The organism is Clostridioides sp. ES-S-0108-01 (genome assembly GCF_020662285.1).
Taxonomy (GTDB): Bacteria; Bacillota; Clostridia; order Peptostreptococcales; family Peptostreptococcaceae; genus Clostridioides.
This window is the reverse complement of sequence record NZ_JADGMN010000029.1, coordinates 1-44,967: the sequence shown is the minus strand read 5'-3', so window position 1 is coordinate 44,967 and position 44,967 is coordinate 1. Positions and strand designations below refer to the sequence as shown.

At 26.7% G+C, this 44,967-nt stretch carries 46 protein-coding genes, 2 riboswitches and 1 other annotated feature; of the genes, 37 read left to right on the top strand and 9 right to left on the bottom strand.

The annotated features are described in order from the left end of the window. Positions 1–934: 934 nt before the first annotated feature. From IR152_RS18105 to IR152_RS18085, 6 genes are all read left to right on the top strand, one after another. The gene (locus IR152_RS18105; RefSeq protein WP_227453248.1) at positions 935–2,590 is read left to right on the top strand and encodes a PocR ligand-binding domain-containing protein; all 1,656 of its coding nucleotides are present in this window, start codon (positions 935–937) and stop codon (positions 2,588–2,590) included. A gap of 60 nt (positions 2,591–2,650) precedes the next feature. Further along, positions 2,651–3,403, top strand: a complete 753-nt coding sequence (locus IR152_RS18100) for a TSUP family transporter (RefSeq protein WP_227453247.1) — start codon at positions 2,651–2,653, stop codon at positions 3,401–3,403. 204 nt (positions 3,404–3,607) lie between these two features. Then, positions 3,608–3,742: a hypothetical protein gene (locus IR152_RS20140; protein ID WP_255612186.1), complete on the top strand. Its 135-nt coding sequence runs from the start codon at positions 3,608–3,610 to the stop codon at positions 3,740–3,742. A 338-nt stretch (positions 3,743–4,080) separates the two neighbouring features. Then, positions 4,081–4,374 (top strand): autorepressor SdpR family transcription factor, encoded by a 294-nt coding sequence (locus IR152_RS18095; RefSeq protein WP_227453246.1) that lies wholly within the window; start codon positions 4,081–4,083, stop codon positions 4,372–4,374. Further along, the gene (locus IR152_RS18090) at positions 4,355–4,996 is read left to right on the top strand and encodes an SdpI family protein (RefSeq protein WP_227453245.1); all 642 of its coding nucleotides are present in this window, start codon (positions 4,355–4,357) and stop codon (positions 4,994–4,996) included. Before IR152_RS18095 ends, IR152_RS18090 begins: the two co-directional genes overlap by 20 nt. 252 nt (positions 4,997–5,248) lie before the next feature. Then, a complete protein-coding gene (locus tag IR152_RS18085; RefSeq protein WP_227453244.1) occupies positions 5,249–5,413 on the top strand; it encodes a hypothetical protein in 165 nt (54 codons plus the stop codon). Positions 5,414–5,822: 409 nt separating this feature from the next. Here IR152_RS18085 and IR152_RS18080 read toward each other — a convergent pair whose 3' ends face one another. After that, positions 5,823–6,668: an NTF2-like N-terminal transpeptidase domain-containing protein gene (locus IR152_RS18080; protein ID WP_227453243.1), complete on the bottom strand. Its 846-nt coding sequence runs from the start codon at positions 6,666–6,668 to the stop codon at positions 5,823–5,825. A gap of 31 nt (positions 6,669–6,699) precedes the next feature. Beyond that, complete coding sequence (locus tag IR152_RS18075) at positions 6,700–6,888, bottom strand: hypothetical protein (protein WP_227453242.1); 189 nt, start codon at positions 6,886–6,888, stop codon at positions 6,700–6,702. A 333-nt stretch (positions 6,889–7,221) separates the two neighbouring features. Between IR152_RS18075 and IR152_RS18070 the strand changes: the two genes are divergently transcribed. The 3 genes from IR152_RS18070 to miaB all read left to right on the top strand — a co-directional run bounded on the left by IR152_RS18070 (position 7,222) and on the right by miaB (position 10,946). Next, positions 7,222–7,620: a hypothetical protein gene (locus tag IR152_RS18070; protein WP_227453241.1), complete on the top strand. Its 399-nt coding sequence runs from the start codon at positions 7,222–7,224 to the stop codon at positions 7,618–7,620. Positions 7,621–7,914: 294 nt separating this feature from the next. Beyond that, positions 7,915–8,178, top strand: a binding site (T-box leader). A 149-nt stretch (positions 8,179–8,327) separates the two neighbouring features. After that, positions 8,328–8,879, top strand: a complete 552-nt coding sequence (locus IR152_RS18065) for a tryptophan transporter (RefSeq protein ID WP_227453240.1) — start codon at positions 8,328–8,330, stop codon at positions 8,877–8,879. A 630-nt stretch (positions 8,880–9,509) separates the two neighbouring features. Further along, positions 9,510–10,946, top strand: coding sequence for a tRNA (N6-isopentenyl adenosine(37)-C2)-methylthiotransferase MiaB (miaB, locus tag IR152_RS18055; RefSeq protein ID WP_227453239.1), 1,437 nt, complete (start codon positions 9,510–9,512; stop codon positions 10,944–10,946). Between the two features lie 282 nt (positions 10,947–11,228). Here miaB and IR152_RS18050 read toward each other — a convergent pair whose 3' ends face one another. From IR152_RS18050 to IR152_RS18040, 3 genes are all read right to left on the bottom strand, one after another. Continuing rightward, positions 11,229–11,567, bottom strand: a complete 339-nt coding sequence (locus tag IR152_RS18050) for a DUF3784 domain-containing protein (RefSeq protein ID WP_227453238.1) — start codon at positions 11,565–11,567, stop codon at positions 11,229–11,231. A gap of 314 nt (positions 11,568–11,881) precedes the next feature. Beyond that, a complete protein-coding gene (locus IR152_RS18045; RefSeq protein ID WP_227453237.1) occupies positions 11,882–12,493 on the bottom strand; it encodes an NUDIX hydrolase in 612 nt (203 codons plus the stop codon). A 476-nt stretch (positions 12,494–12,969) separates the two neighbouring features. After that, positions 12,970–13,146 carry a hypothetical protein gene (locus tag IR152_RS18040; RefSeq protein WP_227453236.1) on the bottom strand — a complete coding sequence of 59 codons (177 nt, stop codon included), beginning with the start codon at positions 13,144–13,146 and terminating at the stop codon, positions 12,970–12,972. A 52-nt stretch (positions 13,147–13,198) separates the two neighbouring features. Further along, positions 13,199–13,288: riboswitch (cyclic di-GMP riboswitch) on the bottom strand. 459 nt (positions 13,289–13,747) lie between these two features. Then, positions 13,748–13,848: riboswitch (TPP riboswitch) on the top strand. Positions 13,849–13,977: 129 nt separating this feature from the next. Between IR152_RS18040 and IR152_RS18035 the strand changes: the two genes are divergently transcribed. From IR152_RS18035 to IR152_RS17965, 15 genes are all read left to right on the top strand, one after another. Continuing rightward, on the top strand, positions 13,978–14,268 hold the full coding sequence (locus IR152_RS18035) for an MTH1187 family thiamine-binding protein (RefSeq protein ID WP_227453235.1): 291 nt from the start codon (positions 13,978–13,980) through the stop codon (positions 14,266–14,268). Further along, entirely contained in the window at positions 14,243–15,013 is a 771-nt protein-coding gene (locus IR152_RS18030; RefSeq protein WP_227453234.1) for an ABC transporter permease, read from the top strand. Before IR152_RS18035 ends, IR152_RS18030 begins: the two co-directional genes overlap by 26 nt. Before the next feature lie 21 nt (positions 15,014–15,034). Next, entirely contained in the window at positions 15,035–16,048 is a 1,014-nt protein-coding gene (locus IR152_RS18025; RefSeq protein WP_227453233.1) for an ABC transporter substrate-binding protein, read from the top strand. Further along, on the top strand, positions 16,017–16,751 hold the full coding sequence (locus tag IR152_RS18020) for an ABC transporter ATP-binding protein (protein WP_227453232.1): 735 nt from the start codon (positions 16,017–16,019) through the stop codon (positions 16,749–16,751). The genes IR152_RS18025 and IR152_RS18020 overlap by 32 nt, the downstream gene beginning before the upstream one ends. A 163-nt stretch (positions 16,752–16,914) precedes the next feature. Continuing rightward, positions 16,915–19,758: a DNA mismatch repair protein MutS gene (gene mutS, locus IR152_RS18015; protein WP_227453231.1), complete on the top strand. Its 2,844-nt coding sequence runs from the start codon at positions 16,915–16,917 to the stop codon at positions 19,756–19,758. 10 nt (positions 19,759–19,768) lie between these two features. Further along, entirely contained in the window at positions 19,769–21,736 is a 1,968-nt protein-coding gene (gene mutL, locus IR152_RS18010) for a DNA mismatch repair endonuclease MutL (RefSeq protein ID WP_227453230.1), read from the top strand. A 37-nt stretch (positions 21,737–21,773) separates the two neighbouring features. After that, positions 21,774–22,709, top strand: coding sequence for a tRNA (adenosine(37)-N6)-dimethylallyltransferase MiaA (miaA, locus tag IR152_RS18005; protein WP_227453229.1), 936 nt, complete (start codon positions 21,774–21,776; stop codon positions 22,707–22,709). Between the two features lie 113 nt (positions 22,710–22,822). Further along, positions 22,823–23,080 (top strand): RNA chaperone Hfq, encoded by a 258-nt coding sequence (hfq, locus tag IR152_RS18000; RefSeq protein WP_003424138.1) that lies wholly within the window; start codon positions 22,823–22,825, stop codon positions 23,078–23,080. Between the two features lie 126 nt (positions 23,081–23,206). Continuing rightward, positions 23,207–24,487: an aminotransferase class I/II-fold pyridoxal phosphate-dependent enzyme gene (locus tag IR152_RS17995; protein WP_227453228.1), complete on the top strand. Its 1,281-nt coding sequence runs from the start codon at positions 23,207–23,209 to the stop codon at positions 24,485–24,487. Between the two features lie 68 nt (positions 24,488–24,555). Continuing rightward, positions 24,556–25,902 (top strand): M20 family metallopeptidase, encoded by a 1,347-nt coding sequence (locus IR152_RS17990; protein ID WP_227453227.1) that lies wholly within the window; start codon positions 24,556–24,558, stop codon positions 25,900–25,902. 132 nt (positions 25,903–26,034) lie between these two features. After that, complete coding sequence (locus IR152_RS17985; RefSeq protein ID WP_227453226.1) at positions 26,035–27,117, top strand: SIR2 family protein; 1,083 nt, start codon at positions 26,035–26,037, stop codon at positions 27,115–27,117. A gap of 86 nt (positions 27,118–27,203) precedes the next feature. Beyond that, positions 27,204–27,836: a cyclase family protein gene (locus IR152_RS17980; RefSeq protein WP_227453225.1), complete on the top strand. Its 633-nt coding sequence runs from the start codon at positions 27,204–27,206 to the stop codon at positions 27,834–27,836. Between the two features lie 51 nt (positions 27,837–27,887). Beyond that, a complete protein-coding gene (locus IR152_RS17975) occupies positions 27,888–28,427 on the top strand; it encodes a prolyl-tRNA synthetase associated domain-containing protein (RefSeq protein WP_227453224.1) in 540 nt (179 codons plus the stop codon). 49 nt (positions 28,428–28,476) lie between these two features. Next, positions 28,477–29,163: a DUF554 domain-containing protein gene (locus IR152_RS17970; RefSeq protein WP_227453223.1), complete on the top strand. Its 687-nt coding sequence runs from the start codon at positions 28,477–28,479 to the stop codon at positions 29,161–29,163. Positions 29,164–29,344: 181 nt separating this feature from the next. Beyond that, positions 29,345–30,220: a kinase gene (locus IR152_RS17965; protein ID WP_227453222.1), complete on the top strand. Its 876-nt coding sequence runs from the start codon at positions 29,345–29,347 to the stop codon at positions 30,218–30,220. Positions 30,221–30,349: 129 nt separating this feature from the next. On the opposite strand, the gene IR152_RS17960 is transcribed toward IR152_RS17965, so the two are convergent. Continuing rightward, positions 30,350–31,414 (bottom strand): 4Fe-4S dicluster domain-containing protein, encoded by a 1,065-nt coding sequence (locus tag IR152_RS17960; protein ID WP_227453221.1) that lies wholly within the window; start codon positions 31,412–31,414, stop codon positions 30,350–30,352. Between the two features lie 413 nt (positions 31,415–31,827). Further along, positions 31,828–33,027 carry a coenzyme F420-0:L-glutamate ligase gene (locus tag IR152_RS17955; protein WP_227453220.1) on the bottom strand — a complete coding sequence of 400 codons (1,200 nt, stop codon included), beginning with the start codon at positions 33,025–33,027 and terminating at the stop codon, positions 31,828–31,830. 118 nt (positions 33,028–33,145) lie between these two features. Between IR152_RS17955 and IR152_RS17950 the strand changes: the two genes are divergently transcribed. Further along, positions 33,146–34,033 carry a LysR family transcriptional regulator gene (locus tag IR152_RS17950; protein ID WP_227453219.1) on the top strand — a complete coding sequence of 296 codons (888 nt, stop codon included), beginning with the start codon at positions 33,146–33,148 and terminating at the stop codon, positions 34,031–34,033. A 189-nt stretch (positions 34,034–34,222) separates the two neighbouring features. After that, the gene (locus IR152_RS17945; RefSeq protein WP_227453218.1) at positions 34,223–34,780 is read left to right on the top strand and encodes a GNAT family N-acetyltransferase; all 558 of its coding nucleotides are present in this window, start codon (positions 34,223–34,225) and stop codon (positions 34,778–34,780) included. 260 nt (positions 34,781–35,040) lie between these two features. Here IR152_RS17945 and IR152_RS17940 read toward each other — a convergent pair whose 3' ends face one another. Further along, entirely contained in the window at positions 35,041–35,901 is an 861-nt protein-coding gene (locus tag IR152_RS17940; protein ID WP_227453217.1) for a YitT family protein, read from the bottom strand. 648 nt (positions 35,902–36,549) lie between these two features. On the opposite strand from IR152_RS17940, the gene IR152_RS17935 reads away from it, so the two are divergent. From IR152_RS17935 to IR152_RS17925, 3 genes are all read left to right on the top strand, one after another. Beyond that, positions 36,550–36,870 carry a hypothetical protein gene (locus IR152_RS17935; RefSeq protein ID WP_003424083.1) on the top strand — a complete coding sequence of 107 codons (321 nt, stop codon included), beginning with the start codon at positions 36,550–36,552 and terminating at the stop codon, positions 36,868–36,870. A gap of 138 nt (positions 36,871–37,008) precedes the next feature. Next, positions 37,009–37,653, top strand: a complete 645-nt coding sequence (gene trmB / locus IR152_RS17930; RefSeq protein ID WP_227453216.1) for a tRNA (guanosine(46)-N7)-methyltransferase TrmB — start codon at positions 37,009–37,011, stop codon at positions 37,651–37,653. 143 nt (positions 37,654–37,796) lie between these two features. Beyond that, positions 37,797–38,528: a hypothetical protein gene (locus tag IR152_RS17925; RefSeq protein WP_227453215.1), complete on the top strand. Its 732-nt coding sequence runs from the start codon at positions 37,797–37,799 to the stop codon at positions 38,526–38,528. A gap of 132 nt (positions 38,529–38,660) precedes the next feature. Here the strand turns inward: IR152_RS17925 and IR152_RS17920 are convergent, their stop codons facing one another. Next, on the bottom strand, positions 38,661–38,939 hold the full coding sequence (locus IR152_RS17920) for a hypothetical protein (protein WP_227453214.1): 279 nt from the start codon (positions 38,937–38,939) through the stop codon (positions 38,661–38,663). A gap of 271 nt (positions 38,940–39,210) precedes the next feature. On the opposite strand from IR152_RS17920, the gene IR152_RS17915 reads away from it, so the two are divergent. The 8 genes from IR152_RS17915 (at position 39,211) to IR152_RS17880 (ending at position 44,800) form a co-directional block, all read left to right on the top strand. After that, positions 39,211–39,657: a hypothetical protein gene (locus IR152_RS17915; RefSeq protein WP_227453213.1), complete on the top strand. Its 447-nt coding sequence runs from the start codon at positions 39,211–39,213 to the stop codon at positions 39,655–39,657. A 270-nt stretch (positions 39,658–39,927) separates the two neighbouring features. Further along, positions 39,928–40,380 (top strand): acetyl-CoA carboxylase biotin carboxyl carrier protein, encoded by a 453-nt coding sequence (gene accB, locus IR152_RS17910; RefSeq protein ID WP_227453212.1) that lies wholly within the window; start codon positions 39,928–39,930, stop codon positions 40,378–40,380. A 15-nt stretch (positions 40,381–40,395) separates the two neighbouring features. Beyond that, the gene (gene accC / locus IR152_RS17905) at positions 40,396–41,757 is read left to right on the top strand and encodes an acetyl-CoA carboxylase biotin carboxylase subunit (protein WP_227453211.1); all 1,362 of its coding nucleotides are present in this window, start codon (positions 40,396–40,398) and stop codon (positions 41,755–41,757) included. A 14-nt stretch (positions 41,758–41,771) separates the two neighbouring features. Further along, on the top strand, positions 41,772–42,626 hold the full coding sequence (accD, locus tag IR152_RS17900; protein WP_003424064.1) for an acetyl-CoA carboxylase, carboxyltransferase subunit beta: 855 nt from the start codon (positions 41,772–41,774) through the stop codon (positions 42,624–42,626). A gap of 20 nt (positions 42,627–42,646) precedes the next feature. Beyond that, positions 42,647–43,591 (top strand): acetyl-CoA carboxylase carboxyltransferase subunit alpha, encoded by a 945-nt coding sequence (locus tag IR152_RS17895; protein WP_227453210.1) that lies wholly within the window; start codon positions 42,647–42,649, stop codon positions 43,589–43,591. Between the two features lie 188 nt (positions 43,592–43,779). Beyond that, entirely contained in the window at positions 43,780–44,040 is a 261-nt protein-coding gene (locus IR152_RS17890) for a stage V sporulation protein S (protein WP_003428736.1), read from the top strand. Positions 44,041–44,192: 152 nt separating this feature from the next. Then, positions 44,193–44,564, top strand: coding sequence for an ACT domain-containing protein (locus tag IR152_RS17885; RefSeq protein ID WP_227453209.1), 372 nt, complete (start codon positions 44,193–44,195; stop codon positions 44,562–44,564). A gap of 29 nt (positions 44,565–44,593) precedes the next feature. Continuing rightward, on the top strand, positions 44,594–44,800 hold the full coding sequence (locus IR152_RS17880) for a hypothetical protein (protein WP_227453208.1): 207 nt from the start codon (positions 44,594–44,596) through the stop codon (positions 44,798–44,800). Positions 44,801–44,967: the final 167 nt, after the last annotated feature.

Below are 44,967 nucleotides of genomic sequence, written 5' to 3'. Positions count from 1 at the left end.
TAGCTTATTTTTTCTTTATTTGAATAATATGGGATAGATTTACTTTTTTTGAAAAAATATTTTAATATATTAGGCCCTACTATACTTTAATATAAATATTTTTGGCTTATAAAAGTAAGTAAATCTAAAGAAAAATTGGATGAAAAGGTGAGTAATTGGGAATATATTTATGAATATATTGGAGTTTATAAAGCTAAGTAACGAAAAAGATGGAATAAAAGTAAAAAAGCTGAATAAAGAAATGAATTCTTAAAACAGGACTAATTTCATTATATTGGTAAACTACCATTTGTTTTAAGTATATTATTTTGTAGACTCAAGTTTCTTAATCCATCTATTTGATATAGAATCTATATTCTTAGATAATAGAATATAATTTTTAAAAATCATATCCCAAAAACTTACTATAATATATATGGTTTCCAAAAATAATTAGAAATATCCCAGTATCTATTTTTTTACTTATATCATTCTTTCCTTTTTCCACTTCAAATAATACAACTTCAACCTAACTTGAAGTCAATACTTTTTATTGACTATTATATAAAGTATTTTTATAATGTTCTTATTCATATAAAATTTTAGGGAGGTAAAAATATGAAATATTCCATAACTGATGCATCAAAAATAACAAATATTTCTCCATATGTTATTTGATTTAATGAAAATTATTATAAGATATATTAATGTAAGTAGTAAAAATGTTTTCTTTTATAAATATAATTATTTGGAGAAAGTACTGATTTTACAGAATAAAAAAGGAATTGTAAAGTCTATTGATGTATCAAAAAGCTAAACTGTAGTAAATCAAGTACAATTATAGTTGTAGGAGTATTAAAAGAATACTGTCTTATTGTAATGAAAATTGATGGTGATGATATTATTTTAACATAATAAAGAAAAAATATTTAGACAAAAACTAAGAGGTGAGCTTATGGAGTATTTTAGTGAGTCAGATAATGAGGTACAACGATTTGATTGGGGAGAGGTTACATGGATACACGAACCATCAAAAACACAATTTAATAGACTTAGTGCTGGGATTGTAAGATTTTTTCCAGGGAACTGTCAAGAAAAGCATTTTCATTTAAGTGAAGAACAACTTTTATATGTAATTCAGGGAGAAGGAATACAAATAGTTGATGGCAAAAAGGTCAATATAAGGGAGACATCTATAGTTTATTGTCCACCATGTTCAGAACATGAAATTATAAACACTGGTAAAATCGATTTAGTAATATTAATCACTTATGTTCCTCATAAATTTTCAAGCTTGAGACAAATACCTATCATATTTTCTGAAAACACTATACAAGAGTTAATTAATGTAAATATAATTGAAAATCTTGCAAATCAAATATCTAATATATTGAATCTTAGAATATCTGTATATGATTCAAAACACAAAAAAATATTTGAGACTAAGAAAGAAAACAAATTTTGCGATATTTGTAAAGGTATAAAAATGTGCACTAAAAAGCTTGTTAAAAGCATAAATAATGATAACTTTGCAAAAGTGTATCATTGTGAGTATGGTGTTTCCAGTTTAGAGATACCTATAGTATTAGAAGAAAATATAGTTGGATATATAGAATGTGGTAATTTTATAGTATATAAGTCTATTGATATAGATAAAAATTTATCTGAATTATCAAGTAGTTCAGAGATTGACATAAAATACATAAACAAAATTTACAATGAATTTCCATTAAATCCTAAAAGTAGATTATATGTATTAAAAGAAAATTTATTAATGATGTCTGAATTTATTCAGGAAATAGCTAGGAGAAATTTCTTTGAAAATCAACTTAGTATAAAAGATGAGGAAATATTGAAGAATAGAAAAGAAAATATAAGGCTTGAAGAAGCACTTAAAAAAGCAAATAGTAGATTATTAGAAGAAGAGTACATTATTAATCCGATATATATGTTCAATAATACTTTAAAAGAATATCCTTTTGAATTAGAACTTTATATTGAAAAAGAAATTAAAAATATGAACTTAGAAGGTGTTTATAATCTAATAGATACAAAGAAATTAATATATAATGATGTTAGAGGTATTATTCAGGAAATGATATTTGTATTGTCTAGAACAGCACTTAGAGATTTAGGAGATTTAAAACTTATATCTTATTTAAGAAATAAATACAATAAAAAAATATCACTTGTAAACAGTGATGAAGATTTATGGGATGTGTTATTTGAATTTTCCAAGGAATGCATTGATAAGAATAGAGCATTTTGGAGAAAAGATAAGGGAAATCTGATTGAAAATATAAACGAATATATACAAAAATATTATAAAGAAAATATAAATTTGAATAGTATATCAGAGGTCTTTTTTATAAGCCCAAATTACTTGAGTTCTATTTTTAATGAAAAAAATAAAGTTTCAATAACTGAGTATATAAATCTTCTTAGGATAGAAGAATCTAAAAAATATCTGTTAGATAGAAGCGTGAGTATTAGTGATATTTGTAAGAAAGTAGGTTTTAATAATAGTAGTTATTTTTCACAAATATTTAAGAAGTTTAATAATATAACTCCAAATAAATATAGAAAGAATATCCTAGATAATAAACCTTAAATAAGATTATATAAGATATACATTGTAAGAAAAATTGGAAGAGAGTGATGGAGGAATTTTATGTTTGCAATTATTTTTTTATGTATAGGGGGATTTTTAGCTGCTTTTGTAGATTCTATAGCAGGAGGGGGAGGACTTATAAGCATGCCTGTTCTTATGGCAATTGGAGTGCCAGTGCATCTTGCTATTGGTACAAATAAATTTGCAGCATCAGCAGGGTGTATAAGTAGTGCTTATAGATACACAAAGTCTGGAAAAATAAATAATGACCTTTTAAAAAAATTAGTACCATTTACTATTATTGGTAGTATTTTAGGTGTAAGATGTGTGCTATCAATAAGTGAAGATATATTAAATGTTTTAGTTGTAGTAATGATTTTAATAGTGGCTATTTACACCTTTGTTTCTAAAAATTTAGGGCAAGAAGATAATTTCGAAGCTATTAATAAGAAAAATTTAAGATTAGGAATGCTTATGGCTCTTGTAATGGGTTTTTATGATGGTTTTTTTGGTCCAGGTACAGGTACTTTTTTAACTTTTGGATTTATAAAAATATATGGATATGATTTTTTACATGCTTCTGCAAATACAAAAATATTAAACTTAACAAGTAATATAACTTCATTGTTATTATTCATGATAAATGGTCAAGTAGATTATAAGATTGCTATAGTGTTTGCATTAGTAATGATAATAGGCGCTTATATAGGTGCTAAAGTTGCTATAAAGAAAGGTTCAAAGATGATAAAACCAATATTTTTAATAATGGCATTGTTTATGGTCATAAAATTGGTATATCAAACATTACTTTAGTTTATTGAGCTTTTAATTTTTATAATCAATTGTAGAACTTTTAGACTTAACCTAATTATATAGTTTTATAAAAATTCTAGTTATCTTCTAATGTAGTTCATATATAATACACATATAAATTGTAATATTATAATAGAAGAATTATATATATATAACTTTGATTTATGTATATTAAATATATAATAATTTGTGGGAGGAATGTTTATGAACATATCAAGAAGAGCTATGAAGATAATTGAGCTGGCACAAAAAATTGCTAATAAAAGAGGTGTAACAGTACAAGATGCTTGGAATGATGCGATAAGAGAATATAAAGAAAAATATGAATATGTTGCATAATGATATGCGTGATATTTTAAATATAGGAAAAATACAAAATAAAAGAGAGTGTCTCAAAATGAACTTTTTAGTTCATGAGTCATTCTTTTTTGTATGAAATCAAATATATTTTTATCATTTCACCAATGAAAAGAGGCTTATCTTGAGACACCAACTTTTGTTAAATTAAAAAATTTAGATAAAATAAGAATTGAATAAAATCAACTTAAGTAAATTGGAAATACTCATATGAAAATTTTCAATAGCTATTTAGAAATTTTTCTAAATAGCTATTGAAATAAAATTAGAATTATGTTATATTCTATTTAGATGAAATTCTAAATAGAGAGGTGATGGTGTTGGGGTTTCCAGAAACATTCAAAGCTCTTTCAGACCCTATAAGAAGAGAAATATTGGTTATGCTGAGGGAGAATAAAAAGTCAGCAGGAGAAATTAGTGAAAAATTTAATATGACAAATGCTACAATTTCTTATCATCTATCTCAACTAAAAAAAGCAGGACTCATATTTGAGACAAAGTATAAAAACTTTATTTTCTATGAAATAAACATTTCAGTTTTCGAAGAGGTTATGCTTTGGTTTTCACAATTTATGGAGAAGGGAGAAAAAGATAATGAAAAAAGCGATAAATAAACAATTTATTTTATCTACTTTAATATGTTTTATACCATTTATTATATCAATCTATTTTTATAATAGATTACCAAATGAAGTTGCAATTCATTTTGATAATTATGGAAATCCAAATAATTATGCTCCAAAGGTTATAGCAGCTTTTGGTGTACCATTTTTAATGCTATGTGTCCATTTATATACATGGTTTAGACTTGAAAATGAACCTAAAAAAGCTAGTTTTTCAAACGTTATGCAACATTTATCAAAATGGGGAGTTGCTATACTTTCAGTCATTTTACAAATAATGATGGTTTTGTATTCAACAGGAATTAGTTTGGATTTTAATTTTTATACAGGGTTGGTTTTAGGCATATTAGTTATTTTATTTGGAAATTATCTTCCTAAATGTAAGAGAAATTATTCTATGGGAATAATTTCACCATGGGCTCTTAATGATGAAGAAAATTGGAATAAGACACATCGTTTAGCTGGATGGATTTGGATTATTGGTGGGATATTATTGATTATTAATGCTTTTATTAGCATACCTTTTTATAATATTTTTGTAATTTTTGTAATTGTAATACTACCATTTATATATTCTTATTTGTTATATAGAATTTCAATTAGAAATAACTAAGACAATCAATTACTATCATAATATTTGGATAAATAGAATGCATTTCAGAGCTAAAATATATAAAGAAATTTATTAATACACTTATTTTAGCTCTGAGTTTATTTATAGAGTAGAATAAACTGTTTTTGTTAAGAATTTTGAAAGTAAAATCAGATTAAAAAAATAAAGGCACTAATTTGTCTAACGTTTATTGGTGAAAAATAAATATATAGAAGTTATAATAAATATATAAAAATATATGAGAGGTGTTATATGTTTGGTAAACCAAAAGAAAGTGTTAGATATTTAGACTTTAATGATGTAGCAGAAAAGTTTGGAGAAAAAAAAGCTGTTGCAATTTTTGATGCTATAGCTGGAAAAAAATCTAAAGAATACATTATCAAAGATATAGAAAAATTAGTGAAAAATGAAGTTTAGATATTTATAAGGCATATTGAGCTTGAAGGTAGCTCTTTATGCCTTCTTTTTTATTATTTTAGACATATTATAATGTTTAGGTTATGTATTATAGAAATCGTGTTATTTAGATAACTTTACATGTATAGTGTAGAGTGCTTAGCAGATAATATCGAGATGTAGTGATGTAAATTTAGTCAATACATTATTAATAATATAATTGAAAAATTATTAAGATTAGCAAATTAAATTTTTATAACTAAGTTTTAACAGTTATATTTTTAAATTTAAATAAAAAACTTATTGTTATAGATTAATAGTTATATAGCAATAAGTCTTTATAATTTAAAATTGTAATTAGTTTTGCAAAAATTATGATTTAGCAATGAATTATATGTAAAAATACTTTAGAGAGTTAAAAATTAAATAGCTATTTTAGATTATTTTTTAGTATATTGAGATTAAGTTTTGAATCTTCATTATCTTTATTAAAATATAACGCTTTATTTAAATATTGTTGAGCTTCATCAAATCTCTTATGAAACATGAGTATAACTCCTTTTAAGTTATACACATTACTTGCATTTTTTTTATAGTCAGAATCCTTTTTATCTAGATACTTTAAAGAGTTATTAATTGAATCTAAAGCATTGTATGTTGCATCTGAATAATCAGGATATCCATCGAAACGCATATAATTACATGCCTGTGCATAATAAAGATTTGAGTCAGTAGGATTAATACTAATAGCTTTTTTTAGTATGACTTCAACTTCTTTAAAGGTTTTTAGTTCAAAATCATCAAGTTTAAGTTGGGCAAAATCCATACTATTAATACCAAATTCTTTTTTGAAATCTTCATAGAACAAGAGCTTGTATTTATTATTTTCAACTACAAAGTATCTATTTACCTTTAAAGAATCATCTTTTTTATAAAGAAGATTTTTTATTTCAAAAGTTTCTTCTAATTTAACCACATTTTTATACTTTTTTCCATCATAGTTATAAGTTTCTATAGTTTTTTCTTTATCTATTTTATAACTAATTATTCTTTTTGTTTTAATTAAAATATTTTGAAATTCTTCAAGATTCTCCAGACTAATTTTTTTCTTGCTATCTTTGCTTAATAAACTATATGCTGTTTCATAGTCACCAGAGTTCATTCTATCAATATATTTTTTTGCTACTTCACTAGCACTTTCTTTTGGAGAACATCCCACTGCAGATATTACAATTGATAATGTTAAGAGTAAAGTTATGCCTTTAGTAATATTCATAATGTAATCACCTATAATTAAATTTTATTAATTATATTTTAGCATCAAATATTGAATAAGTCATCAGCTTTAATAACCAACTTATCAGTTTATTTTCTCTTTCTTTTAAATCATTACTATTAAATTTTTCTAATTTAATTTCACCAACAATCATACTATCAGACATAAATAATACTCTTTCTGTTTTTGATGCTACTTTGGTGTCATGAGTTACAAGCATAATAGTTGTTCCTAATTTATTAACATCTATAAGAATATCAATTACTTCATTTGTTAGCTTGGAGTTAAGTGAAACTGTAGGTTCATCTCCTTGTTAAGTTAAAATATATTATTGATGGAATATGGGCAGAAGTTGAAGTAGATTTAATTTGTATTTTGTGTACTAGGTATCATAATTTAGTATTACTTAAAAAAATTTTAATAAAAGATAAAGTCTATAGAATAAAAATAATATTAAAGATAAGAAAATATATAAGAGATTTGAAAATTTTTGTAATTTTTAATTTAATATATTATAATAAACTAGACATAAGTTTTTATGATGGAGGAAAATATGAAAGAAAAGAAAAAGATGATTGGAGTAGTTATATCTTTTTTACTTATAATCAGCATTATAAATCCATTACAAGCTGAAGCAGAAGTTATTACTGATTCTAGTGTATATATTTCTTCAACACAAGAGAATTATATATCTAATAACACTAGATTTAAAACTATTAAATCTAAAACTAGACACAAACGTAGTAAATCTAGTAAAAGTAGAGTGAAATTAAAAAAAAGAACTATAAGAACTAAAACATATGGACATGGAATTCTAAATAAACACAAAAGACAAGGTATAAGAAGATACAATATTTTATCAAAATTGGTACTTTCGATAATAGTTATGTTTATTGTTATAGTTTTAGTTATACTAATACTTGTTAAAAGAAAAAAGAAAAAATTTTATTAAATACAATAATAAAAATTATATAGTTGCTTTATGTGATTTTGTTGTATTATATACAATATTGATTATTACATCAAGATTCATTAACTGAACTTACAGAGGGAGAATTAGAGTAAAAAAAGACTATTATAAGGAATTGTTTATAGAATTTTGGATGTGAAAAGAAATACATAATCTAATTTACTATGTTTTAGAAAAAATAGATTACAAAATATATTTTTAAATTTATAAAAACATATTGACATTTTTTAGGAAAAATAATATTATTATTTTAACGCTAAAATTTAATAGAGTAAATTAAATCCTATGACAAGGAAGAGTAGTCAAATTTAGGTTCAGTATAGAGAGCTGAGGATGGTGGAATCTTAGCAAGAAAAAATTTGATGAATGGCCCTTAGAGGAGTAAATTGAAATCATAGTTTTGAGAGTAGACTTTATCGTCAGTCGCACGTTACAGCGAATAAGGTATGTAAGTACCTGATAATGAGATATATAAAAATTTGATTTTATATTAATTTTTATATAATTTAGGTGGCAACGCGGATAATCTCCGTCCTATTAGTTTAGGACGGAGTTTTTTATTTTATTGAAAACTTAAAATATAGAGGGTGGTGAGAAAGATGTTATGAATTTCCAAAGTTAAAGATGATGATATAGTAAATTGGCAAAAAAACAAATTGAAAATTAAAAAAACAGGAGGAACTACAAAAATGAAAACAAATACAAAAAAACTAACTTTAAATGCAATACTTTTAGCGATGGGATTATTGATACATCAAATTACACCAGCTATAGGATTACCAATGAAACCAGATATACCACTAGCAATGTTATTTGTAATATTAGTTTTAAATAGAGATGATTATAAAACTTGTTTGATAGCAGGCATAGTAACTGGAATATTTACAGCACTTACATCAAGTTTCCCAGGAGGTCAAATTCCTAATGTAATAGATAAAACTCTTACAGCAAATATAGTATTTTTATTAATGAGCATTAGTTATAAAATGCCTTTTATAAAAAGATTAGCTAAGAAGACACAAGATACTATAGTAGTTTCAATAATAATGCCAGTAGGAACACTTGTAAGTGGAACAATTTTTTTATTAGCAGCTCAGGCTATAGTTGGTCTTCCAGGTGCTTCATTCACAGCTTTATTTTTAGCAGTAGTATTACCAGCTATTTTAATAAATTTAGTTGCAGGAATATTTTTATTCAAGATTGTTAGTTTATCAATAAGAAGAGTTAGTTATCAAGCTTAAATATGAAATAATACTTTTATAGGATATATAAATTCGAATATAATTTAGCAATATCTAAATGTGACAAATGGAATTGGAGACATTAATACTGGATTGTTAAAGATGATTTTAAGCCAACTACAAAGACTATAAAAGCTGGTATGTATGGCTAAGAATGGTAAGTTTGGAAGTAATATGTATAAAATTGGATTAGAAATTCCTTGCTGGAGAGTATACTATAATTTCAAATTCTTCTGATACATATTATGAAGTTAGAAATTATAGCTTAGGTGATGTAGATGGAATAGTTACTAATGATGCTTTCTCAGGAAGTAGATATAATAACAGTTGAAGAAGGACAACATTTAATATTAAAAATTGTTATTTGATTGAGAATGAATAGATTTTATTATATTCAAGAGTAAATTGTTTATTCTAATATAAGAAAGGTGTTTTAAACTAAAATTTAAAACACCTTTTTTACTGTTATGATAAGGAATGTCTATTTTTATTTTTTAGAAATATACTATATTTAAATTATTAAATTTATCATCAAAACGTATGTAGAAAAATAATATCTTTAAAAGATTTTTCTTATTTGATATAATTAAGCTTATGTGTAATATAAGAAATTAGTTAGGAGGAATAGAAGTGAGCAAAAGAAAACAAGTAACAATACCTATAGAGAAAATACAAGAACAAGATAAATATATAGAACAAATACACAGACAAAATGAAGAATACTTCAACAGAACAGGAAAGAGGAAACTCGTGTTTACTCAAACCTTTGGATGCCAAATGAATGAACATGATTCAGAAAAATTGTGTTCAATGCTAGAAGAAATGGGATACAAAATGTCAATGATGGTTGAAGAAAGTGATTTAATAATATATAACACATGTGCAGTTAGAGAAAATGCAGAGCTAAAAGTATATGGGAACTTAGGACAATTAAAGCACTTAAAAGGAAAAAATCCAAATATGAAAATAGCTGTATGTGGGTGTATGATGCAACAGCCACATGTTGTAGAAGAACTAAGAAAAAAATACAAACATGTAGACCTTATATTTGGAACGCATAATCTATATAAATTTCCACAATTACTTACAGAGTCACTGGATTCTGACAAAATGTTAGTAGATGTTTGGGATGTAGATGGAGAGGTAATAGAAGGGCTTAGAAGTAATAGAAAATTTGAATTAAAAGCGTTTGTAAATATAATGTATGGATGCAATAATTTCTGTACGTACTGTATAGTTCCATATACAAGAGGTAGAGAAAGAAGTAGAACGCCTGAAGATATAATTGATGAGATAAAAGAACTTGTAGCGAATGGAACGAAAGAAATAACTTTACTTGGACAAAATGTTGACTCTTATGGTAAGACACTTGAAAATCCAGTTACATTTGCAGAACTTCTAAGAAAAGTAAATGATATAGAAGGAATTGAAAGAGTTAGATTTATGACATCTCATCCAAAAGATATATCTGATGAAGTAATATATGCAATTAGAGATTGTGATAAGGTATGTGAATTTTTACACTTACCAATACAATGTGGAAGTAGTAGTCTTTTGAAAAAAATGAATAGACATTATACAAAAGAATATTATTTAGAAATAATAGAAAAGGCTAAAAAAGAAGTACCAGACATTGCTTTTTCAACAGATTTAATGATAGGTTTTCCAGGAGAAACAGAAGAAGATTTATTGGATACTTTAGATGTAGTTGAAAAAGTTAGATATGATTCAGCCTTTACATTTATTTATTCCAAAAGACAGGGAACACCTGCTGCTAAAATGGAAAATCAAATACCAGAAGAAATAAAACATGAGAGATTTAATAGAGTGTTAGAAGCTGTAAATAGGATTTCAGCAGATATAAATAATGGATATAAAAATAGAATAGTTGAAGTTCTAGTTGAAGGAAGAAGTAAAAATAATGAGAATAAATTTGCTGGTAGAACTAGACAAAATAAACTTGTAAATTTCGAAGGAGGAAATGATGATTTAATTGGGAAATTAGTTATGGTTAGAATTACTGAACCTAGAACTTTTTCATTAAATGGAGTATTAATAAATGATTAATACTGTACAATATAATAAAATTATGTAAACTTATTAAAATAGATGTACTATAAAACAAAATATATTAAATTTTAAAAACATACATTACATATGTTATGTTAATTTCAGTTTTTATTATAAATAAATTTGATATAAAATGTAAATTGATGGTACATCTATTTTTATTTTATCAAGTTTTACCTAACTATATATTAGTATTTCCTTATTATATACTAATATATTATAGAATAAACATAAAAAAGCAGTTAATCTTTCATAATTAACTGCATAGCCTACTAAATATTATTTTTTACATTTCTTGTTAGAGTAATAGATATTGAAAACCACACTAGCAATTGTAACGATTATAAATATCACAGCAAATGGAAACATTTCTTTTTCATCCATTTGTCCACTTTCTACTCTATAACCAAGAAATGCCATAATAAACAACATTATAGATACAATAAAAATAACAATACTAGAACTTCTACATAATTTTTTCTTATCATATCTAGCTTTATCTTTATCACTCATAGTATTATAACCTGCTAATAGCATACTTGCTTTTCCATTAAATAACAATATACTTAAAATGAAAAAGGCAATTGCGAATATAACTATAAATCCTACTGCAAACATTATAAGCACCTCCATATATTTTGACTTATAGTTTACTAACTTATTGTATTTTACCATAAACATACATTAAAATCATTTATTTCATATCTTAACTTTATTAGATATATTATTATGCTATAATTTATCTATAGTGTGATAATAATACTTAGTATTTACCTTGAAATTGTATTGGTAATTATGTAATAATAACTGAACAATAATCAAATAAAAAAATATGAAACATAATTTCTTGTATTTTTTAGAATTATTACATTTTAAAATTAGAAAATTTTAAAAACTTGTTATTTAAAAATTTGAATGTTTACTTACAAGTATTATTCTGATAAGAAATTTAAAAAGTTTTCTAGTATTTTTGCTGTCATACCCCATATTACATAATCTTTATATTTATAGAATAGAATAGGGTAACTTCCACTTTCAAATTTATAATCTTTTTGGTTTGGGATTGAACCATAAGGTAGATTTTCATCAGGAAAAACTTTTACAGTATTATTATAAGTATTTGGAGGATTTTCTAAAAGATATTTTATAGGCACCAAAAAAGTATGGTCAACTTCATCTTTATTTATATTTAAATTATTAATGTTTTTTATATATCCTAAATACGGATGTATAATAAATTTTACAGGTGTTATAAGTAGGTCTAGACTAGATATGATTTCTATATTGTCATTAAAAGTACCTAGTTCTTCACAAGTTTCTCTGATAGCAGCATCATATGGAGTTTCGTTTGATTCTATTTTACCTCCTGGAAAAGAAATCTCGTTAGGTTGATGTTTTAAATTTTTTGAGCGAACTTCAAATAATATATGATGTATGTTATTTATCTCTACTATTGGAACTAAAACAGATGCCCTTTTCATATTTTTATATCCGTTTATATATGGCTTGTAATCTTTGAACTTATTTTTAATATCGTTTATCATTTTTTCCTCCTGAAATAATATTATTAAAAATTGCATAATTGAGTTTTAACAATAATATATATAATTATGATTTATCTAATTTAAGATATAGTAACTATCTATATTATTATATAATATAATGATAAATATATATTAACAAATGATAAAAAATTAATTTAATTGTATATAAGTTCTCTGTAAGGTATAGGTATTACGTTTGTACAAGATATGTTCCTAAAAGTCCATTGGCATTTGCTGTAACAGGTTCTTCTAAAGTACCAATAGCAGGTCTCCAAGAATTGAATATTCATCTACTAAACGTGGAAATCATTAGAATCTATATTATTAGAATTGTATAATTGGTGTAAATAGTATATGAGATAAACTAAACTGTTTATTTCATAAAAAGTAGACAATAAAGATTACTTTAATTGTTTATTTATGCATTATAAAACGTAGATAAAACTAAAAAGGATTTTCTAGAAAATAAAATTTCTTTAATTATATCTGCTTACCAATACCATTACTTGATGCAAACAAGATTCTACTACATTCTCTCCGTATTCTAGTATAAAATCATTTAATTGTGTGTCTATAAAATTGCAGTAATCGTATGAACTGCATATATATGCAGTTAGTATATGTGTACATTTATCCATTTTATCTATAAACATATATCATTTATCCCCCTAAAAAACTTTCATAAAAACAAAAAGAAAATATCTTTTTGGCAACTGGCTGACATAACTCATTTTGTAAGTCTTAGTCCCTATAGCTTTGCGTCACTAAATTTCTCTAGTTTTGCCTATTTAGTTTTATTCTACAATTACAATGATATAGGAAAACGTTTCATTTTTCAAGTTACATATTAAAAAATTTAAAAATTTAAAAAATATTTTATTTCTTAAAAATAAATTAGGTAAAATAATTATATTATATAATTTATATATAAATTAGAATAAGAGACCTTTATTATTAATTTAAGTTAAGATAGTCTAATAAAGTAAAATTTAACAAAGATAAATATCTTCATCTTCTATAAATTTGGTATGGTTATAATGAAATGAAAAAATTCACTATAAAATTTTATCTCTATGGAAAATTATTAAAATTTAATTAAATTTTAATAATTTGCAAGAAGTATATATGAATAGAATTAGATTTTCATGAAAAAGTGTCATTTTGCATTAGATATTTTCAAATGGATAAAATATCTAATATGAATAAAAAATTTGTTAAAATATGATAAGTGTAGTATAATCAAGTAGAAAAGATATAATATATTTGGGGAGCTAATATGCTGAGAGGAGATTTTATCTCGACCCTTTGAACCTGTTTGGATAATGCCAGTGTAGGGAGACTAGTAAAGATAAAAATAAGTCTTATCCTATTTTGGATAAGACTTTTATTTTATTTAGATATATTGTGTTTTTAGTAGTAAAATTTTAATATAAATAATAAAATATACCTAGTAGGTATTAATTATTTTAAAAGGAGTGATTTAAATGATAATCGCAGACATAGCAGTAATGCCACTAAGACCTTATAAAGGCGAAGAAGAAATGTATAAAGTAGTAGATGCTTGTATTGCTGAAATTGAAAAGAGTGGTCTTAAATGCGAGATAGGGGCAATGAGCACTACTGTTGAAGGTGATTTTGATGAAGTTTTTGAGTTATTAAAAAAGGTACATAAAATCCCTTTTAACCTTGGATGTGAAAGAGTCATAACAGTAGCTAGAGTAGATGAAAAAGCTGGAGGTCTGACTATAGATGAAAAACTTAGAAATCATAGATAAAGTCAAAGATAGTATATATCCAATAGCAACATTTTTGTTTATACTTATTCTTTGGCAATCTATGGTAGGAGTTTTAGAAGTTCCTCAGTATATACTACCCACACCAGTAGATATAATTAATGTGTTTTTTAAAGATTATCAAAATTTATCCATGCATGCTGTGGTTACTATAGGAGAAGCAATACTTGGTTTTATAGTCGCAATTATAATATCCTTGGTAATTGGAATATTGATGGATTTTGTATCAATAATAAAAAAATGTCTTTATCCTATTATGTTGGTTACGCAGATGATACCTACAATAATTATAGCACCACTTTTTATGATATGGTTTGGATTTGGAACAATGCCAAAAGTATTGATGGTAATGCTTACTTGTTTTTTTCCTATATTAATAAGTTTTGTAGATGGTATTGAGAATATTGATAAAGATTATTTAAATTTATTTAAGACTATGAATTCAAATAAATTTAATACATTCATTCACCTTAAATTTCCTATGGCAATGGATAAATTTTTTTCTGGGCTTAAAATATCTGCTACTTATGCTGTAATGGCAGCAACTGTTGCAGAATGGCTAGGTGGAACGAAAGGTCTTGGCGTTTATATGCTTAGGTCAAAAAGCGCATATGCACTTGATAAAGTATTTGCATCTACTATATTAGTAGTTATATTTAGTTTAATATTTGTAGGAATTGTACAGGCTGTAAAAAAGGTTGTTATAAGGTATAGATTAACAGATTAAAAGTATTTGAGGGAGGCAATTATGAATTTTAAAAAATTAGGAATATTAGGTTTAGTAAGTGCTTTTACATTGGCAACAATAACTGGATGTTCTTCAAATAATAATAAAGACAAAAGTAATGATAAAGATACTTCTTCTAAAAAAGTAACTATGGTACTTGATTGGACACCAAATACAAACCATACTGGATTATTTGTAGCACTTGATAAAGGTTATTACAAAGAAGAAGGTCTAGATGTTGAAATAGTACAACCACCCGAAAGTGGAGCTGAGACTTTAGTAGCAACAGGGAAAGCTGACTTTGGTATAAGCTATCAAGAACAAGTTACTTATGCAAAGACTAGTGAAGACCCTCTTCCAATAAAAGCTGTAGCAACTGTTATACAGCATAATACTTCTGGATTTGCATCACCAAAAGAAAAAAATATCACTACAGCTAAGGATTTTGAAGGAAAAACTTATGGTGGTTGGGGTTCTCCATCAGAAGAAGCTGTTTTTAAAGCAGTTATGAAGAAAAATGGAGCTGATTTTAATAAGTTAAAAATAGTCAATACTGGTCAAGATGATTTCTTTGCAGCTATGAAAACTGTAGATTTTGCATGGATATTCGAAGGCTGGGATGCAGTTAAGGCTGATTTAATTGGATATGACTTAAACTTTATACCAGTAAAAGATTTAGATGAGAGATTAGATTATTATACACCTCTTATAATTTCTAATGAAACTGTGCTTAAGGATAATCCAGAGCTTGCTAAAAAGTTTTTAAAAGCTACAACAAAAGGTTATGAATATGCAATAAAAAATCCAGAAGAAGCAGTAAAAATTTTAGTAAAACATGCACCAGAAGTAGATGAAAAACTAGCATTAAAGAGTCAAGAATATTTAGCAAGCAAGTACAAAGATGATTCACCACGATGGGGAGAAATGAAAGATAGTGTATGGAATAACTATACATCATTCTTAAAAGAATATAAATTAATAGATAAGGATATGAAGGCAAGTGATGCTTACACAAATGAATTCTTACCACAATAAAAAAGTAAAAATATCTATAGAAAATGTATCAAAAGTCTATAAAGATATTAAAGTTTTAAAAGATATAAGTATTGAAGTTTATGAAGGTGAATTTGTTTCTATATTAGGACCAAGTGGATGTGGAAAAAGTACTATCTTTAATATTATAACTAAACTTACAGATTATAATAGTGGCAAGGTGGATGTAAATGGTAAATATAGCTATATGTATCAAAAAGATTTACTCTTGCCGTATAAAACTATAATAGATAATGTGTCATTACCACTAGTTTTAAAAAAAGAAAAAAAGAGTAAAGCAAGGGAGTTGGTAAAACCTTATTTTGAAGTGTTTGGACTAAATGGATATGAAGATAAATATCCCTCAGAACTTTCTGGAGGAATGAAACAGAGAGCTAATTTCTTGAGAACTTTTGTAAACTCTAATGACATAATGCTTTTAGATGAACCTTTTGGCGCACTTGATTCATTAACTAAAACATCTATGCAAAAATGGCTTTTAGACGTTAAGAAAAAAGTAAATTCAACGATACTTCTTATAACTCATGATATTGATGAAGCTATAATGCTATCAAACAGAATTTATGTTATTTCAAAAAAACCATCAATGGTAAAAAAAGAATTTATTATAGATAGTAGAAATTTAAATGAAGATAACCTTGAAAATATCATTAAACTTAAAAAAGAAATAATATCTTTATTGTAAAAATAATATATATTTTTATTTAATAAGTATTAAACCTAGCAATCCAAAATGCGAGTATACATTTTGGATTGTTTTTAGTTATACGTCAAAATTTTATATATTATGTTAATAATAATCACCTACTATGATATAATATTTAATTAGAAAAGAAGGAGGTTTGATAATGCAAATAGATATGAATAAATTAACTCCTATGATGAAACAGTATCTTGAAGTAAAAAATAGATATAAAGACTGTATACTGTTTTTTAGACTAGGAGATTTTTATGAAATGTTTTTTGAAGATGCATTAGTAGCTTCAAAAGCTCTTGAAATAGCATTGACAGGAAAAGCTTGTGGTTTAGAAGAACGTGCTCCTATGTGTGGTGTTCCTTTCCATTCAGCCAATTCATATATATCAAAATTAGTTGAAAATGGATATAAAGTGGCAATAGGTGAACAAATGGAAGACCCATCTACAGCAAAAGGAATTGTTAGAAGAGAGGTTATAAGAGTCATCACTCCTGGAACAGTTTTAGATGGAAATTTACTTGAAAATAAAAAGAACAATTATTTGTTATCTTTATATAAGGATGGTACTAATATAGGTCTAACTTATGTTGACATAAGTACGGGAGAAACTAATGCAACATGTTTAAATGAAGATAAAGTCATTGAAGAAATTGCAAAAATCCATCCAACAGAAATAATTATAAATGATTTAGACTTTATAGAAAAGCTTAGAGATATAGCTACTGTAAGTAATATATACATAAATGAAAGTTTTAGCGATAACTATTTGGATATAAACATATTAAGAGAATATTTTCCGGATGTTTACCTGCAAAAACTAAAGTTTGATGACAAAGGTCTCATAAAGTCAAGCTTATCAATTCTTCTGAATTATATATACAATACTCAAAAACAAATAACATCTAACATTAATAATATAAATATATACAATTCATCAGAATATATGGTTTTAGATATGTTTACTAGGACTAATTTAGAACTTACTCAAACTATAAGAGGTAATAAGAAAAAAGGTTCATTATTGCATGTACTTGATAAAACTTCTACAGCAATGGGAGGTAGACTTTTAAGAAAATATGTAGAAGAACCTTTGATAAACAAATCTAAAATTGAAAATAGATTGGATGTAATAGAAGAAATAAAAGATGACTTTATATTGAGAGAAGACTTAAACGATATACTTAAAAATATATACGATATAGAAAGAATATGTGGAAAGATAGCGTTTGAAAGAGTAACACCAAAAGAGTTAATTCACTTAAAAAATTCAGTAGAAAAGTTACCTAATTTAAAAGACACAATAGATTTATCAAATGCAAAAATCCTAAAAGAGTATGTTTCAGAAATGGATAAGTTGGATGATATATACAATTTAATAGATGAAGCTATCCTAGAAGAACCTACAATAACCATAAAAGATGGAAATATAATTAAATCAGAGTTTAGTGATGAACTTAAGGAATTGAGAGAGATTTCTAAGAACGGAGCGTTTCTTGTAAAAGAAATAGAAAACAGGGAAAGAGAAAAAACAGGAGTTAAATCATTAAAAATAGGATTTAACAAAGTGTTTGGATATTATATAGAAATAACAAAAGCCAACTTTAAACAGGCAAAGCTAGATGAAACATATATAAGAAAGCAAACACTTAGTAATGCAGAAAGATATATAACTCCAGAACTAAAGGAAATAGAAGAAAAGATATTACATGCTGAGGAAAAAATTAAATCTTTAGAATACGATATATTTGTAGAGATAAGAGATACTATATACAAAAACATAGACAGAATACAAAAAGTAGCTAAGACTATAGCTAATATAGATGTTTTTGTATCTCTTGCAACAGTTGCACACATAAATAACTATGTAAAACCAGCAATAAATGAAAATAATAAGCTTGATATAAGAAATGGTAGACATCCTGTTGTCGAAAATATAGTGGGTGAGGAAAATTTCGTTCCAAACGACACGTATCTAAATAGTGGAGAAAATATTATTAACATAATAACTGGTCCTAATATGTCTGGTAAATCAACATATATGAGACAAACTGCTATAATAGCGCTTATGGCGCATATAGGTTCATTTGTACCAGCAGAGTACGCTGATATTCCAATATTAGACAGAATATTTACAAGAGTTGGGGCTAGTGACGATTTATCTCAAGGTCAATCTACTTTTATGGTAGAGATGAACGAAGTATCCCTTATATTAAAAAATGCAACAGAGAGGAGTTTAGTTATATTAGATGAAATAGGTCGTGGAACTAGTACCTATGATGGGATAAGTTTAGCATGGTCAATAGTGGAATATATTCAAAAAAATATTAGATGTAAGACATTATTTGCAACACATTATCATGAACTTACTGATTTAGAAGAAGAGTTTAAAGAGGTTAAAAATTATTCAATAGCAGTCAAAGAAGATGGGGAAGGAATAATATTTTTAAGAAAAATAATTCCTCAAGGAGCAGACAAGAGTTATGGAATATATGTTGCTAAATTAGCTAAATTACCAGACGAAGTCATAGAAAGAGCAAAATATATACTTAAAGACTTGGAAAAAAATCATGTTTACAACAGTGTTGCAATAAATGGAGATAAAGAAAACAATAATATAATTAATAGTAATTTGGACGAAGAATTAGTTAAGGTAAATCAAAGTAATTTTAAGAATAAATATGAATCTCTAAAAATAGAACATGAACTTATAGTAAAAGACTACAAACATATAAAAAAGGATTATGATAAATTAAATTCTAAATTTAAAGCATTAAATGATGAAGTTGCTTTAATGAAGCAAAATGATGATAAAGAGAAAATTAATCAAGAAGATTCTGTAAAAGAAGTAGCCTTAACTCAAATCTCTTTTGATAGTGTAAATAGAGATATACTAGCAGAAGAGATTCTAAATCTGGATATCTTAAATATGACTCCATTAGATGCTATAAATTCTCTTTATAATCTTCAGAAAAAAGCAAAAGAAATAAAATCTTAGAGGTGTAAAAATGAAAAGTATAATTAACATCCTAGATGATTTGACTATAAATAAGATAGCAGCAGGTGAAGTTGTAGAAAGACCTTCTTCTGTAGTAAAAGAACTTATTGAAAACTCCATTGATGCAGGTGCAAATAAAATCTCTATAGATATAGTTGATGGAGGAAAAAGTTTAATTAAAATTACAGATAATGGAACAGGAATACCTTCAAGTGAAGTTGAAAAATCATTTTTAAGACATGCTACTAGTAAAATTAAAAAAATTGATGATTTGTATGATTTGTATTCTCTTGGTTTTAGAGGAGAAGCATTGGCATCTATTTCAGCTGTATCAAAATTAGAGATGACTACTAAAACCAAAGATGAAATAATAGGAACTAAAATATATGTTGAAGGTGGAAAAATAATATCGAAAGAACCAATAGGTTCTACTAATGGGACTACAATCATTATAAAAGATATTTTCTTTAATACACCAGCAAGACAGAAATTTTTAAAATCTACTCATGCAGAAACTATAAATATAAGTGATTTGATAAATAAACTTGCAATAGGTAATCCAAACATCCAATTTAAATATACAAATAACAATAAACAGATGCTAAATACTCCAGGAGATGGAAAGCTTGTAAACACCATTAGAAGTATATATGGAAAAGAAATAACTGAAAATATAATAGATGTAGAGTTTAAATGTAATCACTTTAAAATGAATGGATATATAGGGAATAACAATATATACCGTTCTAACAAAAACTTACAACATATCTATATAAATAAAAGATTTGTAAAAAGTAAAATAATCATAGATGCAATAACAGAAAGTTATAAGTCTATAATTCCAATAGGTAAACATGCAGTGTGCTTCTTGAATATAGAAGTAGACCCATCATGTATAGATGTAAATATACATCCCAATAAACTTGAAATTAAATTTGAAAAAGAACAAGAAGTGTATATAGAACTTAGAGATTTTTTAAAGGTTAAATTAATACACTCAAATCTTATTGGGAAATATGCTACTTATAGTGATAAAAAAACACAACCTAGAATTGCTATTAACAGTAGAGAAAAAAGTACAGATTATAAATTAAGAAATAATGATTTATTAGAATCTACTCCTAAAAATAGTAATATTACTAAAGGTAAGGATGAAGTCATTGAAGTTGTTACTTTATTAAGTGAAAAACCAATAAATGAATTTCAATCAGTAAGTGAAGTCCTAAATGCAAGTGTAGAAGATGATGTAAAAAACATTAATTATCTAAGTGAAGATAGTGTAAATGATAATATACAAGAAGAGTTTCAAGTTGATGGAATTAAAAATGAAGGAAATTATCACTTAGGAGATAGTATTAAGGACAGTGAAGAAGAATACTTGTGTAGTTCAAAACGCAAGTTTTCTTTATACGGATATTCTGTAATTGGAGTTGTATTTAATACTTATATAATTTTGAGCAAAGACGATTCTATGTATTTGTTGGACCAACATGCTGCACATGAAAGAATACTATATGAAAGATATATGGAGAAGTTCTATAGACAAGATATAAATATGCAAATACTTTTAGACCCAGTGGTTATTGAAGTATCAAATGTAGATATGCTTCAAATTGAAAATAACTTGGAGTTATTTATGAAATTTGGTTTTGAGCTAGAAATTTTTGGCAATAATCATATAATGGTAAGATGTGTTCCTACTATATTTGGAGTACCTGAAACTGAAAAATTTATACTTCAAATAATTGATAATATAGAAGAGATTACAAGCAATTATGATTTAAAAGGAGAGAGGTTTGCATCTATGGCATGTAGGTCTGCTATAAAAGCAAATGATAAAATATATGATATTGAAATAAAAAGTCTATTAGAACAGCTAGAAAAGTGTGAGAACCCATTTACATGTCCTCATGGAAGACCTATAATGGTCGAAATATCTAAGACAGAAATAGAAAAAATGTTTAAAAGGATTATGTAAAATATTTGGATATTTAAAATATATAGAAAGGAATGTTATGAAAAAAATACCACTTATAATACTTACAGGTCCAACTGCTGTTGGAAAGACAGATTTGTCAATAAAATTAGCAAAAGATATGGATGCAGAGATAATTTCAGCTGATTCTATGCAAATATATAAATATATGGATATTGGAAGTGCAAAAGTTACAGAGGAAGAGATGCAAGGAGTAAAGCATTATCTTATAGATGAAGTTAAACCTGACTATCCATTTTCAGTTTCAGAGTTTCAACAAAGAGCAAAAAAATATATATATGAAATAAATGAAAAGGGAAAATGTGTTTTAGTGACTGGAGGTACAGGACTTTATTTAAATTCTTTAATATATAATATGGATTTTGCAAAATCTGATGCCAATAATGAATTAAGGGAAGAACTTCAAAATCAGCTTGCTGAAAAAGGAATAGATTACATGCATGATAGGTTGAAATCGCTTGATGAAGAAGCTGCTAATAGAATTCATAAGAACAATACTAAAAGAGTTATAAGGGCACTTGAAGTTTGTCTAAGCGGTAAGAAAATGAATGACTTTTCAAGTGATTTAAAATTTAATGAAGAATATGAACCTATAATAATAGTATTAAATAGAAATAGAGAACATTTATATGAAAGAATAAATATGAGAGTTGACATCATGCTTAAAAATGGGTTGGTTGAAGAAGTCAAAAAACTTTTAAGTATGGGATTTAAAAAAGATATGGTATCTATGCAAGGTATAGGCTATAAAGAGATATTGAAGTATCTAGATGGAGAATATACATACGAAGAAGCTATTGAAATAATCAAAAGAGATTCTAGAAGGTATGCAAAACGTCAGATAACCTGGTTTAAAAGATATGAAACAGCAAAATGGTTTGATTTAGACCAATATGAAAATATAGACGAATTAAAAAATGAAATAATCTTATATATTAAAGATTCTATAAAATAATATATAAATTTTTAAGTATACAACTTAATATTGAAAATTTGTTATAACTTATATAGAATATAAAGTAGGAATATTTTAGAAGTTCAATTTAATCTTGGGAGGGTACAAATCTAATGAAAAATACAGTTTTAAATTTACAAGATTTGTTTTTAAATAATGCAAGGAAAGAAAGAATACCTGTTACTATATATTTAGTCAATGGAGTGCAAGTTAAAGGGCTTGTAAAAGGATTTGATAGTTATATAATATTAATAGAAGGTGATAATAGACAACAAAACATGATTTATAAACATGCTGTTTCAACTATACAACCTGGGAAGTATATTAATCTAACAAATCAAAACCAAAATAATAATAATAACAACAGATAGATGACTAATTTAATTTAAGATGATTGAGAGGAGACTTATACTAACTTATAAACTATAATTTATTTGTTTTAGTAAAATAGTCTCCTTTACATGTTTAAATAAAATAATAAAGAGACAGGTGATAAAATGCTTAATGAGACAAAAGAATTATTAAAAGACTACTATGGAATAGATGATGATACTTTTAAACTGTCACAAGAAGTAATGGAAGATATAAAAGATAAGTTTGAAGAAATAAAAGAAATAAGAGAGTATAATCAATATAAAGTTTTAAAAGCTATGCAAGAATCTAAACTAAGTGATATGCACTTTAACTGGACTACAGGATATGGATATAATGATATTGGTCGTGAAAAAATAGAGGAAATTTATTCTAAAGTTTTTAATACAGAAGATGCTCTTGTAAGACCAATAATTGTAAATGGTACACATGCACTTACTTTATGTATACAAGGGATAGTCAGACCAGGAGATGAAATTTTATCTGTTACTGGTAGACCATACGATACTTTAGAGGGCGTTATAGGTATAAGAGAAGAAAAAGGTTCATTAAAAGAATATGGTGTTACATATGATGATGTAGATTTTTTAGAAAATGGAAATTTAGACTTAGAAGGAATTAAAAATAAAATAAATGATAGAACTAAACTTGTTATGATACAAAGGTCAAAAGGATATTCTTGGAGAAAATCACTTTCAATTGGTGATATAAAAGAAGCTATTGATGTAATAAAGTCTGTCAAACCAGAAGTTATAGTAATGGTTGACAATTGTTATGGTGAGTTTTTAGATACTAAAGAGCCTACTGATGTTGGAGCAGATGTTATGGCTGGTTCTTTAATAAAAAATCCTGGTGGTGGACTTGCATTGACAGGTGGATATATAGCTGGTAGAAAAGATTTAATTGAACTTATATCTTATAGAATGACTTCTCCTGGAATAGGAAAAGAATGTGGTCTTACTTTTGGAACTACTAGAAATGTACTTCAAGGATTTTTCTTAGCTCCTTATATAGTATCTCAAGCTGTGATGGGAGCTATCTTTTGTTCAAGAGCTTTTGAAAAATTAGGTTATGATGTATTACCAAAATACGATGATTTGAGAAGTGATATTATTCAATGTATTAGACTTAATAATGCTGATGAAGTAATAAGTTTTTGTGAAGGTATACAAGAAGCTGCACCAGTTGATTCTTATGTAAAACCTGTTCCTTGGGACATGCCTGGATATGAAAGTGAAGTCATAATGGCAGCAGGAGCCTTTATCCAGGGTTCTTCTATAGAGTTAAGTGCAGATGCTCCAATAAGACCTCCCTATAACGTTTATTTCCAGGGTGGGCTTACATTTGACCATTCAAAAATGGGGACTTTGAAAGCAATTGAATTTATAAAAAAACTAAAAAAATAAGCATATTTTTTTTTTAAAAGGTCAAAATATTTATTAGTATATTATGATGAAAATTAAAGGGTGATAATATGAAAGAGCAAATTAAAGAAAAAGTAAATTCTCTACAAGATGAAATGATTTCTTCAATACAAGAAAGTGTAAAAATACCTAGTGTTATATCTGAAGCAACTGAAAATTGTCCATTTGGTGAGAATATAGATAAAGCTTTAAGAGGCATATTAGATTTATGTAAATCTCTAGGCTTTAATACAGTATATAAAGATGGATATTATGGATATGCAGAAATAGGACAAGGTGAAAAAATGATAGGTATACTTGGTCATGTTGATGTAGTTCCAGAAGGTGATTTAGAAAGCTGGAATTATCCTCCTTTTGAAGCCGTTTTAGAAGATGGTAAATTATATGGAAGAGGAACACAAGATGATAAAGGACCTACAATATCAGCAATTTATGCAGTAAAAGCTCTTATGGATTTAAATGTAGACTTTAATAAAAGAATAAGATTCATTTTTGGAGCTGATGAAGAAAATCTTTGGAGATGTATAAATAAATATAAAGAAAATAATGAAGAAATACCAAACTATGGATTTACTCCAGATTCTAGATTCCCAATAACAAATGCAGAAAAAGGACTTTTACAAGTTCATTTGACTTGTGCTAGCAAAAGTGATATAGAATTATCAGTTGGAAAGGCTCTAAATGCAGTTCCAGGAAAAGCAATCTATAGTGGAAAATACTCTGATAAATTAAAAAAAGAACTTGATAAATTAAATTTTGAATATACTGTTGAAGGTAATAAAATCTGTATAATAGGAAAAAGTGTCCATTCAGCAGCAAGTGATACTGGTATAAATGCAGTGGCAAGACTTTGTATAGCTCTTAATAATATAGGTATAGATTCTAATATAATTAAATTTTTAGCAGAGGCTATTGGTGAAGATGCTAATGGAAATAATATAATTCCTAACTGTAAGGATGATGTATCAGGTAAACTAACAGTAAACATAGGTAGAGTAACCATTGATAGTGAAAAAGAATTTGCAGGAATAGATGTAAGAATTCCAGTAACATACAAAAAAGATGATTTTGTAAAAGAATTAAAGAAAATGACAGATAAATACAATTTAACCTATGAGGAATATGATTTCTTGGATTCAATCTACGTTCCAGAAGATACGCTTCTTGTCAAGACACTTAGAAAAGTATATGAAGAAGAAACTGGTCTTGATGGAACACCACTTTCATCTGGAGGAGCAACTTACGCAAGAGCTTTAGATAATTGTGTTGCATTTGGAGCTATTTTTCCAGGAAAACCAGAAACAGAACACCAAGCTAATGAATACTTAATAGTAGAGGATATTGTAAAGGCTGCTCAAATATATGCTCTTTCTATTTATGAATTATTAAAGATTTAATATAATATAAGGCTGTCTTGTAATAGGATTTTTTCTAGTAGGAGACAGCTTTATTGTTGTATCATAAAATAAATGATATGAATATTTAATATATATAAAAATAATAGTAATATTTATATTAGGAGGAACTATATGAAAATAGCCATATTTTTGGGAGCAGGAGCTTCAGCAGCGGAAAATCTACCTATTCAAAATGAGCTGTTTAGCGAATATTTTAAAAAACTAAATCCTACAAACTGTAATACTGATATGAATAGAGAATTATATATTTTCTTTAAACAGATGTTCAAAATTGATATAGTAAAAGATGATATAGATAATGCAAATTTTCCTACTTTTGAAGAAGTTTTAGGGCTTTTGGATTTAGCAGAACAAAGAAAAGAAGCATTTAGAAATTTTGGACTAGAAAATCTAAATAACAAAAGTGATAGTATACGTTTTTTAAGACAATATTTAATACTATTAATGGCTGAAGCAATTCATAATACACCTAGAACAGATAATAAATATCACAAACTTTTGGTTGAAAATCTTTTGGAAAATGATTTGCTTCTTGATACTACTTTTATTAGTGCAAATTATGATATACATATAGACAATACAGTTACGGGTTTAAGAGATAAGAATGATTTGCCAATTATGCTTGATTATGGTGTGGAGTTTACAAATTTTAAAGAAGAGTTAAATTGGAGAAAGCCAAAAGAACCATTAATAAAATTATACAAGATACATGGGTCATTAAATTGGCTTTATTGCCCTATTTGTAATAGTGTAACTCTTACACCACACGAAGGTGGTGTTATGAAACTTATCAAAAATAGTTCAGAAACAAAATGTTTAGAGTGTAGTGAATTAACAGAACCTATTATAGTGCCACCAACATATTTTAAGAATATGTCGAACATATTTTTAAGTAATGTTTGGAATGAAACAGAAAAAACTTTAAGAGATACTGACCTTTTAATATTCTGTGGATATTCATTTCCTGAAGCTGATATGCACATAAAATACATGTTAAAAAGAGTTCAAACAAATAGAAAAAAATCTCCACTTAAGATAATGGTTTTTAATAATCATTTACAAAAACAAATAATTACTTTAAAGAAAGAAGAAGAAAGGTATAAACGTTTTTTAGGCGAAGATGTTATATTTACTAATAATTCTTTTCAAGATTTTTCAGTAAATCCCTTGAAGTTTATAAAAAATATATACTAGTGTGGTATATAATGGAATAAAATCTGATAGAAATAAAATGAATTTAGGTATATAATAGAAAATAAAAACATAGGGGGTATATAAAAATGAAGGTTTTTGATTTAACTCATGTTACACATAACGACATGCCTGTATATGCAGAGCCTAACAGACCAGATATCAAGAAAGTAGCTATTATTGAAGAAAATGGTTATCAAGAAACATTAATTAGTGTATTTTCTCACAACGGAACTCATATGGATTCACCAAGACATATGTATACTAAAGGTGATACCCTAGATAAGTTGGATATAGAAAATTTTGTTGGTAAAGCTTATGTATTGGAGCTTGAAAAGGGAAATAAGAATATAGAATTAGAATATCTAAAAAAATACGAAGATGAAATAAAAAATAGTGATTTTATAATATTTAAATCAGGTTGGTCAAAGTTTTGGGATAAAAAGCAGTACTATGTAGACTATCCTACATTAACAGAAGAAGCTGCAAGTTATATAGCTAATACTAATATAAAAGGTATAGGTATAGACATGTTATCAGTGGATAGATATGATACATCAATTTTTAAAGTGCATCATATTTTATTTGAAAAAGGAAAAATAATCATAGAAAATCTTACAAATTTAGAAAATGTTCCAGAAAAATTCCTATTTATAGCAGCTCCATTTAAGTATAATGACGCTGATGGTGCTCCGGTAAGAGCAATGGCTATTGTAGAGTAATATCTTAAAGAGGTATAGAAATAACAAAGTGTTTAAGGAGAAAAGAGAAATATGAGTAATTTGAAAGATAAAATTATAAAAGAGCAAGATGAAAATGAAGTGAGAATAAATGAAACTAAAATATATAGCGTTTTGGATAAATTAAATATTGAATATGATGTAGTAGAACATGAAGCTGTATATACGGCAGAGCAATTAGTAATTTTAGACGAAATAACAAAAGGGTGTCAATGTAAAAATTTATTTTTAAGAAATGCTAAAGGAAATAAGTATTACCTTATTGTAGTTAAAGGAGAAAAACAGGTCGATTTAAACTCACTTAAAGATAAGATAGGAAGTTCTAGATTATCATTTGCTTCACCTGAAAGATTATACAATGTACTTAAAATTCTTCCAGGAAGTGTAAATCCTTTTTCATTGATAAATGACACAGAAAGAAAAGTAGAGCTTTACATAGACAAGGATGTAATTAAAGAAGATTACTTAAATTTTCATCCTAATATAAATACTAAAACTGTAAATATATCTAGAAAAGGTTTTGAAGAATTTTTGGAATATTTAAAATATCCACTCCAAAGTATTGACATTTAAATTTTAATAATTGAAGTAAATTTTAATTAGCTAATCGAGGGGAGAAAAAATGTTTGGAGTAATAGTAAATAGTCTAGCAATTGCAGGTGGATGTATAGTAGGCCTTATAATTAAAGGTGGATTGCCTCAAAGAGTAAGTGATACTATAATGAATGGAATTGCCTTATGTGTATTGTACATTGGTATATCAGGAGCATTAGAGGGAAAAAATACATTAGTAACAATAATATCCATAGCTGTAGGTGCTTTGATAGGAGAATTAATAGATATTGACAAATGGGTAAATAAGTTGGGTGCTTTTTTACAAAGTAAATTTTCTAAAGGAAATAAAAAAGATTCTATCGCAGAGGGTTTTATATCATCTAGTTTATTATTTTGTATAGGCGCTATGGCAGTAGTTGGGTCATTAGAAAGTGGTCTTACAGGAAGTCATGATACTTTATTTGTAAAATCCGTTATAGATGGGATAGCTTCAGTTATATTTACTGCTTCTTTAGGTATAGGCGTAATGTTTTCTGCAATATCTGTATTTTTGTATGAAGGTATTATATGTATGGGAGCATCATTTTTAAATGGATTTTTAAGTGAGCCTGTAGTCACAGAAATGACAGCAGCTGGAAGTTTATTGATTATAGGTCTTGGTTTAAATGTACTTAAACTAACAAATATAAAAGTAGCAAATTTGTTGCCAGCTATATTTATACCAATATTATTTGGAGTATTTGGAGCAATTTAAATAATAATAATCTAAGATTTGTCTAATTTTTTTAAAAACTTTAGACAAATTTTTTATTTAGAAGGAAAATAGCATTTATCATCAAATTAATAATTATAGTATAAATAAGTTTAATATTATGATTATAAAGTTTATATTAAATTTATTTTATTGATGAAACTAATAGGGAGGTTAAAACTCAATGATTACTTTTGATGTAAATGGAGCTATTATCAGATTTGATGATACAAAAAATAATTATAATAAGATAAGGAAAATCTTTAAATTATATGCTTTAGAAATTTCTAAAAACTTTGAGAGAGATTGTTTGAATAATTTTCAAAATCTAAAGCAAATATCTGATAGAGGTTTAAGTCTAGGAGAAAAATATATAGAGGAATCTTTTAAGAAAGGCATTGAGACTATAGTTAGTTTTGGAATTATAACTATAGATATCGATACCTTTAAAAGTGTTTATTGTGAAAAATATTTAGACTTCAAGAGACTTTTTAATAATTTGAATAAAACTTTTATTATACCAAATAAAAATAAAAAAAATGGTCACGCTAGTTTTTTAGAAATAGAATCAACAGTAAAGAAAATGAGCAATTATTTATACAATGATTGTTTTAAAATTCATTATGCTGTTGTAGATGCCCTTATAGAAAATCGAATAACTGAGGTACATTCTTATATTGATGAAGAATCTATAAAAAAATCTAATGCCTTATTTAATAACTATAAAGATGGTTTTATTGGTAAGGCTGATGAATGCAAAGTCGTAAAACAAATAATAACTTTAAATCCATATAGGGAAGATGTATACGAATTTTTGGTAAAAGAAGATGGAGATTTTAGTAAGGAAATTGAGAGATTAACTGAATTTTTAGGCTATGATATAAAAGAATATAAAGCATCATTAATGGATATCTACATAAATGAGTTAATGGAGAGCGATGAAAATGATGTTGAAAATGCAAAAGAAAAGATTGAAAAATATGCTAAATATATTGGATGTGGTGATGAGAATTTATATGTAGCAAGAGTTAATGCCATATATACTTTTGCAAATGCATAATTTGGACACTTATTACACACAACATTCTGGTTAAAAATTGAGTGGAAAATTTGACCTTTGAAACTCAACTTTAATAAAGAATCTGTCCTAGAATTTATTATCATAGGACAGATTCTTTATTAAATAAAATTATTTTAACCAAGATGGGTTTCCAGGTATAAATATTCGTTTACCAAATTTTGAAGTATACTCGTCTAAAGCTTTTTGGATAAGCTCATTATTACCCTTAAATGAAGTAGTATTTTTTATTGTTTCAAGGTTTTGGCTAAATGGGCAAGCAGATATACACATACCACAATCTGTACCTAAATATCTCCATTTAATATAGCATGTCTCATGTTCAATTACCCAATTATATTTTCCATCATCACTAATTTTAATATCATTAGAAAGTGAATGAGAAGGACAGTTAAAAGCGCATTTTTTACATACCTTACAAAAATCTTCTAGTCCAAAATCAACATATTCATCTTCTAATAGAGGAATATCTGTAGTAACAACACCTAATCTAAGTCTAGAGCCATAATCTTTATTTGTAAGTATAGCATTTCTTCCTATATCCCCCAAGCCAGCATCACGAGCTATAAAAACAGGCATTACTAAATAATTAGCATCCATATGATTCCTAGCATTATATCCTAAGTTTCTTATGTAGTAACTTAAAATCATACCGACGATAGATGCATCTACATAACACTTTGATGTTTCTATAACTTCACATATCATTGGAGCTCTATTTATCATTTCTTTATCCATCTCACATCCAAATACAATTGCATACTTGTGAGTTAGATTAACTTCTTCACCATAATTTTCTTCATGTCTACCCCTATTTGTATAAATATGATAGTCTCTTAATTTAGTTATACCAACTACAGAAGCTCCATATTGTTTTGCAAGACCCTTTATTTTTTTTGCCATTGACTTTGCATCTACATCTACTTTAGTATCAGAAACTTTTCCTTCACATAAAGATTTGATGTCAGATAGAAAATCAAATGCACTACTTGCCATTGGAGAGTTTAATTCGTTGTAAGTCATTGTTCCTTCACTACATAAATTTGGTCTATTTCTTATACTATCATCAATTTCTTTTTTGTCAGGATTTTTCTTATAATAGTCATTGTAAGCATTGCTGTCCTTTTTATAATTTGCTCTTGCAAACATAGTATTTCTCTCATCAATTCTTTTCAATTCTATTCCCCCTAGTAAAAATATATTTAAAAAATATAACATTATTGTTGTATAATTTAATTATATAAGAACAACGTTATATTTTCAATTTAAGTGTAATTTAGGCGTATTGAATTTTTAGCTAAGTTTTTAAGTGAAAGTGGTATACCTATTATAACTGATGATAACTTAGAATCAATTAAAATGTTTTATAAAATATACTCCAAAAATGAGTAATCCTAGGACATAAGTAAGATTTAGAATTATATAAATTTCTAATAATCTTGTTTAAATTATCTAAATATATCTTATCTAGGAACATTAAATAAACCTCTCAATAGATATAACTTGAAGAGTCGTATCTATTAAGAGGTTTTAACAAATTTTCAAGTTAATCCATTTAACCTAAAAAATTTAACTCTAATTAAAATATACTATTTTGTATAGTTATCGAAATATCCTTGTATGTAAATAATAGGAGTACCCTTATCTCCACTTCCAGATGTTAAATCTGCTAAAGAACCTATAAGATCTGTTAATCTTCTTGGAGTAGTACCTTGAGAAACCATATTTCCTGTTAAATCATCAGATTTATTATCTTTTTCAACTATGTATTTTGAAATTGCTTCTTTCAACTCATCACCAGATAAGTCAGCAAAATCATTATCTGCTAAGTATTTTAATTTTACTTCGTTCGGAGTTCCCTCTAGCCCTTTTGTGTAAGCAGGAGATACTACTGGGTCAGCTAACTCCCATATTTTACCTACAGGGTCTTTAAAAGCTCCATCTCCATAAACCATTACTTCTACATCTTTCCCTGTGACTTCTTTTATATTACCTTGGATTTTGTTTACAACTTCATCACAATTTATAGGGAATAATTTTACTGTTTCTTCTGTAGCTTTGTTTGAACCTAAAAGTCCATATTGGTCATTATAACCACTACCATCTACACTTGTTGTCATTATATCATCAAGTGAATATACTTTTTTAGCTCCATTTTGTCTTAAAATTCTCTTTGTTCTTTGTCTTGTATGTATATCACAAGTTAAAATACTTGTTGTATAGTCGAGAATAGCCTTTGGATTATTTGCAAATATTATTTCTACTTCTGCACCACAATCCTTGATTAAATTCTTATAATAATCAACATAATCTACACCAGTAAATGTGTGTTTGTTATACCCAAATAGCTCTCTATATTTTTCTTCTGTTAAAACATCTGACCAAGGATTTATTCCCTTATCATCAAGTTCGTCAAGACTTATTAAGTGGTTTCCAACTTCATCAGAAGGGTAGCTTAACATTAATACAACTTTTCTACATCCTTTTGCAATCCCTTTTAAACATATAGCAAAACGATTTCTACTTAAAATTGGGAATATAACACCAACAGTGTCCTCTTCAAATTTATCTTTTATATCTTTTGCAATATTGTCAACATGGGCATAATTTCCCTGTGCTCTAGCTACAACAGCTTCTGTAACTGCAATTACATCTTTATCTCTAACTTTAAAGTTTTCACTTTTTGATGCATTTAAAACAGAATCAACAACTATTTTAACTAAGTCATCCCCTTGTCTTATAATAGGAGCTCTAACCCCTCTTGAAACAGTTCCAACTAATCTATCCATTATCTAAAATCCTCCTAAAGAATTAATATTGTCATATTAGTACCATGTATATTATAATTCAAATATGATTATAAGTAAAATAAATAATACTAATATTTGACATAAGGAGTAATTATATATGAATATAAAACTTGAATTATATAAGGTTTTTAACGCAGTTGTAAATAATAAGAGTTTTTCTCTTGCTGCTAAAGAATTGTTTATGTCACAGCCAGCTGTAAGTCAGTCAATAAAACAATTAGAAGAACAATTAGATACTTTGTTGTTTTATAGAAATAATAAAGGTGTAAAATTAACTCCAGAGGGAAAAATTCTAAGTGAACATGTCAATACTGCATTAAAGTTAATAGCATCAGGAGAGGACAGAATAAATAAATTTAAAAAATTAGAATATGGTTCTCTAAAAATAGGAGTAGGAGATACAGCTGCACGTTTTTTCTTATTAAAATATTTAGAAATTTTTCATAAGAAGTATCCACATATACATGTATCTACAATAAATAGAACGAGTAGAGAACTTATATCGTTACTTAAAGATGGTAATATAGATATAGCAATTATAAACATGCCAATAGAAGATGATACACTAAATATTGTTGAATGTATTGAAATACATGATATATTTGTGTGTGCAAATGATTACATAGAATACAAAGATAAAAAAATATCACTAGAAGAATTAAATACATTGCCCTTAATAATGCTAGAAAATAAAGCAAATTCAAGATTTTATGTAAATGAATATTTTTTATCAAAAGGTATAAAACTAAACCCAGATATAGAATTGGGTTCTCATGAATTACTTTTAGAATTTGCGTATATAAATCTTGGCGTATCTTGTGTTATAGAAGAATTTAGCGTAGATTATCTGGAAAACGGAAAATTATTTAAATTGGATATAAAAGAGCCAATACCTAAGAGAAATATAGGTTACTGTCATTTAAAAGATATATCCTTGTCCTTAGCAACAAAAGAATTTTTAAGTATGATATCTAGCAATATATAAATTATAATACATATTTTACAAGTAGATTAATATAAAAATAGAGATAAGTTAGTAAGTTTAAAAGATTCATATAATAACTAGCTTTTATTGAAAATAAAAATAAGGTTAATTTGAGAACATTTATATAATTAATATCGTATTTTAAATATGAACAGTGTATTTAGATTAATGTATAAAGGGGGATTAGAAATGTCTGATTCTGAATATCCTCAAATGAAAACCTTAGAAACTAGAAATTGTATACTAAGACCTGCATCATTAGATGATGTTGAAGATTTTTTTGACTGTTATAAAAATAAAATAGTAGTAAAACATTTACCATTTAGTGAGCATAAATCTTTAGAAGATACAAGAAAATTTATAAAATCCTTTTTTCTAAATCCATATAAAAAAGGAAAAATTGGACACTTTGCTATAGTATATAAAAGAGATAATAAAGTTATTGGAAATATGGGGTTTAATAATATAAATCCTAAAGCATTGGAAGCAGAAATAGGTATATGTATAAATCCAAACTATTGGGGACATGATTTTGCTACTGAGATAACCAAGAGAGTAATACAGTATGGATTTAAAGAACTAAACTTAAATAAAATAATTGCAATAACCTATGAAGAAAACCAAAATTCTACAAAATCATTAGATTTATTAGGATTTAAATTCACAGGAAAATATATCAAAAAAATTCATGCTGGAAACATTGTAAAAAATATTCCTTGTTATCAATATGAATTGAAAAAACAATAGATATACCATTTAATATTTATGATAATTCATTTAATATTTATGATAATTATTTAGTAATGATTGTTTTCTAAATAAAATTTCAATAAAGTGGTTGCCTCAAAATATAGATAAGCCTATTTTTGATTGTTGAAATACCTAAAATACATTTGATTTTATAAAAAAAAGAGTGTCTCATTAACTTTTTAGTTCGCGAGACACTCTTTTTGAATAAATCGTATTTTAATTAAAATAGTATATATCCTTAAAGTATTAATTTTTTATTAGTTCTCTAAATTTTTAAATCCTTCTCCAAGAACTTCATGTACATCTGTAACAATAACAAATGCAGTAGGGTCAGTCTTTTTAACTAATCTCTTTAGATAAAGTTCTTGCTTTTTAGAAACTACGACTAATAGAACTTCTTTATTTTCTCTAGTGTACCCACCTTTACCATCAAGAATAGTAAGTCCTCTATCAAGTTCTTCAGTTATGGCTTGTCTTAAACTTTCAGGCTCCTCGGAAATAATAAAAAATGCTTTTGAATGGTCAAACCCTTCCATTATCATATCTGCTATTTTTATTAATACACAAAGTGCTATACCAGAGTAAAGTGCAGTTTCTAAACTACGATTTACTATACCAGAAGATATAACAACCATTCCATCTAGACACGACATGAATTTTGTAGCTTTTATTCCTGGGAATTTCTTACTAAGTATGAGTGCAATTAAGTCTGTTCCCCCAGTAGAAGCATCTGATTTAAACATTATTCCTAAACCTATACCAACTAAGATTCCTCCTGCAATAGCAGACAATAGTAAGTCATTAGTAAATCTTAACTTTGATAATGGGTCTGTTAATTGGACTATAGCAGAAAACACGACTGTTCCAAATAACGTTTTTAATGAATTTTTTGTACCCATAATTCTAAAAGCAAGTATTACTAGTGGTACACCTATAATTAACATGATAGCTGATACTGGAAGTCCTGTAACTTTGTTTAATACTAATGATAGACCACTAAGCCCTCCAGGAGCAATTGTGTGTGGTTTTAAAAACATATTTATACCAATACTCATTGATATACAACCAAAAAATAGTCCAAGCATTTCAAGTAAAATTGGCGACTTTTGTTTTTTCATATAAACACCTCCATGAACTTGTCACAATTTAATATTATAACATATTTGCCCAGTTTATATTATATAAATTTTCTTGATATAAGTAATTTCAAGTATTTCATTATTCTTAATATTTGTGAGTTTTTATATAGTGTTTTCGCATCCTTAATGACGTTGTTACTTTCCTGCGAAAATTTTTATATAGTATAATTTTTAGTTCTTTTATAAAGTATCCCCTATAAAAAGGGTTCTATGAAAAATTTCTCTATACTATTTAATGTATATAGACATTTTGTGTATAATTATAAGGTATTTAATAAATAATTTTATCTTACTTTTATATGTTATCAAAATGATTTATTAAATACAACATATGACTTGATAACATAAGTAAATTTTGCATATATGAATTGGACATTATCAAATGTGTTATAATATTAAAGCAACAAATAAAATTATTATATTTTTTAGAATAAAAATTTTATTTGTTTACTAAGTTTATGATAGGGTATTTACTTAAGGTAATAAAATATCATATAAAATATTTTAAAGCATTAGCAATATTAGGTAGAAGTTTTAGTAAAATATGTAAAAACTAATTGATTATGTACCTTATATGGGTATATAATAGATATTGTTTTAATAAAATATTTGAAAGGGAATGATTTAATGAAAATTACTTTACCAGAAACAGCTATTGATACTTTGAAAAGTATCTTAAAAGACAATCAAGATAAACCTAATAATATAAGAGTATACTTTGCAGGTGTTGGTTGTGGAGGTCCTTCTTTTGGATTAGCTTTAGATGAGAAAAAAGAAGATGACTTAACTTATGAAGTTGGAGAATTACAATTTGTAATGAGCTCTGATGAGTATAGTCAGTATGGAGATATAATAATAGAAGATACAGGATTTGGATTTAGAGTTATTCCTGAAAATATGAAAGATCAAGGTGGAGGAGGATGCTCTGGTTGTTCAGGGTGCCACTAAGATTAACTTTTTAGTAAGTTAAGAACTCTCTTTATAGAAATAAATTTCTATTTTAAGTGAGTTCTTTTTATTTTTTTGTGAGATAATGTATAATAAAAAATGTATTTTACTAATTTTTTATATGTAAGGAGAACTATTGTGAGAAGAAGACGAAAAAAAGGTGCAGATGAAAAACTTTTAAGTTATACAAAATATGTTTTAAGAGACGATATAGAAAAATTAAAGGGCAAGTGGAATTTGAAGTTTGGAAATGATAATCCAATACACGTTGAATTTGGAACTGGAAAAGGTAAGTTTATAACAACTTTAGCCAAACAGAACCCTGATATAAATTATATTGCTATGGAACTTAAGGAAGAAGTTCTTTTAAAAGCTGTTGAAAAAGCAGATGACTTTAATTTGAATAATATACTATTTTTATGGGGAGATGTAAGTAGTATCTTAGATTACTTTGATGATAAAGAATTATCTAGGATTTATGTAAATTTCTGTGACCCATGGCCTAAAAATAGATGGAGTAAAAGAAGGCTCACTCATTCTAGATTTTTAGAAATGTACAATAAGGTTTTGAAAGATAATGGCGAAATTCACTTTAAAACAGATAATGAAAAATTATTCGAGTTTAGTTTAAATGAAATTGCTGCAAATAATTGGCTATTGAAGAATATTTCTCTTGATTTAGGAAATAGTGAGTATAAAAATAATGTTACAACAGAGTATGAAGACAAATTTATGTCACAAGGTATGCGAATATTTAGATGTGAAGCTAAAAAACGTAACTAGCAATATGTTTATAAGTTTAATAGTAGAAATTTATTTTAATTTATATTAATAAAGTGTACGAAAGTAGGTATATATAACAAGGAAACAGAACCCTCTCATAGAAATTAAATTACTATGATAAAAAATTTATGTGGGAGGGTACTATGAATTTAGCTAATTTAATACCATTTATTATTTCTGCAGCAGCTTTAAGTCCAATAAATTCAAATGATAAGGTTTTAAGTGAAAATCAACTTAAAGATATTTTTCCTGATGCGAATCTAAGAGCAGTTGTAAAACGATATATAAACCCAGATGAGATAACTATAAGCAATATAAAGGCTTTGGATGGAGAATTTTATGCAACTGGTGAGAGCATTTCGAATTTAAAAGGTATATCATATCTTGAAAATGTAGACAATTTTATTTTTTGGAACAATAATATAAAAGAAGTTCCTAGAGAAGCTTTAAGTCTAAAAGATATGGATTCAATCAATCTTGCCAATAATTATTTGATTGATGACGGTGTAGTAAATTCTCTTTCTCATAATGGTGTAGATGTAAATTGCGATTTAAATTTTATTGATACAAAAGATAATCAGTATAAACTGGACTCTAAATATCATAATGTTGATATAGCAAAAGGTGAAAGTATTGATTTGAGAAAAATAATTACGAAGAAAATTGATAGTTATTATAAATACTGGGAAGTTACTGATAACCTTCCAAAAGATTTAGATTTTATTGTGTCTGTAAGTGATAAGAGTGTACTTTCATGTGAAGATATGATAGTTAAAGGTAATAAAACAGGTCAAGCAGTAGTAAAAGTTATATTAAGCAACAAAAATGATTTAAATACATCTCAAGAAGTTCTAATTACTGTCAATGTAAAATAATATGTAAACTTATTCAATCATTCTATTTTCAATTTAAGTGTATAATCAAAATAAAGGTTGCTAGTAACAGAACACTAATATTAGCGCTTTGTTACTAGCAACCTTATAGACACCTATAAAAAAATAGATTGTCTAAAAAATTCCATTTCTTCTGTTAGTAGCCCATATTCCTATTAAAATTATCAATGAATATATTATATACAAAACTATTCTTATATACTGGACATCTAATCCAAAAAATTCAATGTTATTCTGTGAGGTATGTAACATCACAAGGACTGCAGATATACCAATAAGCAAAGGATTGATTACTATTTGCTTATCAGTTCTTAAAATCATTATTTTACCCATCCAAATTATTGATAATATAAAAAATAAAATTTTAAGACCAAATTCTAATGTATCTACCAAAGCGAAAACATCCCTTCATTTATAATAAATTTTCAGCTCAACAAAAATATAAAACCCTATAAATAACTTTTAAGCCTGTACTAAATCTATAATAATATAACTCAATTAAGCACTATAAAACTTTACCTACATTAATATATACTACACTATACTTTAAATTTCTTAAACATAAATTAATGAAATTAACAAAATTTTATTCATAAGCATATAAAGATATATTTCACTATTTAAGTGCATATCATTATATATACAGTTTTAGGAGGTGAGGTATATGGAATCTAAATTTTTTAATTGGTACACTCAATCCTTAGGAGGAACTTTTGGCATTATATCATGTATATGCGCCTACTTAAATGGATACATGTTTGTTTATACAAATAGTGCTAGCAAATATTTTGAAAGTATAGGATTTTTGGGAATAATTTCAAGTTATACACTACTTCCACTTTGTATGCTTACTTTGGTATTTGGAGTTATATATTCTTATACTCCAGAAACATCCGACAAAAGTATTTTTAATATACCTTTTTTTACTTTAAATAAAAGATTAATACTTACTACAGTAGTTTTTGGTTTTATAGGCGCTAGAGTTTATTTTATAGTTCCTGCAATTTTAATAACTTTTAACCTATATAGCAATATTTTAATAGATAAACTAAAGTATATACTATGTAAGAATAAAGAAAATGATACTAATTTGAAAGAAAGCGAAGTCTAAATTGCATAATATTGGTATTTGTCTTAAAAATTCCCGAGATATTAATTTGCATTCTCTTGTATTTTGCAAAAAATATTGAATTTTATTCATTTTATACTTATAATTTATATTAATAATGGAAAATTAAAACAAATATAAGTTACTGGTTGTTAATTTAAAATTAAAAATATATATTTATGTGTTGATTCTCTAGTCAGCACTTTTTCTTTTATAAATTTGTTTTTTGTGATATAATATTAGCACCAGGTAATAATACAAGGGGGTAACAACATGAACATCAATGAAATTAAGGAACTATTAAAGGTTATAGACTCAACTAACTTAGAATATGTAAAACTTGAAAATAGTGATTTAAAATTAGAAGTATCTAAAAAAGCTCAAGCTACAAATTCACCTGTTTTAAGTGTACAACAAGAATCAGTAGTAGATCTTTCCTTAGAAAAGCCAGTTATAAATGATATACCTGTCGAATCTAATGAGAATTTATCGGTAGTAGTAGCTCCTTTGATGGGAACATTCTATGATTCTCCAAGCCCAGATGCAGATAGCTTTGTTAAGGTTGGCGATGTAGTTGAAGAAGGCGATACTTTATGTATATTAGAAGCAATGAAGCTTATGAATGAGATAACAAGTGAAATTAAAGGTGAAATAATTGAAGTATTAGTTGGTAATGAAGAACTAGTAGAATATAATCAACCTTTATTTAAGATAAAACCATTGTAGTAGGAGGTATTTAAGTTGATAAAAAAAATACTAGTTGCAAATAGAGGCGATATAGCAGTTAGAATCATCAGAACATGTAAAGAACTAGGTATAAAGACTGTTGCTATCTATTCTGAAATAGATAAAGATTGTTTTCATAGATATATAGCTGATGAATCTATTTGTATAGGGCCAAACAATATAAGCAAGAGCTATAATAATATAGAAAATATAATATATCTTGCTCTTAAATTAAAGTGTGACGCCATTCATCCAGGTTTTGGATTTTTATCAGAGAATCCTGAATTTGCAAAGCAATGTGAAGAGAACAATATTATTTTTATAGGTCCAACAAGAGAACAAATGATTTTGATGGGAGATAAATCTAGAGCAAGAGAAACTATGATGGAATTAAATATCCCTGTTGTTCCTGGTTCAGAATCTGTTTTGAAAACTAAGAAAGAAGCTTTAGAAGTTGCAAGAGAAATTGGATATCCTGTTATGATAAAAGCCTCAAGCGGAGGCGGTGGAAAAGGTATGAGAATCGTTAGAAAAGAAGAAGAGCTTTTTTCAAGTTTTGATATGGCGAGTTCAGAAGCTCTAGCAGCATTTTCTAATAGCGATTTATATATGGAAAAATTTATAGAAAATCCTAGACATATAGAAGTACAGGTATTTGGAGATAAACACTCAAATGCAATACATTTAGGTGATAGAGATTGTTCTATGCAAAGGAGAAATCAAAAAGTAATAGAAGAATCTTTAAGTCCATACCTTTCAGATGAAGAAAGACAAAAACTTCATAAAATCGCAGTAGATATAGTAAAAGGTGTAGGTTATATCGGTGCTGGTACTATTGAGTTTATAGTTGACAAAGATAAAAACTTTTATTTTATAGAGATGAATACAAGAATACAAGTTGAACATCCAGTTACAGAGATGGTAACAAATCTTGACCTTATAAAACTTCAAATATCTATAGCTAATGGGGATGAAATTCCTTTTAAACAAGAAGATATTACTTTTAGAGGTCATGCTATTGAGTGTAGAATAAATGCAGAAGATTCATCAAAGAATTTTGCTCCATCACCAGGTAAGATAGAATCGTTAAATTTACCTGGAGGTTTTGGTGTTAGATTTGATACTTTTGTATATGCAGGATATACTATACCACCTTTATATGATTCTATGATAGGTAAATTAATATGTTGGGCTGAAACTAGAGAAGAATGTATAAATAGAATATATAGAGCTCTAGATGAAATTATTGTAGAGGGTGTTAATACAAATGTAGAATTTCAAAAGGCACTTGTAACAAGTGAGGAGTTTAGAGAAGATACTCATCATACCAAATTTATAGAAGATGTCTTTATGAAGAAAGAATTTGCTACATTATAAGGAGTAAATAGATTATGATAAAAAAATTTTTATCATCAAAAGAATCTAAGTATGTTACGATTTCTTTAGATGACAACTTTAAAAAGAATAGTGTAGATGATAAATTTTGGACCTATTGCAAAGGTTGTGATAGTCATGTATTTAGAAAGGACATAGAAGAAAATTCATTTGTATGTCCAAAATGTTCAAGACATTATGGCTTAAGAGCAAGAAAAAGAATAAATTTATTGATTGATAAAGGAACTTTTATGGAGTTTAATTCTGATGTAGAATTTCAAAATCCACTAAATTTTCCTAAATACAAAGAAAAAGTAGACTCTTATAAGGAAAAAACAAAAGAGTCAGAAGCTGTTGTCACAGGTTATGGAAGAATAAATGGAATTAAAACAGTTATTTGTGTAATGAATCCTGATTTTATGATGGGAAGTATGGGTTCTATTGTTGGGGAAAAAATAACTTATTCAATAGAGTATGCTGCTGAAAATAATTTACCTATAATTATTTGTTCTGCTTCAGGAGGAGCTAGAATGCAAGAAGGTATGGTATCTCTTATGCAGATGGCAAAGACTTCTCAAGCACTTTCTAAACTTGAAGAAAAATCATTGCCATATATATCAGTTCTAACTGACCCTACTACTGGAGGAGTAACTGCTAGTTTTGCTATGCTTGGAGATATTATAATTTCTGAGCCAAATACGTTGATAGGTTTTGCAGGTCCAAGAGTAATAGAACAAACAATAAATCAAAAACTTCCTGAAGGATTTCAAACTTCTGAGTTTTTACTTGAAAAAGGTTTTATTGACATGATAGTAGATAGAAGAAAAATGAAGGAAGTATTATATCAAATTCTTGCTATGCACAAGAAATAGGGCATGAAGGAGGAACTGTTTTGATTGAAAATAATAGTGAAAAAATAAAGGTTTTGGAAAATGATATTAAACAATTAATAACTATTTCTGAGGCAAATAATATAGATTTAAGCGATAAAATAAATTCACTTAATGAGAAATTGGAAAAACTTAAAGAAGATGCCTTTTCACATCTATCACCATATGAGAAGGTAATGTTAAGTAGAGATATAAAAAGACCTACGACGTTGGAATACATAGAACATATTTGTTCTAATTTTTTAGAGCTTCATGGAGATAGGCTTTTTAAAGATGACCCTTCTATAGTTGGAGGAATCGGTCAGATAGGAAGATTTAATGTCACTATAGTTGGTCACCAAAAAGGAAGAGATACAAAAGAAAATATAAAAAGAAATTTTGGAATGCCTCATCCAGAGGGATATAGAAAAGCGTTAAGACTTATGAAACAAGCTGAAAAATTTAATAGACCGATAATAACATTTATTGATACATCAGGAGCTTTTTGTGGCCTAGAAGCAGAAGAAAGAGGACAAGGAGAAGCTATTGCAAGAAACTTACTCGAAATGAGTAAACTTTCTGTTCCAGTAATCACTTTTGTGATTGGCGAAGGTGGTAGTGGAGGAGCTTTAGGTATTGGTGTGGGCAATGATGTTTGTATGTTAGAACATTCAGTTTATTCTGTAATTTCTCCAGAAGGGCTTTCTAGTATTCTATTTAAAGATTCATCTAAAGCTAAAGAAGCTTGTGATGTTATGAAGCTTACAAGCAACGATTTATATGATTTAAAAATAATAGATAAGATTATAAAAGAACCTCTTGGAGGAGCACAAAAAGATATAGAAGCTGTTTCAAAAGAAATAAAAGCTTATATTTTAGAAAGATTAAATCATTATAAAGATATGGATAAAGAAGAAATTATAGCTCAAAGATATAATAAATTTAGAAATATTGGAAAATGCTTATAGAATATAAAGAAATTTGTAGTTTTTTTAGTATAAAATGGTTAAAAAAAATAAAGGTTTTCTTAAAACTATTATAGAAGTATATTTTTATAAAAGTATATTTTAAATGATGATTGTAATTAGTAAATGGCAATTATGATTTAGTACTTTAGGTAATGGATACTTTAACAAATTAACAAGGAGATGTTGAAATGGAGGTACTAAAAGTTTCATCAAAATCTAATCCTAATTCTGTAGCTGGAGCCTTGGCTGGAGTACTAAGAGAACGAGGCGTTGCAGAAATACAAGCTATAGGAGCTGGAGCTCTAAATCAAGCGATAAAATCAATTGCAATAGCAAGAGGTTTTGTTGCACCTAGTGGAATGGATTTAGTTTGCATTCCCGCATTTACTGATATAGAAATCGAAGGTGATAAGAAAACAGCCATTAAACTTATAATTGAACCTAGATAATATATCTCTTTATTAGAATTTAATTAAGTTTTAAAGGTTGGCTATAGAAATAGGATGCTATAGTGAACCTTTTTTGCTTTATATGTTTTATTTTATATAACTTTTAATGTATAATCTTAAGTAAACAAATAAGATTGGAGGAGATACACATTATGAAATTAAAATTATTTTTAGAAGAGTATGCAGTATGTAGATTAAGTAATGATAGTAAAATACCAACATGGATAGATACAGAAGGGTTTTACTCTATAACTAGAACTGATGATGAATTAAGTGTTGTATGCTTAAATAATAATGTTCCTTCTGATGTTAAGTCAGAAAAAGAATGGAGAATACTTAAGATACTAGGTCCTTTAGATTTTTCACTTATAGGAATTTTATCTAAGCTAAGTAGCTTATTAGCAGAAAATAAAATAAGTATATTTGCAATTTCTACATATGATACAGATTATATTTTAATAAAAGAAAAAGATATAGAAAATGCTTGTAAAATTTTAAACTGTAATGGATATGAAGTAGAGTAGTTAAATACTTTTACATGAGGCTTTAACTTATGATTTATATAGTCGAAATTTTAAAAATAAGTATGATAAATATCTTTTGTTTTGTAGGAATATTTATTGTATTTGGATTGATTTTTAGCATTACAGAAAATTTAAACAATAGATTTATATTTTCATCTTTTGGAAAAACTGGAATTATTGTAACTGGAGCTATAGGAACGTTTGTTCATGAATTGAGTCATTTGATTAAAAAATAGCTACGCACACTCGTGACTTTAGTCATGAGTTAGTAGCTATAATAGTCAGCATATAGGGAAACCTATATGTAGAGATAGGATAGAACCTATCCAATACTACTTGAATTGCTGGAAACCCCTAAAGCTAATCAAACTAAAACATAAGGATGAAATAAACCTAAGTGTGA

What these genes read in the sequence shown, in the direction of transcription:
- IR152_RS17945 (WP_227453218.1), top strand. Translation starts at nt 34,223, where the DNA reads ATGTCTGATTCTGAATATCCTCAAATGAAAACCTTAGAAACTAGAAAT.
- IR152_RS17880 (WP_227453208.1), top strand. Translation starts at nt 44,594, where the DNA reads ATGATTTATATAGTCGAAATTTTAAAAATAAGTATGATAAATATCTTT.
- IR152_RS17970 (WP_227453223.1), top strand. Translation starts at nt 28,477, where the DNA reads ATGTTTGGAGTAATAGTAAATAGTCTAGCAATTGCAGGTGGATGTATA.
- IR152_RS18020 (WP_227453232.1), top strand. Translation starts at nt 16,017, where the DNA reads ATGCTTACACAAATGAATTCTTACCACAATAAAAAAGTAAAAATATCT.
- IR152_RS18075 (WP_227453242.1), bottom strand. Translation starts at nt 6,888, where the DNA reads ATGCTTGTAACTCATGACACCAAAGTAGCATCAAAAACAGAAAGAGTA.
- miaA (WP_227453229.1), top strand. Translation starts at nt 21,774, where the DNA reads ATGAAAAAAATACCACTTATAATACTTACAGGTCCAACTGCTGTTGGA.
- IR152_RS17915 (WP_227453213.1), top strand. Translation starts at nt 39,211, where the DNA reads ATGGAATCTAAATTTTTTAATTGGTACACTCAATCCTTAGGAGGAACT.
- IR152_RS17965 (WP_227453222.1), top strand. Translation starts at nt 29,345, where the DNA reads ATGATTACTTTTGATGTAAATGGAGCTATTATCAGATTTGATGATACA.
- IR152_RS17950 (WP_227453219.1), top strand. Translation starts at nt 33,146, where the DNA reads ATGAATATAAAACTTGAATTATATAAGGTTTTTAACGCAGTTGTAAAT.
- IR152_RS20140 (WP_255612186.1), top strand. Translation starts at nt 3,608, where the DNA reads ATGAACATATCAAGAAGAGCTATGAAGATAATTGAGCTGGCACAAAAA.
- accB (WP_227453212.1), top strand. Translation starts at nt 39,928, where the DNA reads ATGAACATCAATGAAATTAAGGAACTATTAAAGGTTATAGACTCAACT.
- IR152_RS18100 (WP_227453247.1), top strand. Translation starts at nt 2,651, where the DNA reads ATGTTTGCAATTATTTTTTTATGTATAGGGGGATTTTTAGCTGCTTTT.
- IR152_RS17885 (WP_227453209.1), top strand. Translation starts at nt 44,193, where the DNA reads ATGAAATTAAAATTATTTTTAGAAGAGTATGCAGTATGTAGATTAAGT.
- IR152_RS17935 (WP_003424083.1), top strand. Translation starts at nt 36,550, where the DNA reads ATGAAAATTACTTTACCAGAAACAGCTATTGATACTTTGAAAAGTATC.
- IR152_RS17890 (WP_003428736.1), top strand. Translation starts at nt 43,780, where the DNA reads ATGGAGGTACTAAAAGTTTCATCAAAATCTAATCCTAATTCTGTAGCT.
- IR152_RS18030 (WP_227453234.1), top strand. Translation starts at nt 14,243, where the DNA reads ATGAAAAACTTAGAAATCATAGATAAAGTCAAAGATAGTATATATCCA.
- IR152_RS18080 (WP_227453243.1), bottom strand. Translation starts at nt 6,668, where the DNA reads ATGAATATTACTAAAGGCATAACTTTACTCTTAACATTATCAATTGTA.
- IR152_RS17940 (WP_227453217.1), bottom strand. Translation starts at nt 35,901, where the DNA reads ATGAAAAAACAAAAGTCGCCAATTTTACTTGAAATGCTTGGACTATTT.
- IR152_RS17990 (WP_227453227.1), top strand. Translation starts at nt 24,556, where the DNA reads ATGAAAGAGCAAATTAAAGAAAAAGTAAATTCTCTACAAGATGAAATG.
- IR152_RS17975 (WP_227453224.1), top strand. Translation starts at nt 27,888, where the DNA reads ATGAGTAATTTGAAAGATAAAATTATAAAAGAGCAAGATGAAAATGAA.
- mutS (WP_227453231.1), top strand. Translation starts at nt 16,915, where the DNA reads ATGCAAATAGATATGAATAAATTAACTCCTATGATGAAACAGTATCTT.
- IR152_RS17925 (WP_227453215.1), top strand. Translation starts at nt 37,797, where the DNA reads ATGAATTTAGCTAATTTAATACCATTTATTATTTCTGCAGCAGCTTTA.
- IR152_RS18045 (WP_227453237.1), bottom strand. Translation starts at nt 12,493, where the DNA reads ATGATAAACGATATTAAAAATAAGTTCAAAGATTACAAGCCATATATA.
- IR152_RS17995 (WP_227453228.1), top strand. Translation starts at nt 23,207, where the DNA reads ATGCTTAATGAGACAAAAGAATTATTAAAAGACTACTATGGAATAGAT.
- IR152_RS17985 (WP_227453226.1), top strand. Translation starts at nt 26,035, where the DNA reads ATGAAAATAGCCATATTTTTGGGAGCAGGAGCTTCAGCAGCGGAAAAT.
- IR152_RS18070 (WP_227453241.1), top strand. Translation starts at nt 7,222, where the DNA reads ATGAAAGAAAAGAAAAAGATGATTGGAGTAGTTATATCTTTTTTACTT.
- IR152_RS18035 (WP_227453235.1), top strand. Translation starts at nt 13,978, where the DNA reads ATGATAATCGCAGACATAGCAGTAATGCCACTAAGACCTTATAAAGGC.
- hfq (WP_003424138.1), top strand. Translation starts at nt 22,823, where the DNA reads ATGAAAAATACAGTTTTAAATTTACAAGATTTGTTTTTAAATAATGCA.
- IR152_RS18105 (WP_227453248.1), top strand. Translation starts at nt 935, where the DNA reads ATGGAGTATTTTAGTGAGTCAGATAATGAGGTACAACGATTTGATTGG.
- IR152_RS18085 (WP_227453244.1), top strand. Translation starts at nt 5,249, where the DNA reads ATGTTTGGTAAACCAAAAGAAAGTGTTAGATATTTAGACTTTAATGAT.
- IR152_RS17955 (WP_227453220.1), bottom strand. Translation starts at nt 33,027, where the DNA reads ATGGATAGATTAGTTGGAACTGTTTCAAGAGGGGTTAGAGCTCCTATT.
- IR152_RS18065 (WP_227453240.1), top strand. Translation starts at nt 8,328, where the DNA reads ATGAAAACAAATACAAAAAAACTAACTTTAAATGCAATACTTTTAGCG.
- IR152_RS17980 (WP_227453225.1), top strand. Translation starts at nt 27,204, where the DNA reads ATGAAGGTTTTTGATTTAACTCATGTTACACATAACGACATGCCTGTA.
- accD (WP_003424064.1), top strand. Translation starts at nt 41,772, where the DNA reads ATGATAAAAAAATTTTTATCATCAAAAGAATCTAAGTATGTTACGATT.
- IR152_RS18040 (WP_227453236.1), bottom strand. Translation starts at nt 13,146, where the DNA reads ATGTTTATAGATAAAATGGATAAATGTACACATATACTAACTGCATAT.
- IR152_RS18050 (WP_227453238.1), bottom strand. Translation starts at nt 11,567, where the DNA reads ATGTTTGCAGTAGGATTTATAGTTATATTCGCAATTGCCTTTTTCATT.
- IR152_RS18025 (WP_227453233.1), top strand. Translation starts at nt 15,035, where the DNA reads ATGAATTTTAAAAAATTAGGAATATTAGGTTTAGTAAGTGCTTTTACA.
- IR152_RS18090 (WP_227453245.1), top strand. Translation starts at nt 4,355, where the DNA reads ATGAAAAAAGCGATAAATAAACAATTTATTTTATCTACTTTAATATGT.
- mutL (WP_227453230.1), top strand. Translation starts at nt 19,769, where the DNA reads ATGAAAAGTATAATTAACATCCTAGATGATTTGACTATAAATAAGATA.